This window comes from Flavobacterium plantiphilum (genome assembly GCF_046000495.1).
In the GTDB taxonomy this organism is placed as follows: domain Bacteria; phylum Bacteroidota; class Bacteroidia; order Flavobacteriales; family Flavobacteriaceae; genus Flavobacterium; species Flavobacterium plantiphilum.
In genome coordinates, this window is record NZ_JBELQA010000006.1 from 288,358 (window position 1) to 346,028 (window position 57,671).

Sequence of the window (57,671 nt, forward strand, 5' to 3'; positions counted from 1 at the left end):
CTCTTACTTTATAATTTTAAGTACTTAAAAAAACAAAAGGAGAGTTACCTCTCCTTTTATTTATTATTAAATGAAAGAGATTTATTTATCTCTATTATTTTGTTTATTTAACATCCCACCAAATCTTAGATCCACCTGTATCAGGACCTCCTAATTTAGAAATTCCATCTATAACGGCCTCTCTGTTTGCAGAATATTCATTCGTTGTATAGATAATTCTTTTCATCAAAGATTTACCAACTCCAGCATCATTATTATCGGTATTAAGCGGTGCATAAATAACTTTAGCATCACTTCGGCGCAAGTCTGCCCAAGATTCCCAGGATTCCGGAAAAATTGCCAGGTATTTTTGAACCGCAATTTGAGTACGTTGATTTGTAGCAACAGCAGACCAGGCTACAGGTAATTTCACTGGAGTATCTTCTAAACCTAAACCTGGATAAACAGTAGCAATATTTGGTACAGTAGGTAATGTGTTTCCTGCTACATATGCATCTATTACTGTATTATCTGTAATTCCCCATTGTCTTAATGACATTCTGATACCTTCTTCATACAGAGTTTGAGCAGTTCCACCCATATTCCATCCGTTTAAAGCACCTTCTGCTCTGCTGAAATAATTTTCAGAAGCCATAAATACTTCTATATTTTTAGACTCACTAAGATTTCCTGCAGCACCATTCCCCATAACATCGTTATTAAAAGCAGAGAATTTAGTTGTTCCAAACTGATTTTCTAATCCCCCAACAGGCTGACCACGATACTCACCGGTATCAATTGTAGCAAACCATTTAGCTAATCGTGGATCATTATATCCTACAAGAATACTTTCCATAGAAGCAGTCATCGTATACCCCCAGCTGTTTACAATCATGTTTAAGTTATTTGGGGTAATATTACTTGCCTTAAAGAAAGCTCCCTGCTCATTATTCACCATAACTCCCGCAGCTACCGCAGCTTCAGCTTGTGTTTTTGCTTTCTCAGGCTGAACATCAGATATTCTTAATGCTAGACGTAATTTTAAACTGTTTCCAAATATTCTCCAATTATTAACGTTTCCTGAATAAAGACGGTCATTAGGCTGAAATGAAGCTACTGTTGATATAGATGCAGCACTTAATGTAGTGTTTGCTTCGTCTAATAATTTAAAAAAGTCTTCATAAATAAATTCGACACTATCATAAGGCACTTTTTCCTTACCATTTCCGGCTTCTGTATAAGGAATTGGTCCGTAAGCATCTACCATTTGGTTATACATAAAAACTTTCCATATTTTTAATATTGCAAGTGCTTCAGCATTTCCTTCAGATGCCTTAAAAGCATTATTTAAAGCAGGAACCGCAACAGTATAAAACCTTGTCCATCCACGTCCTTCATATCCATTTACAAATGCATTTCTTTCAGTACCATATCCACAATTTAAATAATGAATAAAAGTTGATGATAAAATTCCTGTAGCAATTCCCCAGGTTCCCTGATCATCTACTCCTGGTGATGAATAAGAACCATTATGAATACCTGCATATAATGCTGAAGCAAAAGCAGGTCCTGCTAATGTAGCATCTAACTGATCTTCAGTAAGAGAATTAGGATCGGTATTTATCTCATCAAAATCGCCTGTGCAGCTTGATAAAATAGAAACTGCTAATAATGCAACTCCTAACGTTTTTATTTTAAAACTATATTTCATGATATCTTTTTTTTTAATTAAAATCCAAATTTTACATTCACTCCATATTCTCTTGTTGAAGGAATATTGAAAGACTCTATACCTTGTAAGTTTCCTGTACCGGCTCCTGCTTCAGGGTCAAAATATTTTGCTTTATTAACAAAGAAGAATAAATTTCTTCCCACTAATGAAAAGTCAATACTTGACAAACTTGATTTTTCAAGCAGGCGTTTTGGTAGTGAATAACCCAAAACAACTTCCCTTAATCTAATATTGGTAGCATCGTAGATAAAAGGTTCTGCAACAGGTGTTCTTTGTCCAATTGCTGTCCAGTATTGCTCAGCAGTAATGCTGGTAGTATTTGGAGTAAAAGTTCCATTTCCGTTTGATACAACACCTGGAACAACAATTCCGCCTTCTCTTCCTGCCAGAGTGATATCATTTACCCCTAAACCGGCCTGTCTTGCCTGAGTATAAGAGATAACTTCTCCACCAATTCTAAAATCAACAAGGAAACTTAAATTAAAATCTTTGTATTTAAAGTTATTTTTAAAACCTGCTGTCCAGTCCGGGTTAAAGTTACCGGCACGAACATCAAAACCGTTTGTTGCTAATGGAATACCAGCGCTATTTACAATGATGTTCCCATTTGGATCTCTTTGAAAACCTTTAATATATAAATCACCATATTCTCCACCTACGATTACTTTACTTCTGACTAAACGTCCTTCACCCAGAACTAATTCGTCTCTTCCTTCGAAAATAGATTTCACTTTTGATTTATAAGAAGCATAGTTTGCTGTAATATCCCATGTAAAATCTTCTGTCTCCACAGGAGTTGCTGTTAGGGTAAGTTCAATACCTTCATTTTCAATATCTCCACCATTCACAATCGCTCTTGAATAAGCAGAAGATTCCGGTGTATTGATATAGAAAATCTGATTATCCGTTAATGTTTTGAAATAAGTGAAATCTAATCCTAAACGATTATTAAAGAATCGAATGTCTGCACCAAATTCTGTAGAAGAAGATATCTCAGGTTTAAGGTTGCGGTTTGCTGCAGTTGTTTGTCCGTATAACATACCACCGTTACCTCCGATATAGCTTAGCAATGGTAGTGTCTGATAAGGATTGGTATCATTCCCCACTTGTGCATAAGAAGCTCTTAATTTTGCAAAACTAATTACCTCAGGCAAAGCAACCATGTCTGAAATTACTGCTGAAAGACCAACAGACGGATAAAAATAATCTTCAGGTAAGGTAGATGACCAGTCGTTTCTGGCCGTTAAATCTAAGAACAAAAAGTTTTTAAAACCAAGTTGTCCAAATCCGTAAACAGAGTTAATTCTTTTTTCTGAAACTGTAGAAGTAGATTGAATTGTCTGTACGTTTGATAGAGCAAAAAAGTTTCTTTTACTTAAAACCCCTCCTGAATTCAGAGCAGAGCTTTTTTGTTGCAATGCACTTGCACCAGCATTCAATCCAACAGAAAAATCTCCAAATTTTTCATTATAAGAAAGTAAAGCATCAACATTAAGCTCGCTTACTGTTTCATAAGACTCACTGTATGAACCTAGGTTGTTGTTAAAAGCAATTGTAGCATATCTGTTTCTGACATTTTTGTTTGTCATTTGATCTAAACCGGCTCTACCTTGCAAACTTAATGTTTTTGTAAACTCATATTTAAGAGAAGCTAAACCTATGAATCGGTTTCTTTTATCTGTACGCGCATCATCTCTTAATGCTGACCAGTAAGGATTTCCTCCCGGAGAACCAGTTTCATCAATAAAATAATTCATCTGTCTTTGTCCGGCAGCATCAAAATATTCGAAATTTTTATAGTCATTGAATGCAATACTACGAGGTAATAAATAAGCTGATGTTCCGATAGACTCTTCTCCTGTTCTCAATAGGTTATCAATATCCTGAACAATATAATTTGTCTTTGCATCTAATGTCAGCTTATCAGATATTTTACTTGTCAACCTTAAATTAAGATTGTGTCTGTCTAATTTATTTCCTCCAACAATACCTTCTGCTTTTGTATTGGTGTAAGAAAAATAAGCTTGTGCTTTTTCAGTTCCGGAAGTAACGGTTAAGGTATTAGCTAAATTATAACCCGTTTTATAAAAGTCAATAACATTATCCGGTTGTGCAGAATAACTTTGTGTAGCAGGTCCTTCAAAATTAGGATTACGAACTAACTGCCAGTTTGAAACCTGACTTCCGTCTAACTTTCCACCCCAGCTTGAGCTGGAAGTAGGATTATAAACACCATTAGATCCCTGACCATACTCATTTTGTAAATTCATCAAATTATAGGCAGAAGAGGCCATAAAATTGGAAGACAACGAAACTGAAGTTTTACCTGCTTTACCAGATTTAGTTGTAATTACAATAACACCATTACTTGCTCTGGAACCATAAAGAGCAGCAGCAGATGGTCCTTTCAATACTGTCATCGAAGCAATGTCTTCAGGATTGATGTTAGAGATACCATCAGGTTGTGTAGTTCCTCCTGTATCAATATCCGGATTACTATTTGTTGTTCCATTACTAATTGGTACACCATCTATTACATATAACGGCTGATTATTACCGTTAAGTGAACGGTTACCTCTCAAAGTAATCCTTGATGAACTTCCTACCCCGTTAGAAGTAGTAGAGAAATTAAGACCCGCTACTTTCCCCGAAAGAGAATTGGCAACGTTTAAGGATCTTGCCTGAGAAATTTCATCCACATCTACATTTTGTGCAGAATAAGTAATGGCTTTTTTCTCTCTCTTAATTCCTAATGCAGTTACAACTACCTCCCCTAATTGTTCTGCATCTTCTGTTAACGATACATTAATAGCAGTCTGATTTCCTACAGTAACTTCTTTTGAAACTGATCCTATATAGGAAAAGACTAAAATGGCCGACTGACCCGGAACACTTATACTGTATTTACCATCCATATCGGTTGAAATACCATTTGTTGTTCCTTTCACAATGACATTTGCTCCAGGCAGTGGAAAACCGCTCTTAGCTTCTGTAACTGTCCCCTTTACTGTTATTTGTGCCTGAGCCTGATGAAAACCAAACAAGCAAAATACAAACAGTAGCTTTAATACATTTTGAATCATAATTTTGTTTTTGAGTTAGTAATTTTGTTTCTGATAAGTTAACCTTAAGTTAATGCTTAGTTAAATGTAAAGAGAAAGATTTGTTTGTATTTCATAATTTCGACCAATGACAAATTTGAAAAGGTGTTTGTCAATTTTAACTGTTTTTTCATTAAAAAAATCATTTTGATACAAATTTAATAAAGAAACCAACCACAACCTATTTATAATTTAATCATTAAACATTTGCTTACTTCAAATACTTTTTACTAAAAATGTTAAAACAAGAATGATTACGCAACAAAAGATAAAATTCCTAATAAAAAAACGCACCCATATTTTACGGGTGCGTTTTTTTATTATCTGTAATTTTGTTAAAACGTTTAATTATCCATAATGAAAAACTTTTCTGTGAGTAAATCTGTTGAATTTCCTCCAACCATCACTTCAAAATCGCCCGGCTCTACGACATTTTCCATTTTTCGGTTCCAAATAGCCAATTCCTCAGGAGTTAATATAAATTCCAGCTTTTTTGTTTCTCCTTTTTTGATAAATACTCTTTTAAAACCTTTTAATGTTTTTTCCGGAGTTGTTACAGAACTGTATACATCATTAATATACAATTGTACCACTTCGTCACCATCATAATTCCCTGTATTTTTAACATCAACACTTACTTTCAGACTTCCGTCAACTTTAATTTCCTGAGTATTTAAAGTTAAATTTGAATATTCGAATGTGGTATAACTTAAGCCATATCCAAAAGTATATAACGGATTTTCACTTTCTGAAACATATCTGTGTATTGCAGATGGTTTTTGGTTGTAATAAATAGGCAATTGCCCCACCGATTTTGGAAAAGTAATTGGTAATCTTCCTCCCGGATTGTAATCCCCAAACAACACATCGGCCACAGCCTTTCCTCCTGCTTCTCCCGGAAACCAGCCTTCAACAATGGCTGGAATATTTTCATTGATCCAGTTTACAGAAAGCGGACGACCGTTTAACAACACACAAACTACCGGAGTTCCTGTCTTTTGAATAGCTTCAATCAATTCCTGCTGCATACCGTGTAAATCTAAAGTAGCAACATCTCTGTTTTCTTCAACTAATTCATTCGATTCTCCTAAAACAACCACAGCAACATCGGCTTTTTTAGCTATATCAATTGCTGGTTGCAAGTCTATTTTTTCAAGATTCCATCTCAAATGCGCCCGGGCTCCCCAGCCTCCTTCCCACATTTCAATACGGACTTTATATTTTTTTCCTGCTTCAATATTTTTTGGAGTTGTAACAATACTCGTTGCTCCCTTTGTCCAGTTGTCAATCACTAACTGATCGTCAATCCACATTCTGATTCCGTCATCAGAACTTAAACCTAACCAACCGTCAAATGATTTTTCTGATTGGATATAACCTGTCCAGCGAATAGAAAAATCGTCATCATTAACTCCTGCACCCGGATTCCATGGCCAGTCAAATTCCAACTGATTGTCAATACGCGTTAATGCCGGAGTTCCTTCGACATTTCTGTTATTGAAATATTCTCCTTTCAATCCGTTTTGAGATCCATCTGGTGTCCATAAATATCTGGATGGTATGATTTGACCTTTTACAATTAATGGGACACCTTCTTCATAAATTACGTTTGTATTTTTACCAACCACCTGTTGGATTCCTTCAAGGACTGTAGTTCCTACTTTGTTGTGAACAGAATAACCTCCCAATCTGGACGCATTGGCATTAGGACCAATAACAGCAATAGTTTGTAAATCTTTTTTAAGTGGTAAAAGATTGTTTTCATTTTTCAGTAAAACCATCGATTTATGTCCTGCTTCAAGAGCAATATCCTCATTTTCTTTGGTATGAAAACGCTCTTTGATTAAATTTTTATCCGTATATGGATTTTCGAACAGACCTAATAAAAACTTCAATCGTAATATACCACCGGCCGCACGGTTAATTTGCTCCATCGTCAATTTTTTCTCATTTACCAATTCGATCAGACTTTGTTGCCAAAATTCATTGGTAAAATCATAAAATTGCATATCCACACCTGCAGCAACTGCTTCACGGATACTTTCTTTTGGTGAGTTAGTAACATAATGTGTGGTTTGAAGGTATTTGATAGCCCCTAAATCGGATACTACAATTCCTTTAAAACCCCATTCTTTTCGCAAAACATCAGTCAATAACCAATGATTAGCAGCACATGGAATTCCGTCTAATTCAGAATAAGCACACATGGTTCCCAATGCTCCTCCTTTAGTAAATGCTTTTTGAAAAGAAGGAAGATGATCTTCACGAGCCGAACGTTCTCCTACTAAAATAGGAGAAGAATTTCCTCCCGCCTGAGGAATTCCGTGAACGGCAAAATGTTTGGGTTCTGCAATGATAGAACGATCTGATGTTAAATCATCCCCTTGCATTCCTTTAATCATGGACAGACCAAGTTCGCTGTTCAAATATGCGTCTTCTCCAAAAGTTTCAGCAACTCTTCCCCAACGTGGCTCACGGCCTAAATCTAAATTAGGTCCTAAACCAAAATGAACACCATGCGCTCTGGCTTCGGCAGCGATTACTTTCCCTACTTTATCCATTACACCAGTATCCCAAGTCGCTCCAAGACCTATATTCATTGGGAAAGCTGTACTTCCATCGTCAAGATAACCGTGAAGCATCTCGCACATAATCAATGCCGGAATTCCCCAACGGTTGTTTTTAATTACTTCTTTTTGAAGATCATTAATCATTTTTGCAGAACGCGGATAAATATCATGAATGGCTCCAATTCCTAATTTTCCAATTTTAGCATCCGCTTTTGTTTTAGAAAAATCTTCTTTTTCTTTGAAATATTCGCCTTTGTACATATCCATCTGGCGTACTTTTTCTTCTAAACTCATCCGGCTCAACAAGTCAGTTACTCTGTCTTCAACAGCTAACTTTGAATCCTGATAAGGATATTTTTTTTGGGCAGATCCCTGGTTTATCAAACCAAAAAATACCACTAAAGCAATTATTATCTTTTTCATCTTGTTTCTTATTTTTATTCCTGAATCACTTTTAGTATTGTCCCGTTTACAAAATCATCATGAGTGATAAAGTAACTCTTATACTCCTTTCCGTTTAATTCCATGCTTTTGATTTTGCCTTTATTATTGGATTCTTTTTCGATTATTATCTTTTTATTTTTATAATATTCAGAGTCTAATTCGATAGTGATTCTATCAAAAACAGGTGGCGTTATGGCATATTTAGGTTCGCCCGGAGCCAGTGGATAAATTCCCATCATCGAATACACCAGCCAGGCCGACATCGTCCCTGTATCATCATTTCCGGGTAAACCGTCGGGTTTATTCTGAAAATACTGTTTTATCAGTTTTTGCACCAATTCCTGACTTCTCCATTCTTCTCCTTTGATATAATTAAACAAATAAGGGTAAGCAATATCCGGTTCATTAGCCATGTCAAATTGTTTGCTGTCAAAAACCTTTTGCAGCTGACTGCTAAATACTTTTTTGCCTCCCATTAATTTCATGAGTCCCTCTATATCATGTGGAACCATAAATGCATATTGCCACGCATTTCCTTCGATAAAACCAATATTTTCTTCAAAATTAGCTCCTGATAACGGATCAAAAGGTTCATAAAAACTACCGTTTTCTGTTCGTGGTCGCAATAATTTTAAATCCTTATCATACAGTTTTCGATAAGATATCGAACGGTTTTTAAAACGCTGATAATCCTTTTTATTTCCTAAGGCTTTCGCCAAAAGTGAAATGGCATAATCCGAAGCGTTATATTCCTGCGTAGTGGAAACGGAGCCTTTGTCTTTTGTTGTCACATAGCCTTTCTCAATATACTCTTTTAGTCCGGGACGCAATGGATTATTTTCTAACTGATCCGCACCTTTCAGCATCGCTTTGTATGCTTTTTGGACATCAAAATCCTGAATTCCTTTTAAATAAGTGTCTGCAATAACAATGCTTGCCGGATCGCCCACCATGGTAAATGTTTCAGTCGAATTTAATTCCCATTTAGGCAGCCAGCCGTTTTCATCATACATTTCGAGCATACTTTTTACCATATCCGACTGCTGTTTGGGGTAAACCAAGGACATCAGCTGATGTAAATTGCGGTACGTATCCCAAAGCGAAAAAACCGTATATCGGGTTCCGTTAGTTTTACCTGTGTTACCCGTTTTGATTTCCGGAAACTCTCCGTTGTAATCATTGAGCGTATTAGGATGAATCAGCGTGTGATACAAAGCCGTATAAAAAACCGTTTTGTCTGCTGTCGTACCACCTTCTGTTTTTATTTTGGAAAGCAATTCATTCCATTGCTGATAAGTTTCTTTATAAACTGCATCAAAGGATTTATTCCCGGTTTCTTTTGCAAGATTTTCTCTCGCATTGGCAATACTTACATACGAAATACCAATTTTAACTTCTACTGTTTCTTCTTTATCGAATTGATAGCTGAAATAACTTCCGATGCTGTCTCCCACTACCATTTTAGTATTGTTGTCCATCATTCGGGTTTTACCATTGTAAGTCATCCACTGTGCTTCGGCTCCATCATATTTTGCCGGCTTTTTCCAGACACCGAATTGATCGGCTGGTCTTGAAAATTTAGCTACAAAATACACCGGATAGGCATCTTCGGGACTGTTGTAACAAAATGAACCTACACTTCGCATGCCTTCAATCTCAGTTGCTGAAACTATCTGTAACATTCCGCCTTCTTCATTGGTTAAACCAACGCCCAGATTCAACAGAATATTAGATTGCCCTTTAGGGAAAGTAAAGCGGCTGACTCCTACACGTTTTGAAGCTGTAAACTCCGCTTTGATATTGTATTTATCAATTTTAGAACTGTAATAGGCTGTTTTAGCTATTTCTTCAGAGTACACAGAACCGTATTTTAAATGATTGGTTTCTACTTTTCCTGTAGTGGGCATTAGTAATAAAACACCTAAATCAGGACAGCCTACTCCGCTTAAATTTACCTGAGAAAAACCGGTTAAAAAAGTATTTTCATGCACATAAGGAGTAGACAGCCACTGACTGTCTTTTTCCAAAGGTTTATTTTGAGGCCCCGCAACATTAAACGGACTAATACCTGCCATTCCTCTGGGCGCAACAGGTCCGGGATAAGTAGCTCCAAAATTAGAAGTTCCAATAAACGGATTTACATAATCTGCAGGCTGTTGCTGTGCATAAAAAACAGAACAGCACATATATACCAGCGCTATAAATATGAATTTTACTGTTACTGCGGTTTTTTGTCTCAAAAGCATATCAATTGATTGTTACTATCTGTTTATTTTTTCAATTTTTAAAGTCCAAGCTTCTTTTGAAGGTAGATTATTTCGTAAACTTTCAGGAATAATCACTTTGAAACCTTCGGAAACTTTTTCCCATTTTAATTTGGTTTTAGAGCCAAGCATTGTGATAGCAGTTCCTTTTTTTGGACTAATTGATTTTACAATTACTTCAGCAGGAATTTTGTTTTCACCTTCTTTAGCCATATAAAACAAAAATACATTTCCGGCTTTATTCTGAGTCATACAAATATTATTTTCTTTAAAAGGAGCAATTGGTTTGGTGTTATAAATTCCGCTTCCGTTTATTTTTAACCAGGCACCATATTCTGCCAATAAATCATAAGCGCCTTGTTGCCATTCTCCATCCGGTCCCGGAGCAACATTTAAAAGTAAATTTCCGCCTTTAGCCACAATGTCAATTAGCATATGAATTCCTTGTCTTCCTGTTAAATATTTAGCATCAGGAGTGTAAGACCATCCACCGCCTGAAGTAATACAGGATTCCCATGGATAAGGTAAGGTTTTTTCAGGAACACGGTTTTCAGGAGTCAAATAATTTTGATTTTTACTGTGTACCGCTCTGTCTACCACAATTAAACCCGGTTGTTTCTTACGTGCTTTATCAACCAATTCGTCCATTTTGATATCCTGATCTACTACTCTGTGCTTTATGAATCCATTTCCTGATTCATTCTCAGCAAATTTTGCCTCATATCCTTTTTTTATTTCTTCTTTATCTAATTTCTGAACCCATCCGCCATCTAACCATAAGATGTCTATTTTGCCATAATCCGATAATAATTCTAAGATTTGATTGTGCGTAAAATCAGTATATTTTTTCCATTTTTCAGGATAAGCAACCGGATCATAGTTTACATTTCTGTCAAATGGAGGAAAATAAGGATCCCAGTAATTCTCATTATGCCAGTCCGGTTTAGAGAAATAAGCACCAATCCACATATTTTCTTTTCTAAAAGCATCAAAGACTTCTTTAGCAATATTTGCTTTTGGATTTGTACTGAAAGGCACATCTTTATCAGTAACCTTATAATCTGAATATTTTGTATCAAACATATTAAATCCGTCATGGTGTTTTGTAGTGAATACCATGTATTTGATTCCGGCATTTTTAGCTGCTTTTGCCCATTTTTCAGGATTAAATTTTACCGGATTAAATGTTTTTCTCAAATCTTCATAGTCCTTTACATAAGCATTATAATCAGATGGATTGCTTCCTTTTTTACGTTCGCACCATCCATAATCTTCAGGACAAATAGACCAGGATTCTACAATTCCCCACTGACTGTAAGTTCCCCAGTGCATTAACAAACCAAATTTCTGGTCCTGCCATTGCTCTAATTTAGCTAAAACTAAAGGATCCGTTTCCGGAATATAACGTTCGTCTTCATAAATGGCTTGTGAAAACAACTGTACGGAAAACAACAGGGCTATTATTGCTATTCTTTTTTTCATTCTTTGTTTATTTTAATTTATATCTATTATCTTTTTTATTAATTCACCAAAATTTCATCTGCAAACAACCATGAGCTGCCTCCCGAAGCGGTCTTTTTTAAATTCGTTGCTACTACTTTTATAAATCGTGCCTGAGTTTTATCAAAATCAACTTTAAAGTCCAACAACTCATCGTTTACATTAGGAGCAAAAGCACGTTTTATTTTACCCACTTCCGTGTAATTTTTCCCGTCATTAGAAACAAAAACTGTAACTGCTGTTGGAAAATAAATTCCGGATCCCTGGCTCTCTAAACTTCCTAAAATTACTTGTTGAATTTCTTGATTTTTTTCTAAATCAATAACTACTTCCATGTCATCCTCCAGCCAGGCCTGCCATTGACCATCATGAAAATTTTTAGTTCCCCGGATAACATTCACTAAACTTAAATCGCCATCTCCTTTGTAATTTTTATTAAACGGAGTTTTAAAAATCAGCTTCGCCGCAACAGCTTTATGAAATTTAATTGTGTCGATATAAGTTTTACCTACCGGTTTGTCATTTTTAAACAACGAAGCTTTTATCAAAGTTGTTTCTTTTATTTCTATTGGATTTGTGTATGGAACAGCCTTATTATTAATATCTTTATCTGCTGTTACGTAACGAATATCAGGATTAGGAAATTCATTTTTTAAACTCAGGAAAACATTTTTGGATTTTAGATCCACTTTGCTTGAAGCGGTAATCAGATACGAACTTTTGGAATAATTAATTCCTAAAACATCATAACGTCTGAACATTGTTTCTAATCTTGCCGAAAAATCCTCCCAGTTACGGGATTCTTTTGTACTCCATAAAACCTCTGATAAAGCGGCTAATCTTGGAAAAAGCATGTATTCAGAAAGTGCATCAGTATCAATATGTTCTGCCCATAAATTAGCATGTGCTCCTAAAATGTGCTTCGCTACTTCCGGACTCATCGCATCGGCAACCGGATCAAATTCATATACTTTACTCAAAGGCAAATAAGCATTAAAAGCTACCGGTTCCTCATTTTGTGGTCCCTGATAAAAGTTAAAATAGCAATGAGATTCAGGAGTCATAATGACATCATGTCCTTGTTCAGCAGCTTCAATACCACCTTTTGTGCCGCGCCAGCTCATTACAGTCGCTTCGGGAGCTAAACCGCCTTCGATAATTTCATCCCAACCGATCATTTTTTTGCCTTTGGAATTAATATATTTTTCTACTCTTTTTACCAAATAACTTTGCAATTCATTGACATCTTTTAAACCTTCTTCCTTAATTCTTTTTTGGCAATGAGGACAGGTTTTCCAATGGTCTTTTGTAGCTTCATCCCCGCCAATATGAATGTATTGAGACGGAAATATAGCAATCACTTCATCAATTACATTCTCAATAAATTCAAAAGTGTTTTCCTTTCCCGGACAAAAAATATCCGTAATGGGCCAGACACCACCGGAAGGCACGCCAATAGGAGTCCCAAAACAAGACAGTTCAGGATAAGCGGCAATAGCAGAACTCACATGTGCCGGCATTTCAATTTCCGGAATGATTTCCACATTCTTTGTTGCAGCATAAGCAACAATTTCTTTTAATTCCTGCTGAGTTAAGAAACCTCCGTAAGTCCCTTTTTCATTAGGATCATTAACCGCTCTGGCATTCCAGGCTTTATCTTCCTGATTGACTCTCCAGGCTCCAATTTCAGTTAATTTTGGATATTTTTTAATCTCCATTCTCCACCCCTGATCGTCTACCATATGCAAACGCAACACATTCATTTTATGCATGGCAAGGCGATCAATCGTTTTTAATATGTAATCTTTACCAAAAAAGTGACGCGATAAATCCAGCATCAGTCCGCGTTGCTGGTATCGGGGTTTATCATTTATAGCAAGAGTAGGAATTTCCCATTTTACATTCGTGATTACTGTTTCACTTTCTATTGCAACAGGCAATAATTGTTTTAGTGTTTCCAGTGCATACATAAAACCAATACTGCTCTTAGCTGTAATAATTATATTTTTTTCAGATACTTTTAAGCTATAAGCATCTTTAGCCATCTTATTATCAACTATAAACTGTACAAAATTGTTTTTAGATTTTTTGGTTACGCGCTTTAATCTGAATCCAGATGCCTTTTCAAATTGATCTAAAAAATAAGCAACACTTTGTTTTGGTGAATCGTCGGTTACCACAAACTTTGTTTGTGCTGAAAATTCAAACGTTCCTTCCGAACGCACTAATTCAGTTGGTTTTGGAATAATATGAATTTCTTTTTCGGTAAATACTTTCTGAGCCATAGTCAGGTTACAAATGGCTAACAGAAGTACAACAATGCTTTTATTTACTATTTTCATTTACTTATTTTTTTAAACTTGGTGTAATTTTAAACCGGTACTGATAGTTTTTTGCTTTAAGCAAATAGTTCTCCATGGGCCAGGCTCCCCAGCTGTCAATGCCACCTAATCCCATTTGTTTACTATCAATTTTCAAACTCGTTAAATCTCTTTCTTTAAGATCAGCTGCGTTTCTTTGTTCTTTTTCTAAACCATCATCCAAATCTTCCGTCAGATAATGTAAGGCGGTCATATTGAATAATTCATCGGATTCTACTTTTAATTTTATCTTATCATCAGATAATTCCAGCCATCTCAAATCGGTTTTATTTCCTGTTTCCTGAGGACGGATATAAGGATAGTATTGCTCAGAAACCGTTTGATGATACAACCCCACTTTAGTATTGTATTTTCTGTCGGCATAATTTTCAATCGGACCCCGACCGTAATAGGCTATTGTTTCAAAATTTTCAGGCAAAATCATTTCCATTCCAAAACGGGGCAACATAGGTACTTCCTTGTCTTTAGCAATAGTTAGCGATTGGTTTACCAGCAATTCTCCCTTACTGTTAAACTCATAAGTCAATACTAAAACAGCGTTTACAGGAATGAGTTTATAAATTGCTTTTGCTGTCATTTTATTATTTTTTGCAACAGCATAATCAAAACTCACCAAATCCGGATTTTCCATAGCCTGTTTCCACACTAATAGATTTTTTTGAAAATTAGCGCCCATATCATTATCAGTAGGTGCTCTCCAAAAATCAGGTCTCAACTGAAAACCTTCTTTTAAAATGGCTTCTTTGTTAAAAATATAACCGCTAATAAATCCTGTTTTTTTATCGAATGTGATTTCCGACTGATTGCTTTTAAAAATAATTGATTGATCATTTTTGGCTACAGTTATTTTTGCATCACCGGCAACAGCAAGATTATTCTCCCAATTGCCTTTTAGATGCAATTGTTCTGATGCAATTTCAAATCCTTTTGTTAAAAAAGGTTCTTCTCCTTTTAGAGTGTAACTAATATTTACAAAAGCTTCTTTGTATTCTTTCCCTTGTAAATCAACCGGCAATTGTACGGATATTTCCTGTTGCGGATGGATTGCTAAATCTTCGATAGTGCCTTTTGTATCTTCCACACCATCCAAAACTAATGTCCAGTTTAGTTTTACATTCTTCAGATCTCTGAAGAAAAACTCGTTAAATATTTTTATCGAAAACCGTTCTTTATCTTCCCATGAAGTCAATATATTCTGCAATACATTCTTAGCTTCAAAAGCATGTGGATTGGGTTTTCTTTCCGGATTAAAAACGCCGTTATTCAGAAAATTATTGGCACTTGGTCCTCCTTTAGGTCCAAAATCACCACCATAAGCAAAAACTTTGGTTCCGTCTTCTCTGGTTTTATAAACAGACTGATCGATCATGTCCCAGATAAATCCTCCCTGAAAGTTTTTTTCCTTTCGAAACAAATCCCAGTAATCTTTAAAATTCCCCATAGAATTTCCCATTGCATGGGCATATTCGCTTAAAATATAAGGCCTGTCGGGATTAGGAATTGCAGCAATGTATTCCTGCATTCCCTTAGGCGAACTGTATTGCGGATCAATAATATCCGAATTCCATTCAAATTTCATACTTTTTCCTTCCCAGCCTGAAGTTGAAGCTCTTTCATACTGAACAGGTCTTGATACATCTCTGTTTTTCAGCCACAAATAAGCACGATAAAAGTTATAACCATTTCCGGCCTCATTTCCCATACTCCAGATAATTACCGAAGGATGATTTTTATCTCTTTCTACCATCCGGCTGATGCGCTGCCAGTGTGCGAGTTCCCAATTGGGATTATTCCCCAGGGTTTTAGTGATTTCATACCCCATTCCGTGGGATTCTAAATTGGCTTCATCAACTACATAAATCCCGTATTTATCACATAATTCATAAAAATATTCGTCATTAGGATAATGTGACATTCTAACCGCATTGATATTATACTGTTTTAAAATGCTAATATCCTGCTCCATTCTTTCTCTAGAAATGGTTTGCCCCGTAACCGGATCTGTTTCCTGGCGATTCACTCCTTTTATATAAATGGCTTTGCCGTTAACTAAAAGTTGGCCTCCTTTAATTTCTACTTTTCTAAAACCAACATTCTGTGGAATTACCTCTATAATATTTCCTTTCTTATCTTTTAAAAAGAAATAAACCTGATACAAATTAGGAATTTCGGCACTCCATTTCTTTGGATTTTTTACCTCAAAATTAAAGACGTTTTTCTCTGTCGCTGCCTCTATTTTAATACTTTGAGAAGCAATCAGCGTTTCCTTGTCTTTTAACTGAACTTCTAAAGTGTATTTGTCTTTTTTGTTTATTTCAGAAAAGGAAGTTTTTATTTTCAAACTCCCATCTGTGTAAGATTTGTCTAAATCAGAGATAATCTCGAAATCAACCAGGTGCGAATTATTTCTTGCATATAAATACGTATCTCTGGTAATTCCGCTCATTCGCCAGAAATCCTGACATTCTAAATAAGAACCATCATTCCACTTCATTACTTTTAAAACAATACTATTCTCACCTTCTTTTAAAAAAGCATTGAGTTGAAATTCCTGAGGTAATTTCCCATCTTCTCCATAACCCACATATTTGCCGTTAACCCAAACGCTAAGGTTCGATTTTGCTGCACCTACATGCAGCAAAATCGCCTTTTTCAACCAATCACTCCCAATTATAAAAGTCTTTCTGTATATTCCAACAGGGTTATAAGTTGTAGGAACAAATGGTGGATTTACTTTAATTACAGGTTCAAAATCGTAAGTTGTATTAGTATAAACAGGGTAACCATAACCGTTTACATCCCAGTTTGCAGGAACTTTAAAATGATCCCAAGCAGAGTCATCAAAATTGATGTTCTCAAATCCTTCCGTTAAATCATTAGGATTTTCGAAATATTTAAACTTCCAGACACCATTTAAACTGATATAATTTTTTGACTTTTTCCATCCTCCTTCTTTGGCTACAGCCTCATTTTCATAAACATAATATGATGCATGCATAGGCAGCCTGTTGTCCTCATTTATTTTTTCATTTAACCAGAAAGGAGTACTTTCCTGTGCTAAACATGACAAAGAGACTGTTAAAAGTAATAGTATTGCTGAGAAACTGATTTTCATCAAATGTATTTTATAATTATTTCCAGGACATTTTAAATTGAGCATCTTCCATTCGGTGCCCTTTTTCATTATCAGAAACGGCATAATTAAATCCGGAACGTAAGCTGTAAGCTCCGTATTCACCATTTTTATTTAATGCGATGAATCCCACCTGTAAATATTCCATATCCTTATGATTTTTATGCTTATTATAAATACGCTCTGTGATTTCTTTACAGGCTTCAAATGGTGATTTTCCCTGTCGCATCAATTCGACCACCATAGCACTTCCTGCGGTTCTTATGACTGCTTCCCCTAAACCTGTTGCTGCAGCAGCACCTACTTCATTATCCAGAAAAAGTCCCGCTCCGATTATGGGAGAATCCCCTACACGCCCGTGCATTTTCCAGGCTGCTCCGCTTGTGGTACAACCTCCGGAAAGGTTTCCATCAGCATCAATAACAAGCATGCTTATCGTATCATGATTTTCTATATTGATAACGGGTTTGTATTTAGATTCTTCCAGCCATTTTTCCCAGTCTTTTTTTGATTCCGGAGTTAGTAGATTTTCTTCTTTAAATCCTTCTGCTAAAGCAAACTGTAAAGCTCCCTGACCGGATAACATCACATGAGGTGTATTTTGCAATACTCTTTTTGCTACTGAAATAGGATGCTTAATGCCTTCAAGAAAAGAAACAGAACCACAATTACTGTTATGATCCATGATGCAGGCATCCAGGGTAACTTTACCTTCTCTGTCAGGATAACCGCCATACCCTACACTTCTCACATTGGGATCGGCTTCCGGTATTTTCATTCCTGCTTCTATAGCATCCAGAGCGTTTTTACCATTCTTTAATTGTTTCCAGGTTTCAGCATTAGCCGGTAAACCATGATTCCAGGTTGAAATTATTAGAGGTTTCTTTTTAGATTTTGCCATGATACTTGTAAAGGGAGCCTCCGGCTTAACCATACCGTTGACTCCCAGAAAAGTACCTAAGCCTATGGTTCCTAAAGTCGTTTTTTTTATAAAATTTCTTCTGTTTGACATAGTCTTAGTTTTAGTTAGGGTTTGTGTTTAGATTTAGTTTGCAATTATAATTTCAATGCCTTTTTTGTTTCTTTGATTGTTTTCAGATTTTCTGCTGTTAATGCATTCCCGTCAAAAAAAGAAACGCCTTTGGCACCGTTCTCTTTGGCAAGAAGAATAACATCTTTTAACTCTTTATCAGATTGTAATCCTGGTATATAAATCCCTGTATTTATTTGGGCTTGTTTTCCTTGTAAATCCGTTACCCCTTGTTTTGTAGCATAACCAATCCAGTTTATTTCTTCATTGTAAAAATTATGGTAAATCATAGGATATACTTCATCAATATTCCATTTATCCCAGCGTTGACGCACCATGTGATCAGCCATTTCCGGATAAGGAAAAACTGCCGCTGTTAATTTTTTTCCGTGTTTGTGTGCAATTTCCTGAGCGTGATCTACTATATTTTTAATCTGATTCAAACGAAATTGCTTCCATTCCATATCAATTTCAGGATGTTCCATTTTTCTTGGATCTCTGCCAAATTCCTTCATAAAAGCATTTACACTGGCATCGGAATAATCAAAATCATAATCAGGAAGTTCTGTATTTTGTTCTAAATTATATTTAGGCAACAATCCAACAGGTAAAAACACATCAGGGTAACGGATGTAATCCAAGTGTACACTTTCTATTCCTTTAACCTTAGCTAAAGCTTCTAACAAATCATAAATATGCTGGCGGGCTTCGGGATGACTTGGCGACAACCACTGGTAATAATCCACATACGGACGGTCGTCAAAACAGGATTTCCCGCTTCGGCTCACCATGTACCAATCCGGATGTTGCAAGGCAACCGAATCACCCGGTCGGTTCATAGTCATAATCCAGGCATGCACTTTTAAACCTTGTTCCTGAGCTATAGGAACTAATCTGTTTAGTAAAACCGGATTTGTGTTCGTATTTATTAACACCTCATCAATTCCGGCCTCTTTGTATTTTTTGAATTCAGCTGTATACTCTTCATCTGTTTTTTTAGAATCGGCTGTTGTCCATACACCAAAGTCAAAAGTTTCTTGTGCTGTTTCTTTGCCGGAGCAGGCTGAAAAAAGTACCGCTATTACGAATAGTATTGTATATTTCATGTTTTGCTGATTTACTGCATATTTTTAAAAAGTGTGTTTAACAACTCCTGATTATTATCCAGACTATATTCCCAGAACATAGCACCACCCAGACCTTTACTTTTTATAAATTTTGACTTTAATTCAATTTCTTTTGGTGTTTCGTAAGACATAAAAATCTTGTCCTGAGCATTCCATAAATAAGAGGCTTTCGCCGAATCATCGTATAATTTTTCAAATTTTCCGGATTTTAATTCCTCAGCTATTTTCCAACTTGCAATAATTTCACTCCCTGAATGTGCAGACTGATACAAACCGTTATTTTGTGGCTCTACTCCAGTCCATTTTCTTCCGTAAAACGGAATTCCTAAAACTAATTTGTTAGCAGGAACAGCTGTTTTCAAAAGCATTGTAATTGACTGACTGATACTGTTTCCTCCAAATTTTTCATATTCTGAAGGAAATAAATTGGCGTGATGTCCTGTTTGATACATCCATCCGTTATAAAAATCGTAGCACATCACATTAATAAAATCAAGATACTGATGTGCTTTTCCCAAATCAGTGTGATTGATGTATTCCTGATCTGCGGCTGCAGCAATAGTTAACAAATAAGGTTGGTTATCCCGTTTCGTTTCTGCGTTTAACTGTGTTCTTAATTCGGCTAGCAGTAACGTAAAATTCTCTTTATCTGAAGGCCGGAACACATTATCCTCTGCCCGTTGTCCCGGAAATTCCCAGTCAATATCTATTCCGTCGAAACCGTACGATTTCATTAGTTTCACTGCGCTTTTAGCAAATTTGACTCTTGAATCATTATAAGCAGCTATATTGGAAAATTGGTCTGACCAAACCCAGCCTCCAATAGAATATAAAATTTTCAGTTTTGGATTTTGTTTTTTCAGCTTCATCAGACTCTCTATTTTAGCTTTGTCTGTAGCCAACTCAAACTGTACATTTCCATCAACAATATTGGCAAAAGCATAATTAATATGCGTTAGCTTAGTCGCATCCACTTTTGCCGGATCAAAATCCTCATAACCTGCAACATAAGCTATTTTTTTTAAATCTTTTGGAGTGTTTTTTTGTTCCTTTACAGCAGAACAGCCAACAAAAATGCTTACCAACAGTACCAAAAAACTGAACTTTTTTAAAGGTTTAGAAATAGTCATCATTTAGATTTATTTTATAAAAATTTGCTTCGATTAATTGCTCTGTTCCAAAAACTGACCATCTTCTTTAATAATAAATTTTTTATTAGAAAATGGACTTTTTATCGAAATGGAATATCCGGAAGAATAATGCTCTAAAAAAGGTTTTACAATAACTGTATCTATAGCAATAGTCTCTTTAGAAATATCCTTAATTGATTTAGCCCAGGATTTATGAGTTTTATAATAAGATTTTTGCTTTCTGTACAGATTAAACAGCTCCCATTTTATTTTTTCATCTTTCGGAATGCTAAAGTTATCGCTATTTCCAATTTCTTTTGAAGAAAAATACACATAGGCCCATTTTTCCGGCTCGTGCATATTGATTACTCCTTGCGGCGACCAAACCCAGTTATACTCCGGAAGGAATTTTCCCTTAATATCTTTCTTGCGTTCGTATTTTCCGTTAACAATAGTATGTTGCCAGTTGACTCTTGAGAAATTGACTCTCCAGAAATTATCTCTTGGCACATTGTCTTCTCCATAGGATTTTTGATATACAGCCCATGGAATTGCAATTTCTAAAACCCATCCTTCATCAGTATCCGATGGATTATTGAGGGTTCCGTGGATTTTAACTGCTGATTTTAATCCGCTCATATTCCAATCGTTCAGAACAACATTTTTTTCTCTGTAAGGTTTGCTCAAAAATAAATCCCAGACTGTATTCAATGCATTAATTTCCAACTCATAATAGTTTTGAGCATCGCCATCAGGATCTATAAAAACCTCAAAATCATTGTTGTAAAAAATAATAGTATCGCGTTGTTTTAGATTTGCCCAAACATGCGGTTCATCTATTTTTGCCAGTATGTAGTAATACTTCTCATCCCAAAGCATTTTTACTTTGGTATCATATTTGGGTTTAATAATTCCTTCAATATCGATAAAAGAAGTTGTCCATTCTGCTTTATCCCAAGCCGATTCAGAAGCTTCTCCATCAATTACAATTGTTTCAGAAGTTTTATAAGCTACATATTTTTGGGGTATCATTTCGCCATTTGCCTGAGCAAAACCCAGCAAAGAGTAAAAAAACAAAAGCGAAGACATTATTTTACTACTTTCTTGCATCATTTTATAAACTATTATCTTTAGTAAATTGAATCACTTCACTTAGTTTTCCAAAAGCCATTGCTACCACAGTATCAGCTGCACCGTAATAAACAGCTAATTTGTCCTCTTCAGTATCATGTAAAGCAGCACATGGAAAAACCACATTAGGTACATCTCCGGTTTGTTCATAATCTACTGCCGGTCCTAATAAATATGGCTGTGTTCGGTACTTTACAGTATCCGGTTTTTCGGTATCTAAAATAGCTGCTCCCATCGCATAACGGAAACCGTTACAGGTATTAATTACTCCGTGGTAAATCATCAGCCAGCCTTCTTCAGTTAAAATAGGAATAGGTCCAGCTCCAATTTTGGTACATTGCCAGGCACTGTCTTCAAATGGTGTTGGTTTCATCACTAAACGATGCTCTCCCCAATATTTCATATCCGGGCTAAAGCTTATCCAGATATCCCCAAAAGGAGTATGTCCGTTATCACTGGGACGGCTTAACATCGCATATTTTCCATCTATTTTTTGCGGAAATAAAACACCGTTTCTGTTAAAAGGTAAATAAGCATTTTCACATTGAAAAAATTCTACGAAATCAAAAGTATAACCAATACCAATTGTTGGGCCATTATACCCGTTACACCAGGTAATCCAGTAACGGTCTTCAATAAAAACTACACGAGGATCATATTTATAAGCAGATTCAATCATTTCGGTATTACCGGCCTGCATTACGATAGGCTCATGGTTAATGTCCCAATTGATTCCGTCTTTACTGAAACCGGCAAAAATATTCATCTGAACCGCTTTGTTATCACATCTGAAAACACCTGCAAAACCATCTCCAAAAGGAACTACTGCGCTATTGAAAACACTGTTAGAGGATGGAATCGCATAACGGTCAATGATTGGATTATTAGAATATCTCCACATTACATCGTTGCTATTTTCAGGTTTATCTTGCCAAGGAATAGTGCTCATTTTATTTTTGTTTTAATTATATTGTTTTTGTTTTTCAGCTAGTTGTTTATTTTTCGAACCTTATCTAACCAGGTATATTTTAATATCACAGAGGTTATTAAAAAGATAAGTAATGACACAAACATTTTAGGATAATCTCTAATCAGTAAAAAAATAGGAAGTACAATCATACTGGACTGCCATACAATTCCGATGACACAATTAATCATATCCATTGCAAACTCAGTATTTTTTTCAAAAGCCTGATCTTCTTTTTGCAATAAACTATAAACAGGTTTCCAGAAACCCCAGGGTCTTACATTCGCATAAAAAGATTTTAAAACTTCGGTATCTGTCGGTTTTGTAAAAAAAGTCCCCAATACACAACCTAAGACTGAAAAACTAAAAATTATAGGAAACATATAAATATCCTGCATTTCTGATAAATCATAAAGCCAGGTTCCCACTTCAAAACTCCCTTTACTTTGCCCTAAAATGAATTGTAATGAAGCAACAATCAATCCGGTAAACATTCCCCAGAAATAGCCCCAGCCGTTAAAACGCCACCACACCCATTTTAGAAAATTAGCAGCTACATAACCACCAAATAAGGCGCTGGTGATCCATAAAGTCAATGAGTTAATCGAATCAGCAAAAAATCCCATGAAAACCCCAAGTCCCACAATAACAAAAGAAGCAATATGACTTATCTTAATGTAATGCTCACTGGTAGCAACGGGCTTAAAGTATTTTTTATAAATATCATTTACGATATACGCAGGTCCTGCATTTACAAAAGCAGAGAAAGTAGACATAAAAGCCGCTAATAATCCGGCTAACAACAAACCTTTGATTCCTACCGGTACGTGGAAATTAATAACTGTAGGTAATAATATTTCTAAATCGGCTCCGCTTAATTTCGGATTGGCAATCATTTGAGGAGCAAGAGTTACTAATGCAATAACTACAATTCCGCCAATTAATAAATACCTTGGAATAAAAAGAATCAAATTAGTGAAACCACTCATATATGCTGCTTCTTTTACCGATTTTGTAGAAAGAATACGTTGTAAATCATAACTTGGTGTAGGACCGGCAATACTGGCAAAGAAACCTTTGAACAAAGACATTCCTACTAATGCTCCAAACATTTTATACCCTTCGGTGTTGATTAATTGATCAAAAGCTTCATATTTTCCTGACCAGTGACTTCCTAATTCCATATCAAAGAAAACATTTTTCCATTCCTCTGTAATAATCGAATTGATCTGAACATCTGTATAATTAATAAGTGTATATCCGGCAACAAGAACACCTGATAAAATCATGATTCCGTATTGCAATACTTCGGTAGCAACTACCGAAAACATACCTCCTTTGATAGTATAAAGAGTAGTCATGAAGATGATAATTAATGCATAAGACTGCTCCGAAGTAAGTAAAACATCTCCATTAAAATGCAAAGCCAAATCCCAGGGTAAAATAACAGTCATAAACTTACCAATTCCTTCAAAGAAATAAGCAATAAAACCTATAGTAGAAATAATTGCAAAAACAGCAACAATAATATGCGATGCTTTTCCTGCTCTGTCATTCCCAAAACGGGTTAAAATCCATTCTGAACCCGTCATTATATTGGAACGTCTTATCCAGACAGCCAGAAACATCATGACAAAAATCTGGTTCCAGATAGGCCATAACCACATAAACATAAAACTTTTAACGCCGTATAAAAACAAAATCCCCACCATCCAGGCTGTTCCTGAAACATCAAACATACCAGAACCGTTACTCAGGCCCAGGTAATACCATTTGATGGAGTTTCCTCCAAGAAAATAATCGTCCAGACCTTTAGAGGCTTTTCTGGAAATCCAGATTCCTATCCCGATAGTAATAAGAATGTAAATTATAATGATACTCAAATCGATGCTGTCCATACTTACTTTTTGTTTTTAATAGTTAAACCCCAATTTTCATTTGGCTTAGGTCCCATAACAAAATGCAGTATCCCACCTTGTGTTATTTGTTTGTGCGAAATAGTTGTTTGGTTAAATGGCTTTCCGTTTAATGTTGCCGACTGAATGTAAAAATTGGCTGCCGAAACATTTTCGGCTTCAATTACAAATGTTTTTCCACCTTCAAGTGTAATAGTAGCTTTTTCAAAAATCGGACTTCCTATTTCATATTCTCCCGAAGCAGGGTTCATAGGATAAAATCCTAAAGAGCTGAAAATATACCAGGCCGACATTTGTCCGCAATCTTCATTTCCACTCAGTCCGTCAGGTGTAGTATTGTATTGCGTATCTAAAATATGACGTACCCAATATTGAGTTCTCCAGGGTTTTCCGGCCTTATTAAACAAATAAGCAATATGATGACTTGGTTCATTTCCATGAGCATACTGTCCTATTAATCCCGAAATATCAGCTGAAATATTATTTCCTGTAATCTCTGAACTCTCCGTGAATAATTTTTCTAAACGTTTCGTAAAAATGGCATCACTTCCGTGCAATTTTATAAAATCATCTACATTATGAGGTACAAACCAGCTGTGTTGCCAGGCGTTTCCTTCGGTATAATCGGTATGTTCTCTGTGATTGGAATGTTTGGGATCAAAAGGTTCATTCCATGATTTTCCATCTTCTGATTTCCCTCTCATGAATCCGGTTTTCGAATCAAATAAATATTGATACGCCTTAGAACGATTCAGGAAATAATTATAATCATCCTCTTTGCCCAATGCTTTAGCCATTTGTGCCACACACCAGTCGTCATAAGCATATTCTAAAGTAATCGTTACCGATTCATCCAGTAAATTATAAGGAATGTATCCAAATTGTTTATAGAAATTTAAACCTCGTTCGTTTTGCATCATCGTCGCTTTCATCGCTTCGTATGCTTTTTGGGCATTAAAACCTTTAATTCCTTTTAGATAAGCGTCCACAATTACAGGAATTGAATGGTAGCCAGTCATCGTGTTAGTTTCATTTGCAGAAAGTGTCCAAACCGGCAATATTTTTCTGGTTTCGTAATAGGCCAACATGGAGTTAACAATATCGGAAACTTTATCCGGAGCCAGTAAAGTCAATAAGGGATTTTCGGCTCTAAACGTATCCCAAAGTGATAATGTGGAATAAGCTGTATAATTTTTAGCGGTAATAATGCTGTCGTCTTCTCTTCTGTACTGACCATTTTTATCACTGTAGGTTACCGGTGCTACCTGAGCATGATACATCGCTGTATAAAAAATAGTTTTGAGAGAATCTATTGGAGTTTCAACTTCTATTTTTCCTAAAGAAGTATTCCAGCTATTTATTGCTTCTTTTTTTACACTATCAAAATCAAAGTCATCTGAATCTAAATTATCTTTTGCATTAGCAATACTCACCGATGAAACGGCAACTTTCACTAACAGCTCTTCTGTGTTTTCGGTATCAAAAAAGAACTGAGCCGAAGTTTTTTCTCCTTCAGAAGCGATTCCATCAACAGCTTTGTGATTGTCTGCTAAAAAATATTCGCTTATTGGTTTAGAAAATTTGGCAACAAAAAATACTTTTTGATTTTTAGCCCATCCTGTACTATAACGATATCCGCTTACAGTATGTTTATCTTCAATAGATACTGCTGTTTTTACAGCTTTGTCCCAATTAATTGCATAACCTAAATCCAGAATTACAGCCTGAGGTTCTCCTTTTGAAAAAGTATATTTATGATAAGCTGTACGCTGGTTTGCTGTTAACTCTGCGGTAACTTTGGAATCACTTAAAAATACCTGATAATATCCAGGACTTGCTTTTTCTTTAGCGTGACTAAAAGAGGATTTATACGGAACCTCATCTCTCGATGCAGGATTAACCGTCAGATCGATTTTTTTACTAACGGGCATTAACAAAATATCCGCTAAGTCACCAATACCTGTACCGCTTAAATGCAAATGAGAAAAACCTACAATCACAGAATCAGAGTAATGGTATCCTGAACACCAGTCCCAGGCAGAAATCCCATTATCCGGACTTAACTGCACCATCCCAAAAGGAACCGTAACACCAGGATAGGTATGACCATGTCCGCCTGTACCTATAAAAGGATCAACATGATTGACAAAAACCGGTTCTTTATGCTTATTTTTGTCTTCATTCAGTTTGCAACTGCTGGCTAAAATCAAAAACAAAACAGCTATTTTTAAATCCCTCATATCTATTAATCTTAATTTAACTTTAAATTTAGATAAATTTGATTTCCACCTGAATAATTTTAGACGGATGACACATAAACTTAGTTAAACATCAAAAAAAACTAACAAACACTACATTTTCTTATGCTCTTTAACAATAACAAACTTTACCGACTGCCATTACGATACCATGTGCTTTTCTGGTCAGTGTATTTTATATTTAACACTTTTCGCTGGGGAAGCTATTTTAACGATTATATCTATTCGTTAAAAACAAATCTGCTGGGTTTTCCTATACATATGAGTTTATGTTATCTCAATATTTTGATTTTAATGCCCAATCTGGTTTACAAAAAAAAATACCTTTTATATATAGTCTCCATTTTAGCGGCTATATTCCTTATGGTTCTTGTCAAGTTCAATCTTACTTATTTTTTGATTAACCATAATGTATGGCCGGAAGGACCAGAATACATGGACACTTTTTCGCTGAATTATTGTATTGACATGATGCTGGGCGAACTTTACGTAATCACTTTTGTTACTGCCATTAAAATAACATTTGACTTTTTAAAAGAACAAAAAAGAGTAACCGATCTGGAAAAGTCACAATTAGAAACCGAGCTACTTTTTTTAAAATCACAAATCTCACCTCATTTTTTCTTTAATACCCTCAATAACATTTATTCTTTATCTGTCGAAAAGTCAAATAAAACTCCTAAAGTCGTCATCAAACTTGCTGAATTGATGCGTTACATGCTTTATGAAACAAAAAACAAGAGACAAACGCTTGAAAACGAGATTGTATGCATCCAAAATTATCTGGATTTGGAAAGAATCCGAAATGACGAACGACTAGAAATCGACATGTCTATTTCCGGCGACATCCATGATAAAGAAATAGCCCCTGTGTTATTGCTTACTTTTATTGAAAATGCGTTTAAACACGGCGTTAATAAAAATACCGGAAAAGTAAAGATTTCTATCGATTTTAAAATAAAAGACAACATACTGGATTTTAAAGTCAGTAATCCGATGCCTGAAATTACAAAACACAAAGAGAATTTTAAAATGTCTAGCGGAATAGGGATTGAAAACGTAAAAAAAAGACTTGAGCTAGGATACAATAAAAACGATTATAAGCTTTCATTTAAAAATAAAAAGAATATTTTTGTTGTAAGGCTTGTAATTAAGGTGTCTGAACCTGATTAAAGCCCTTTTTATAAGGCTTTACCCCCCTAATTATTTCGTTATAAAAAAATTATTCTCAAATGAAAGTAAATTGTTTAATCATAGATGATGAGCCACTAGCTATTAATGTTATTAAAAATCACATAGAACATATTGAAAATTTTGAAGTAATAGAAACCTTCAGTAATTCGATAGAAGGTTTAAATTATTTAAAAAACAATGCTATTGATGTGGTTTTTTTAGATATAAATATGCCGGTTCTGGATGGTATTAATTTTATAAAAAGTTTAGAAAATCCTCCGCTGCTTGTAATAACAAGTGCCTATGATCAATTTGCCATTGAAACTTATGAACTGGATGTATTAGATTATCTGGTAAAACCTATTGAATTTCCAAGGCTGATGAAGGCCATTAATAAAATTAACAAAAGACTCAGTAATACAAATAAAGTTCCGCTGGAGGCAAACAAAGAAAATCCTTTTATTTTTGTCAAAATCGACAAAAAGAGAATGAAGAAAATTTTTCTCAATGAAATCTTAGTAATCGAAAGTTTAAAAGACTATCTGAAAATAAATACTTTAACCGGAAAATATATTATTCACAGTACCTTGTCTGACTTCACCGGTTTATTACCTGAAAAAGATTTTTTAAGAATACACCGTTCTTATACGATTGCTATTGATAAAATTGATGCTGTTGAAGGCAACAGCATTGAAATCGAAGGTCTAAGATATGTTATAGGAAGATCGTATATCGACGAAGTAAAACAGCGAATATTAAATGCATCTATATAATTTTAAAAACTGTAATAAATAAAAAAATGCAATCAATTAAGATTGCATTTTTCATGTAGTAACCCAACCAAAACAAAAGTTACCACCACTTATGTAGTTAAAAGAAAATTAAAAATGATAGCGCTTGAATGCTTCAATAGCAGCATATTCAGCCAAACCTAAATCATTGTATTTTTTTGCCGTAGCCCTGTTTCTGTCTTCAGCTCTTACCCAGAATTCTCTCGAATCATCTCCCTGAAACATTACACCATCTTTTTGAGACTGATGGTAAAAAATAGCATAACGCTTTTTAAGTACCTGATCCGGACTCATCGGTACAGCCATCTCAATTTCATAGGTTTCCCATTCATGCCATGCCCCTCGGTACAACCATACCCAGCAATCATCCATGTAGCTGTTACTTTTTAATCTTTTCAAAGCTTCAAACAAACTATCCAAACATACTTTGTGTGTTCCGTGCGGATCAGCTAAATCTCCGGCTGCATATATCTGATGTGGCTTTACTTTATCGATAAGATTACACATAATATCAATATCAGCATCGGTAAGATTTCCTTTTTTTACAGTTCCTGTTTCATAAAACGGAAGATCTAAAAAATGAACATTTTCATCCGGAACTCCCATGTAGCGGGTGGCGCCTAAGGATTCGCTTCTTCTGATTAATCCTTTTAATTTTCTGACTGCTACAGAATCAATATCGTTTTTAGACTTATTTTTTAAGAAATCAATAATACTGTCTGATTCTGTTGAAGCTGAATTTAAAACGGTAGAAACTTCAGCAAATTTCAGCGCTTCATCATTAGAAACAGCAATATTTCCAGAAGTCTGATACGCAATATGCACTTCGTGCCCCTGCTCTACCAGCCTGTCAAAAGTTCCTCCCATTGAAATCACATCATCATCAGGATGCGGACTAAAAATGATAATTCTCTTTTTAGCTGGCTCTGAGCGTTCCGGACGATAGGTATCATCTGCATTCGGTTTTCCTCCAGGCCATCCGGTAATCGTATGCTGCAAGGTATTGAACATCTTAATATTCAAATGATAGGCTGTTCCTTCTTCGGCTAATAATCCGGACATTCCATTATCATTATAATCTTTATCTGTCAGCTTTAGAATAGGCTTATTAGTCAGCCCGCTTAACCACACCACGGCTTTCAGTTTCAACTCATCAGTCCAGAGACATGATTTTACTAACCAAGGTGTTTTTACTCTTGTCAGCTCTGATGAAGCTTCTGTATCCAAAACAAAAGTTGTATTGTTATGCTCTTGCAAATATGTCGCAGGTACCTGAGAAGAAATTTCTCCTTCGATAGTCTCCTTAACAATATCCGCTTTACTGATTCCCCATGCCAGAAGCACAATGCGTTTAGCATTCTTTACTGTACCAATTCCCATTGTAATGGCTTTTCGGGGCACATTATCCACACCTAAAAAAGCCGGAGCCGCATCAACACGGGTAATATGATCCAGAGTAATACTTCTTGTGGCCGAATTAACGTGTGATCCCGGCTCATTAAAACCAATATGTCCGGTTCTTCCAATTCCTAATAACTGAAAATCCAAGCCTCCGTAAGAGTTGATTTTCATATCATAATCAATGCAATACTGACGCAGCTCCTCAGCACTTACTTTTCCGTCAGGAATATTAATATTTTCGGCTTTTATATCTACATGATTAAAAAGATGTTCGTGCATAAAATAAAAATAACTCTGAATGTTATCTTTATCCATTGGGTAATACTCGTCTAAGTTAAAGGTAACCACATTTTTAAAACTCAAACCTTCTTCTTTATGCATTCTGACAAGCTCTTCATATACCTTTATTGGTGAAGATCCAGTTGCTAATCCCAAAACACATGGTTCATTTAATTCTTCTTTTCTTTGAATCAAATTAGCTATTTCCTGCGCTACTAACAAAGAGGCTTCTTTAGACGAATCAAAAATTACATTATGAATTTTCTCAAAACGCGTTTCTTCAAACCTACCCGCTTCTTTAAAATTGATATCTTCTTTAATCATTTTTATTGTTGAATTAAATTATTAAGATAAAATTACACATCTTCTGTTCCGGAAAATTAATTATTCGACTAATAACCTATGTGCGTCGGCAAAAAACACAATTAAAAACATTAAGATTATTTTTAATATTCCAGTTATTCTTCTAATACATTTATTTCATTTATTGAAACTGTTTCTCCGCTTCCTATAGCTGATAAAGCTACGAAACGTAAATATCTTGCTTTAACGCTATCAAAAGTTTTAACTTGCTCAATTGGATTATTTTTTATGTTGGAAAATTCTCCCTGAGACTGTTTAGTCCATTTTTTAATATCAGTGCTGGTAAAAAATTCATAATTGGCTATCAAATTAAGATTGTTTCCCAGTTGTTGCGGAAGGTAACTAAAGCCTTTTATGTTTTTCACGCTTCCCATATCAATTGTAATTTCTTGTGGCAATGGATGTTTTTCATTCCCAAAAGCCCAGATAGTTTCAGGATTACCGTCAATAATTCTTTCCGCTGATTGAATATCACCACTGGAAACTGCAATTATTTTCCAATTCTCTTTAGATGCGCTGTATTTTACCGTTGCAACGGCACTGCGGATTCCTTCTGCTTCATTTCTGGCGATAGCTTTAATGGTTACTGCTTTTTCACAATTAAAAACGCCCTGATATAAGTTGCTTTTTTCCGAAGGGATACTTCCGTCGAGCGTATAATAAATCTGACTTGCTTCTTCGCTTTTTATAGTTATCGCTCCTTTACGATCTCTTTGTATAACCGGCATTTTTACAAAAGTGGGCGCATTATAAGCTTCTATGTTCGAAAGCAGCACACTGGCTTTAGCATCCAGAATATTTATTCTGATAGCAGAAGCAATTACTCTGTCCATTCTTAAAATTCGTTTATAACCAATAGTCGTTTCATTTGCGACTGTCTGCCATTTTCCATCCACTTTCGCTTCAACAGAAAATGCTTTGACCCGTTGCCCTGACTTTATATATTCCTGAAGCACAATTCTGTTAATAGCTGTAGGTTTTTTAAATTGAAATTCAACACTTGCTTTTATAACCTCATCATCAGTTGCCCAATACGTATTTTTATCGCCGTCAATCAGGTTTTTAGCACTAAACCGAGAACTGTTTGCTCTCACATTATCTGCTTTGGTTTTTGTATGGGCTAACAATTCTGTTTTAAAATCTGATTTTATAACAGCCACTAATTCTTTCAGTCTCTGAATATCATTTTGATGAATCAAACCTCTTTGATCCACAGGCAAATTGAGTAAAAGAGTCGCATTTCGGCCTATCGAATTATAATATATATCAACCAGTTCGTCCAGCGACCGTACTTTATCATCTTCAACAGCATGGTAAAACCATCCGGGTCTGATAGAAACATCAGCCTCACCGGGAACCCATTTTTCTCCATCTTCATGACCGGACATATAGTCTGTATAATGTACTTTCCCGGCTAAGTCATCTTTTTGACGTAAAAGACTCCAATTGGTTTTATTAGCATAACCTTCCTCATTTCCTATCCATCTTGCCTCAGAAGGTCCTATTCCCCAAACCAGTGTTTCAGGAGCTATTTTATATATTAACTTATAGGTTTCTTCCCAGTTGTAATATTCTAAAGTATTTATTTTTCTAATTTCATTGGCACCGCCATAATAGCCATCGCCTCCATTAGCCCCGTCAAACCACATTTCAAAAACATCTCCATAATTAGTCAGTAATTCTTTTAATTGATTTCTAAAATAAGTTACATATTCCGGTTTACCATAATCGGCACGACTTCTGTCCCAAGGAGAAAGATACAACCCCAGCTTAAGATTGTATGTTCTGCAGGCTTCAGCCAATTCTTTTACCACATCTCCTTTTCCTTCTTTCCACGGAGAGTTTTTCACAGAACGTTCCGTATAAACTGAAGGCCACAAACAAAAACCATCGTGGTGTTTTGCTACTAAAATAATTCCTTTCATTCCGGCCTCTTTAACCGTACGGGCCCATTGTTGTGCATCAAGAGCGGTGGGATTAAAAAGTTGCGGAGATTCGTCTCCATATCCCCATTCTTTATTGGTAAATGTATTTAGAGAAAAATGAATAAAAGCATAAAATTCCATTTCCTGCCAGTCAATTTGTTTTTGCGTAGGCAAAGGACCAAAGGGTTTGGGTTGGTTTTTTAGTTCCTGAGAATTACTAAATTGGATACCTAAAAAAAAGCTTACTATAAAAAAAATATTTCTCATCCGGTTGCTTGTAATGATTTATAAAACAATTTAATTATAAATTTAGAGTTATTTATTATAGCTGGAATCACTATTTCGACCAACAGCTGTTGAAAAAGGAGTTTTGTCATTTTTTCATTAAAAATGGCTTAAAAACCAATTTGAAATGATATTTTTATAAATAAAAAAAAGTCTATGAAAAATCTACTATTATTTTCCTTCACATTATTATCAATATGCGGATGGAGTCAGACTGCCGAGAATTATTTTGATCAGGCAATGAAAAAATCAAATGCGGGAAACACACAAGGAGCGGTGATGGATTATACTAAAGCCATCAATTTAAAACCTGAGTTTAGCCAGGCTTATTTAAACAGAAGTATGGAAAAACTCAAAATAAATGACCTTGATGGAGCCTTAGCTGATGCTAATAAAACATTAGAACTGCATGAAGACAATACGTATGCTTATACAACAAGAGCTAATATTTATTATAAAATGAAGAATTACAAAGCAGCTCTTCAGGATTGTAATATTGCTATTAAAAACAACACTAGTGATTATGTTGTTTATAATTTAAGAGGATTGGTTTACAACCATCTCAAAGACAAACAAAGTGCCTGCGATGATTTTTCCAGAGCTATGGGATTAGGTAGTGAGAGTGCTGCCAAAAACTTTAAAACTTTTTGTCATTAAAACTAACAAAGCTGCTTCATAAAAAATGAAGCAGCTTTGTTTCTTAAAACGGATTTACTATTATTTTTCAGTGAGTTTCTTTAACTCAGTACCTCCGGGAATTTGCATTTTATCTGTTAAGATTGAAATATCATTTAAATTAAAAAGACCTGTTAATGACATTAAAACTGAACGATTAATCCCATTTGCATCATCATCAATAAACATTAAAAATTCTTTCAGCTGATTACCGGAACGTTTTACATCTATGGTAACTTGTTTTCCATTTTCATTTACTTTCTTTAATTCCTCTAATGCAGCCGTTTTGATATAATTATCAGCAGCATCTCTCATTTTTTGAGCTGCAGCGGTATTAGTAGTTGAATACACTTTTAAATTATCTAAATTTTGAATTAACTTCAAATATTGATGTGTTTCTTTATCAGAAGCATCTACTTTTACTTTACTCATTAACTCGAACATTTTCTTATTTACAATTACGGAAACAATTTCTTCCTGTCCGTCAAACTGATCAAAAACCGTTTGCCCGTAGAATGTTCCGGAAGCAAAGGCAGCTACTAATACAATTAGTATTTTTCTCATTTTCATATCTTTATATTAAAATTTAGGTTCCTATTTAACTATGCATTACCATTTCTATGCCAAAAAAACAGCACAATTATAACTCTAACGTTAGATAATACGATTTATGCAAAAAATCTATTACTATTTTAATTAAAAAAGCAAATAATAAAACTAAAGATAGTATTTTTACGTTAATAGCCATAATCATTAACAAAATATGAACACTTTGTATAAACACATAATAGCACTGATTATCCCATTTTTGTTTTTGCAAAGTTGTCAGGATAATGATGATACCCTACCGGAACCAACAGCCATTGATGTCAACAATTTTATATGGAGAGGAATGAATTCCATGTACTTATGGCAATCTGAAATTCCTGATTTAGCCGACGACAGATTTACTTCTGGTGCCGAATATGAAAGTTATTTACAAAGCTTTTCTTCTCCGGAAAATTTATTTGAAAGTCTGCTGTATTTTCCTTCCAATCAAAAAAATATCGCTGATAATACTGTCGTAGACCGCTACAGCTGGATTGTTAATGACTATCTTTCACTGGAGCAACAACTACAGGGAACTTCTAAAAACAATGGAGTAGAATATGGTTTGAGTTTAGTTTCTTCAGGAAGTAATCAGGTTATTGGTTATGTACGTTACATTATTCCTGGTTCAGATGCTGCTACAAAAGATATTAAACGTGGTGAAATATTTTACGGAGTGAATGGAACCCGCCTCACACTAAGCAATTATCTTAGTTTATTAAGAAGTTCTGATCTGGATTACACCTTAAATTTTGCCGACCTTACTTATGACAACAATAGCAATCCTGTAATTACTCCTAATGGAAAAAGTTTAACATTGACAAAAACAACATTAGCTGAAAATCCTGTTTTTATCAAAAAAGTCATTAACAATGGAACTCATAAAATTGGCTACTTGATGTACAATGGTTTTTATGACAATTATGATTTAGAACTTAATGATGCCTTTGGGTATTTTAAAACCGAAGGAATAACTGATTTGGTATTAGATCTAAGGTACAATGGCGGAGGTTCTGTACTGACAGCTACCCGATTAGCCAGTATGATTACAGGACAATTTACAGGACAGATTTTTAGCGAATTGGCATACAATAACAAAAAATCTTTTCTCAACAGAAAGTACACTTTTACAAGTACTATTGACAAAGCGGGTATCAATAGTTTAAATCTTAACAGGATTTATGTTTTAACGACCAGAAGTACCGCTTCGGCAAGTGAACTCATTATTAACGGTTTGGATCCGTATATCAATGTAATCCAGATAGGAGATAATACTGATGGTAAAAATGTGGCTTCGGTTACTCTTTATGATTCTCCTACTTTTTCAAGAACTAATGCAAATCCTTCTCATCGTTATGCAATGCAGCCTATTGTTGCCCGTTCGGTAAATGCAGCAGGCTTTGGCGATTATTTAGAAGGATTAGTTCCTGAATATCCCTTATTTGAAAGAATTAGTACCATGGGAACTCTGGGAGAACCTAATGAACCTTTGCTGGCAACTGCCATTGGAAAAATTACCGGTACAGCTAAAAATATTCCACAAAAAACAACAGCTGATTTTCCTTTTATTGATGATTCTAAAACACTTAGAGGACTTAATTTGATGTATTTTAGTACAGAAGAACAATAATTCACAATCCATTTGAGTTTATAGCAATAAGAACCAACCATTTAAAAAACCAAGTTTATGAAAAAATTATTTTATTTTTTACTGATTATCACCATGATGGTGTCTTTTGGATTTGAAAAAACAACTGATGCAGTTGCAAAACCCATTAATGTTGTTATTGATGTAGCTCACGGTGGCAGTGATTCTGGTGCTGTTATAAAAGGTATAAGCGAAAAACAATTGGTGGAGCAACTTTCTAAAAAGATAAAATCCTCTAATCAGAATGTGCAGCTTCATTTCACCCGAAATGATGACAAAACTTTAAGCCTTCAGGAAAGAGCCGCATTCATTAATACTCTTAAGCCTGATTTAGTATTATCCATTCATATCAATTCTAATAGAGACACTAATAAGTCAGGACTTGAAATCTTTACTGCGCAAGAAGAAAATGAATTTTCTCAAAAATCAACAGAAATTGCACAAAAACTAAGTTCAAAACTATCTGAAAATGATTTTTTAAAAGGAAATGAACTTAGAAAAGCTCCTTTTTATATACTTAAAAAAACGAATGCTCCTGCTATCCTTATAGAACTAGGTTATTTATCTAATGAAAATGACTTTAAATATCTAACGGATACTAACACACAAAATAAAATTGCTAATTCTATTTCTGAATTCATTTCTGATTTAGGAAAATAAATCTAAGCTTTATAAAACAAAAATCCCATCTCCTTATTTAAAAAGAGATGGGATTTTTTAATTGTATCAGCGGTTTTACAAAGTAATATTCAATCCTAATTTAAAGTTTCTGCCTTTGGTACTAAAACCTCTGGCTTCTACAAAGTCTTTATTCAAAATATTATCTGCTGCCGCAAAAAGGTTTAGTCTGTTTTTAATAACGGTATAACGGATATTGGCATTTACTAATTGATAATCTTTCAGTATTTCTGAGTTAACAATAGTTTCAAAATCCGGCGCTGGTCCATAAGTACTATATTCTGTATATCTGTCAGAGACAAATTGATAAGTAGCACTAAAAGCTAAGCGGTCAGTTGCCTGAAAATCAATTGCCGAATTTACCTTATGCTTCGGGTTTAAAACTCTTGACTGCTTCTGCATTTCTGTAAAAGTGTAATTAGCACTCCATTTTAATTTGTTTGTCAATTGATACGAAAACATAGTTTCAAATCCTCTGGCTTTATTAATTCCTGAAATATTATAATATTCATAAGTACTCAAATCAAAACCAATAGCGTCAGTTTCATCTCTCAAAAAAGCTATAGATGTGAAAATCAGTTTTTTATTTAATAATTCTAATTCCACTCCTGCTTCCAGTGTTTTATCTTTTTCAGCAACCAAATTCTCATCACCATAAGAAGAATATAACTGATACAAACTAGGTGCTATAAAAGCGGAACTGTAAGAAGCCAATAATTTTATTGGTGTATTTGGTATAGAATACGAAGGATTTAAGTTAAAAACCCAATTATTTCCAAACATACTATGAATGGTATAACGTGCTCCGGCATTAAAATTGAATCCAAAATCAGAGTTATAAACTGCAGTTAAATAAGGATCAATCATATTAAAATTAGCTAATTCAGTACGAATATCTACATAATCACTTTTATTAGACATTTCATGAAATTGAAACTGAGCTCCGGTTACCAGAAATAATTCCGGTAAAATGCTGTATTTATTAAATAAATCGGCATTCACGCTTCTTGATTTATAATACGAAAAACTACCATAATTAAAAAGAGCCCTGTCCATTACATTTGCACTCGAGTTAAGGACAATTTCACCATTGGTGTACTTGTATTTTGGAGAAAAACCAATTCTGTATTGTTCTGAAGTGGCAAAATTCTCGATATTATCAGCAAAAGAACCAGCATCAAAATCATTTTTAATTTTATCATAACTGGCAAAGAAATCCAATGCTAATTTGTTATTTGGTGTAAAACCAAACTTTACAATAGAATTTACTCTGGAAAAATGATCAGCTTCAAAGTTTTCAGTATCCAAGGCCGGTTTAGCTTCAGAAATTCCGGTAGTTTCAGTACTGTTTAAAGAGGCAAAATAATTGAACTTCTCCGATTTTCCGTTAAATGAAAATCCCTGATTGTAATCCTGAGCTGAATAATCCTTATCCTTAGCTGTAGTCTGAGTTCCTACATTCATATACACATTTCCTGCAATGGATTTTTTAGCTGCCTTTTTCAAAGTAATATTAATTACTCCGGTAGCTGCCCCAGAACCATAAAGTGTACTGGCCGCCCCTTTCATTACCTCAATACTTTCTACCTGATCGGCTGAAAGTAAACGTAAATCATAGGACAAACTGATTCCGGAAGCATCGGTAACAGGAACACCATCAATTAAAATTAAAGCCTGATGTCCTCTTCCTCCTCTGATATAAAGACCTAAATCTTTCCCATTTCGGCTCTGATTCCCATTTACTTCTACTCCCGCAACTGTACTCAAAACTGAAGCTACTGATTGTCCGGGTCTCTTTTTTAAGTCATCAGCAGTAATCTTTACAATTACTTTTCCGGATTTTTCTTTTGGTAAAGCAAATTTAGAATCAGAAATAACCACTTCTTCTAATTCATTCGTTCCGGAAAGAACAATTCCTTTTTTTTGCGCCATTGCACAGGTACTTATTAATACGAATAACGCACTAATACGAACGATTTTTTGGTTCATTTTAATAAACATTTAATAACAGCTATTTGCTGTTACATGACTAAAAATGGGAGAAAAGCATAGAATGACCCCATACCCAAACCTTTTTTCCCGAAAGTTTGATACTCGATGTATTAGGCAGGTCTCCTGGCTTGCGTCTTGTTGTTTACCTTCCCATTCCATTTTAGATTTAGGATTTTTGATTTTAGATATAACTAAAATCTGAATTCTAAAATCTACAATTAAAACAGTGGTTTTGCAGATAACAACAAGCTTGATAGCTTACAGTTGCGGGTACAGCTTAGGATTTTTGATTTAGATATAGATTTACAATTTCTGATTGCTTACAATGCGGAAATCTGCTTTCTAATTTCTGTCGCCTTTCACCTAATTCCCTTTTAATGCTGTTTTCTCATAGAAAACAGCAACCTCAATACGGCGGCAAAGATAAAACTTAATTCAGCTAAAAATCAAATTTAAAGTACTATTTGGCCTTACTAATACAAAACACTAAAAATCAATTAGTTAAAAACATAAAACAAAATCACAATGTTATTTTTATCACTGCTCCAAAATCGACTTTATTAGTAAAAGCATCTTTCAAAGGTAAATTAGTCAGCTTGCACAAAATACTTCTAATTACTCCAGCATGAGTAACAAGCACTATTTTTTCTGATTCCTTTTTTGCAACAATTGAAGTTAAAAAATCACTTACACGCTGATGCAATACAACAAATGATTCGCCGTTAGGAACAGCGACATTTACAAAATCGTTCATCCAAGGGCTATAATCGGCTTTGGGAATGGCATTCCAATTTTTTAATTCCCAATCGCCAAAATGCATTTCCATTAGTCGGGAATCGGTAATAACTGTATCTGATAAATACTTTGCTAATTGGGTACAACGCAACAACGGACTGGAATAAACAATAGCGTCAGCAGGGATTTTAAGTTTAATTCCCTCAAATTGTAGTTCAAAAGGTGTTTTTAAATCAACATCACTTTGTCCGTAGCAAACGCCTTTTTCACAAACTGTCTCCGTGTGTCGGACTAAATAAATTTCCATAATGCAATTGCTGATAAATAAAAAACTACTTCGCAAACTTGCTGTGTTGCCCCCAAACAATCGCCAGTGTAACCATCAATCCATTTTTGGAAATAGCGAGCCAGAAAATAACGGAATATGAAAACAGGAATAACAACTAGCAAGATTTGTCCGTAAAAGAATGAAAGAGTAAAAAGTGGTAACAATCCAAAAAAGAAAGCCCCAACAACTTCTCTCCAGGTAAACTTTTGCGCTATGGGTTTGCTTTTACTTGTGGCATCTTCTCTGGAATATTCATGAGTAAAAACAATAGATACAGCAGCTAATCGACTTAAAGCATGTCCCGAAACAAACAACAATAAACCTACCACTATCGAATTTGCCTCTGCAAGTAACTGAACTACGCTCTGGAATTTTAACAAAAACAGCAATACCAAACCGATAGCTCCATAAGCTCCGATAGCACTGTCTTTCATAATTAGAAGAATCTTTTCCTTAGTCCATCCGCCACCAAAACCATCGCAAACATCGGCAAAACCATCTTCGTGAAAAGCGCCTGTAACCAGAATACTGGCAATCATTGATAAAATAACCGCTATTTCATTTGAAAAAACAAAAGCCGAAAGATAATAAATCACAAAGTTTATTCCGCCTACAATCCAGCCGATAAGTGGAAAATAACGGGAAGCTTTGTTTAAATAATCCGGATGATGATTGATATTTTTAGGACAGGGAATTCGGGTATAAAATAGTACTGCGGTAAAAAATATATGGAGTTCTTTTTTCATTTTGTTTAAATATCAATATCATTTTGGCTAAAGCCAATAAAATTCACAACCTACAAACCAACAGCTAAAGCTGTTGGCAATTCAAGCTAAAGCTCCTACCTTTGAATTGTCTCCAGCTTTAGCTGGAGAAACCTTGATTAAAATCATTAATGGCTTCAGCCAAACTATTTATCATTAACCTTCTTAAATCCATATTTATCAATGAATTCATCATATTCTTCCTGAAATGTTTTCTTTTTATGATGCTCTTCTTGATTTTTGATATAATCTCGAACTTTGTCAATAATCGATTCCGAAACAGAAACGGCAAAATATTCATCTTGCCATTCAAACTTTGCTTTAGTCAAACCGTTCTTATTTATCCAGAATGAAGACTCTCCTTTTATTAATTGCATTATTTTTTGAATATTTTGATCAACACCCAATGAAATAAGACAATGACAATGATCAGCATATCCATTTATAAAATCTATAAAAATCCCTTTTTGAACTGCATTTTCTCGTATATGCTGCCAAACTTTTTGACGCAATTCTATTGAATCTAAATAAGGAAATCTATTTTTAGTACTCCAAACACAATGAATATATACTTTAACAAAAGGCATAATTGTATTTTTAAATTGTTTTATTTTTTTGGCTAAAGCCAATGATTTATCTTTCTCTCTCCAAATTCATTAAAAAAATTCTAATTGCTTTAAATCTCGGAATATCAAATCTCCTTTTTAATTGCCTCCAGATTTATCTGAAGATTTCCAAATTTCTTTTATATTGGCTTTAGCCAAAAAAATCTACTTCTCACTCACTCCCGCACTTTCAAAACTAGCCATATCATTTAAAAAAGCCACAGCCGATTCTATTATTGGGAAAACCAAAGCACAGCCAGTTCCTTCGCCCAAACGTAAATCCAATTGTAAAACAGCTGGAACATTCAGATAATCCAATAATTTTTTATGGGCTTTTTCCGCTGATTGATGACTGAAAATGGCATTTTTTAGTATTTCAGGATTCTTTTTGTACGCGACCAAAAAAGCCACACTACAAATAAAACCATCCACTAAAAAAATCATATTTTGACGATAAGCCTCCAGCATACCGCCAGCCATTTGCAAAATTTCAAATCCGCCAAAATAAGTCAGATAACTATCTAGATCCTTTTCTCCATCGTAATTTACAATGGTTTTTCTAAGAATGTCTATCTTGAATTGTAATTTTTCATCATTCACTCCTGTCCCTCTGCCCACACAATCTTCAATAGAAAAATTACACAGCACACTCATTAAAACTGAAGCTGTAGCGGTATTTCCAATTCCCATTTCGCCAAAACCAACACAATTACTGCCCTGTTTTGCAAGGTTTGCTACAATTTCAGTTCCTTTGGTAAAACACAATTCCATTTGCTTTTTACTCATCGCCGGGCCGTTTAAAAATGAATGTGTGCCTTTGTCTATCTTAGCCGAAATAAGTGCTGTATTAGATGGAAAATCATAATTCACACCAGCATCAACTATTGAAAGTGCAATATTATTTTGATTGCAAAACACATTTATCGCTGCTCCACCATCCAGAAAGTTACTCAACATTTGGCGGGTAACATCCTGCGGATAGGCACTAACACCGTGCTGAGCAATGCCATGATCGGCAGCAAAAACCACAATGTGAGGTTTAGTTATTTTAGGTTCCAAAGTTTGAAAAACAGTACCAATTTGCAGTGCTATTTTTTCCAAAACACCTAAAGAACCTGTCGGTTTTGTTTTTTGATCTATTTTATGTTGCAAAGCAGTTATAGAAAAAGCTGCATTAGATTTTGCAACAGCTTTTACTTCCGTTTGTTTTTTATCAATTGCTGAAAGTTCGTTTATTTCTGTTATACAAAGTGCATCTGATTTTTGTTTCCAATGCAGCTGTTGTAACATGGGTTGGTTGTCATAATTGGTTGCAGGTTTGCCTACGCAAAAATATCCCAGCGGTTCAATATATTCTGGTAAACCCAGTATTTTTTTGAATTCGTAATAATTCAAAATCGAAACCCAGCCCATAGAATAGCCTTGCTCTGTAAGTGAAAGCCAAATGTTTTGCGCCGCACAAACCGCACTAAACTTTATCGCTTCATTACTCCCCACAGTTCCAATAGTGAAATGATTCAGCACCGAACGATCGTAACAAATTACCAATCCCAACGGAGCGTCCTCAATTGCTTCGAGTTTTAAATTTTGATATTGTTCCTTTTGGGATTCATCATCGGTACTTTTTGCTGCTTTTTTATCATATTCTAAAAATAATTCTTTGATGGCTTTCTTAACTTCAGCTGACTTGATAAGATAATACCGGGTTGCTTCGGTCAAACCAACAGAAGGCGCCCAATGTCCTGCCTGCAATGCTTTTTCAATAACAGCATCAGGAACGGCATCATTGGTAAAATGACGGGTATCACGACGGGATTTTATTATTTCGTCTAATGTTTGCATGGAATATGATATTTTTTTTCATCGTCTTAGCCCTCTCAGACTGAACTTGAAAATTTTGACTTAATTCTAATTTATGCTTTCTGAATACTGCTCACTTATTCCCAAACTACAAAACAATAGTCATTATGCTCTACAGTTTTAAAAGCGGGCAATGTTATTTTATCTGAAAATAAAGGACAATAAATTACCATAGTGTGAAACTCTCCATTTTCACCGCAAGGATCAATACCTTTAGCTGCTAATTCGAGCGCTAATTCTTTGGTTAGAATCTTTCCTAAATAAAATTCTCCCATCATTGTATTACAGGAAACAATCATCGTTTCTATCCCGCTTTCAATCATTTCATTCACTAAAATAATGCGATCTTGTTGCCATAAAGGCAAAATAGCTTCTAAATCAGCCGCTTTACAAACTTTCTCTTCCCAATCTCTGTGAGGCTGCAAATCGATATCTCCAAAAACGGCAGCATCTAACTCAAAATTGGCTTTCAACTTTTTTAAAATACCAATAAACTTTTCCTCATAATCGCCCCAGGTTGCAGGAACCGTTTCTATGGGCAATTGCATTTTTTGTGCCTGCTGATGCAAAATGGATAAAGGCAAACCATGCGAACGCGAAATCTTTCCGTTTTCATTCATCATATTCAGTAAAACCTTTGGCTTCAATCCTAGCTTTACTGCCTGCATCATCGCATAACAGCTGTCTTTTCCACCAGACCATGAGGTTACAAAATTCATAATCCTCCTTTTATCGTTACCGGAATTCCGGAAACCATTAGTACTACTTTATCTGCTTTTTGAGCTAAATACTGGTTCATCCAGCCTTGTAATTCGGTAAATTTTCGACCAATATGTGTATCAGCATGAACACCCATTCCTATTTCATTCGAAATAATGATAATAGTTGCATTGGGTTGATTGGCAACAGATTCAAATTCGGATTTGGCCTGAATCAAACTCGATTCCACATCATTTTTTGTATCTACAAAAAAATTAGTCAACCATAAAGTTACGCAATCAATCACAGCAACATGCCCTGAAAAATCAATTTCACTCAGAAACTTTTCTTTTTCAATATTAATCCAACGTTCGTCTCTGTCTTTTTGATGGCGGTCAATACGCTTCTGGAAATCATCATCCCATTTTCGTGCTGTAGCCACATACATTGGTCGTTCTGATAATTCTTTGGCTAAATTTTCGGCATAACTACTCTTTCCGGAGCGTTCCCCTCCTGTTACAAAGTAAATCATTTTAATTGTTAATGATAAATGGTTAATTATTAATTCTAATTGTTTTTTATAATGAATGTTTCTGTTCGCATAACTCATAACTCATAACTTTTTTAATACGGACAATGACGGCAACCATTGCCACAACAATTCCCTCTTTTGAGATGAAACCAGGCTTTGAAAACATAATTTCCGTTTTCCAGATAGTAATCAATTCCTTCTATTAAATGAGTCGTTTTGGGTAAATCTTTGGCTTTGTTATCTAATGCATTTTCCGGTGAAACCGTAGTTATGTATTCCTCAATTTTAAGCGAACAGCTCTTTTTAAAACAATTGGGACAAAGACAATCTCCTTCTTCGGAAAAATTAAAAATGGGTGGAAAATCATTGCACCAACATTTCTTCTGTTCCGAAATATCTCCGCAATCAAAGGAAGTTCCACAACCGGAACAGCATTTTAGCTTTATAGTATTCATGAGGTAAAGATACCATTTGTTCATTTTTTTATCCTAAAAAATAAACAGTAATTTTTACAATTTCATATACCTTTGCTTGCAAATAAATTTTGATGATGAATTCTTTTTATAATAAAATCCTGTTTATAATATTCTTTTTAAGTTTTACCGCTTGCAAAAAGAATGAAAAAACAACCTCTGTTTCAGCAGCAACTGAAAAAAATGAAATTGAATATTCGACGAATCTTTCTATTCATAAATACGATGGTTATTCGATAGTTAAAGTTTTAAACCCCTGGCCGGATGCCAATAAAGATTTTTTGTACATCCTCAAAGAAAAAAACACAGCCGTTCCAGACAGTTTACAAAAGTATACCCAAATCACAGTTCCTCTGAAATCCATTGTAGTGACTTCAACAACTAATATTCCGTTTTTAGAAATGCTGGGAGTTGAAAAATCCTTAGCGGGATTTCCCCATACCGATTATGTTTCTTCTGAAAAAACCCGTAAATTAATTGATGCCGGAATTGTTAAAAACGTGGGACAAAACGAACGCCTAAACATGGAAAAGCTGATTGATTTAGCTCCTGAAGCTATTATAACTTTTGGTATTGACAACAACAATCCGATGATTGCCAATTTAGAAAAAAATGGTTTAAAAGTACTCATTCAGGCCGATTGGATGGAGCAATCGCCACTGGGAAAAGCCGAATGGATTAAACTTTATGCTGCTCTATTTGGTAAAGAAAAAGAAGGCAAAATACTGTTTGACAATATTGTAAAAAGTTATAACGATGCTTTGCGATTAGTTGCCGGTGAAAAAGCTGAAAAAACAGTTCTATACGGTTCAATGTACCAAAACCAATGGTATGTGGCCAAAGGAAACAGCTGGGTAGCGCAATTTATGAAGGATGCCAAATCCAATTATTTATGGGCGGATACAAAAGGAAGCGGAAGCTTAGGTTTATCATTTGAAAATATATTAGAGAAAGCCAAAAATGCTGATATCTGGATAGCCACAGGCTCATTTAAAAACACGAAAGAATTAGGTTACAGCAATCCGCATTACGAGCAATTTAATGCTTTTAAAACTAAAAATGTATATACTTTTGAAAGTAAATTAGGTGCAACAGGAGGAACTGTTTATTACGAATCAGCCCCTAGCCGTCCCGATTTAGTTTTGAAAGATTATATCAAAATCTTTCATCCTGATTTACTTCCGGACTACCATTTTACATTTGTACAAAAACTAAATTAGTCTGACTTGAAAAATCAAAAAAGAAATACTATTTTATTCTTATACCTGATAACAGGGGTGCTTTTTTTGTTTTTTGCAAACATTAGTCTGGGATCTGTAACGATTCCGTTCAAAGAAATTTTTCAGAGTTTAACTGGCGGACAAGCCAGTAAATCTACCTGGGAATACATTATTATCAATTATCGTTTACCTAAAGCTATTACAGTCGTGCTGGTGGGAACCGGACTTTCAATAAGTGGTTTATTAATGCAAACCTTATTTAGAAATCCTTTAGCCGGACCTTATGTTTTAGGATTGAGTTCCGGTGCAAGTTTGGGAGTTGCTTTTGTGATTTTGGGGGCGGGCTTACTTCCCGTTTTTTTACAGCAAATAGTACTCTCGTCCTACGGAATTGTTTTAGCTTCAACGCTGGGGAGTTCCTTTGTATTATTAGCCGTTTTATTGGTTTCCGTGCGATTACGCGACACCATGAGTATTCTGATTGTAGGCTTAATGTTTGGCAGTTTAAGCACAGCCATCGTAGGAACATTAAGTTATTTTAGCACTGCCGAACAATTGCAGAAATTTACTTTCTGGTCGTTAGGAAATTTGGGAAACCTTTCCTGGACATCCATTAGCATTTTAGCCCTTTGTGTATCTGTTGGTTTATTATTGACTTTAGGCAGTATTAAATCACTGAATGCCTTGCTTCTTGGCGAAAATTATGCCCGGAGTCTGGGCATGAACTACAAGAAATCCCGATTGATTATTATTCTGGCCACCAGTATTCTGGCAGGAAGCATTACTGCTTTTGCCGGTCCAATAGCTTTTATAGGTTTGGCAGTTCCTCATATTGCCAAATTGGTTTTCCAAACCAGTAATCACAAGATTTTATTCTGGAGCAGTCTCCTTTTTGGTGCCGTTATCATGTTAATCTGTGATACTATCTCACAGGTTCCGGGTGGCGATATTACCTTACCAATTAATGCGGTAACTTCTATTTTTGGTGCGCCAATAGTGATTTGGTTGTTGCTAAGAAAACAGAAAATGGTGGGTTAATTTTCTTTTTATTCACTGATAATTTACCGCAAATTCGCAAATTATTTAATTTATTAAGATATTTCAAATTGGCGAATTTGCGGTAAAAAATTAAAGTTTAACCAACAACTCCTCACACAAAATCATTGACATATCTCTAAAAATATATAAGAAACCGAATCTATTTTGTTAGATTTTGAAAATTCAGGCTTTATAAACCGCATTCTGTTAATATTTTGTGCTTTTAGGAGTTTTAAAAACAGAATAAATCCTTAAATTCGCAGTCTCAATTAATTTAGAAATACATACAAGGTCAAAACTGCTTGTACAAATTTCATTTTGGACAACGTAAAAAATAAATTAGAATAAAAAGGCTTGAGCTTGCTCATTGCATTTCAACAATAAAAAACAAAAAATACATAGAAATGAAATACGACGTTATTGTTTTAGGAAGTGGTCCGGGCGGATATGTAACTGCTATCAGAGCATCACAATTAGGCTTTAAAGTAGCCGTAGTTGAAAAAGAAAATTTAGGTGGAGTTTGTTTGAACTGGGGTTGTATCCCAACAAAAGCTTTACTGAAATCCGCTCAGGTTTTTGATTATCTAAAACATGCTTCCGATTACGGATTGACGGTTTCTGAATTTGATAAAGATTTCCCTGCTGTAATTCAACGTAGCCGTAATGTTGCCGAAGGAATGAGCAAAGGAGTTACTTTCTTGATGAAAAAAAATAAAATTGACGTTATTAATGGTTTTGGAAAATTAAAACCAGGTAAAAAAATTGACGTTACTGACAAAGACAATAAAGTTACTGAATACAGTGCAGATCATATTATCATTGCTACCGGAGCTCGTTCTCGTGAGTTACCTAACTTACCTCAGGATGGTGTAAAAGTAATTGGTTACCGTCAGGCGATGACTTTACCGGAACAACCTAAAAAGATGATTATCGTTGGTTCAGGAGCAATCGGGGTGGAATTTGCTCACTTCTACAACTCAATGGGAACTGAGGTTACTATCGTTGAATTTATGCCAAATGTAGTTCCTGTGGAAGACGAAGATATCTCAAAAGAATTTGAAAAATCTTTGAAAAAATCTGGAATCACTGTAATGACAAACTCTTCTGTGGAGAAAATCGACACTAAAGGAAACGGAGTTAAAGCATTTGTAAAAACAGCTAAAGGAGAAATTGAACTTGAAGCTGACATCCTGCTTTCTGCTGTTGGAATTAAAACCAACATCGAAAACATCGGTTTAGAAGAAGTAGGAATTGCTACTGACAGAGATAAAATCTTAGTAAACGCTTACAACGCAACAAATATTCCTGGTTACTACGCTATTGGTGATGTAACTCCGGGACAGGCTTTGGCTCACGTAGCTTCTGCTGAAGGAATCAACTGTGTGGAGAAAATTGCTGGAATGCACGTTCAGCCTATCGATTACGGAAACGTACCGGGTTGTACGTATGCTACTCCTGAGATTGCTTCAGTAGGTTTAACTGAAAAAGCAGCCAGAGAAAAAGGATACGATTTAAAAATTGGAAAATTCCCTTTCATAGCTTCAGGAAAAGCAAAAGCTGCCGGAAATGCTGACGGATTTGTAAAAGTAATCTTCGATGCTAAATACGGAGAATGGCTAGGATGCCACATGATTGGTGCCGGAGTTACTGATATGATTGCTGAGGCAGTTGTAGCCCGTAAACTGGAAACTACAGGTCACGAAATCCTGAAATCAATCCACCCACACCCAACCATGAGTGAGGCTGTGATGGAAGCAGTTGCTGCTGCTTACGGTGAAGTTATTCACATCTAGTAATCGGTCAACAGTTAGAGACTAAAATTATAGAATCCGATTGGTGTAAACCAGTCGGATTTTTTTTTTTGGGTATTTTTTTTGGGCGTGCCCCTGCTTCCACTCCGTTCCATCAGCGTCGGGCTGTACGCTCCCGCTTTTATAGTTTCCATAAAGAAGGAAAACTATAAAGAGCTCCACTCCCATCCCTCACGCAAACGCTGATACAAGGAAAATTCTTTTTTAAACAGATTGTTTTGTAAGAATATTTAAATATATTTGAAAATAATAAAAGCGAAACAAACCTTCGCTAATCTACCCGATTTTGGGTGTATATACGAAGGTTTATTTCGCCTATATACTAGTTGTGCGTCAGTTTGCAGCAGAATCGCAGAAAAACATATATAAATGACAGAAAAGAAATCAAATAGAACAAATTGAAAACCTACAGATAAAAGATTTGTTGCTTTTATTGATATTTTAGGCTTTAAAGATTTAGTCTCAAAAAATAATCACGCCGAAATTTATGAGCAATTAAGTAAAATTTCAAAGACTAAAAAATTTTTAGAAAATATTGCTGAAAATGGAAAGCTATTAGAAAAATATAAAGATGCTGAAATTTATATAGTTAGTTTTTCAGACTCAATAGTTATTTTTTCTAAAAATGATGACATCAATAATTTCTATTTTTTCCTAATAGCTGTTAGATGGTTATTTGCTAGAACTATTGAAGCAAAAATACCAATTAAAGGAGGTTTAGCTCACGGAGAAATAAGCTTAAATAAATCAGAACAAATTTATTTTGGACAAGCAATTATTGACGCTTATATGATGGAAGAAGATGTCAATTATATTGGTGCTGTATCACACAATACAATAGATAATTACATAAATTTAAATAAAACTGAGCTTGAAAAAACTAAAGATAGATTAGATGAATTATTATTTGAAGATAAGACACCATTGAAATGTGGGAATCTTAATCATCTAAATTTGAATTGGTTTTCTAAAGCGTCACTTTTAAAAGAAGAACTTACAGACGAAGAAAAAACGAAAAAAATAAATGAATTAATTACACATTTTAAATACAATACTTCAGGTTCACCACGAAAATATATAGACAATACTATTGAATTTTTCAATAGGAATTATGAAAACAAAAAGATACTGTTATAAAAAAAACCAAACGCACAACAGCAGTTACAAGAAATGGCAAATTATGTGTTAAATTCACGTTCACGTTTCGGAAGAAATTTAGTAATAACCGAAAGTATTCGGTTACAAAGTTTGCAACTTCTTGTAGCTGCAAAACGTTACCAGCAAATTAACATATAACGAGTTAAAAATATGAAATTTGAATTAAATTTTGATGAAAATATTTATATAAAACAAATGGATTTGCTTCGTGATTTAGCATGGAAAGAAAAAATTGCATATTATAAAAACTCTCATTTTCTTGGTCTAACTTTATTAATAATCGGTTCTCTTATCACTTTTGACAGACCGAGCTTTTTTGGATTTGCATTTATACTTTTTGGATTAGGAATTTTAATCCCATACATCTATTACTATTTTAAAATAAAATCATCATATAAAGGATTTGAAGAAGTTAAAACTAAAGAAATTGAAGCGTGCCGAAGCATAACTAATTTTACTTATGAATTTACTGAAGAAAGCTTAATTACAAAAGTTCAAGAAACAGAAAGAGTCTTTGAATGGAAAGAATTTAGAACATATTTAATAAAAGAAGATAACTTGCTTATGATTACAAAAAAATACGAACCTTTAATCTTAGCAGAAGTAGAAGTTGGGGAAGAAAATTTTAAAAAAATATTAGATTTCGTTGAAAATAAAATTATTGTGAAGAAATAATCTGCTGGTAACACACGTCTTGCGCCATTTGCGAATTTAGTGGAATTACCGTTTTTTATCATATCTTCGTTTAGCCGAAAATACTCGTCTTCGTAAGTCGCAAACGGCGCAAGGCGCGAGAACGTTAGTAGCTATTGCAGAAACAAATTCTATAATATGGAAAGAAATCAAAATGTAAAAAGACTTTATTGGTGGGGTTTAGTTGGACTAATGCCAAACTTTGGTCTGATTGCGGGAATAATTTTACTTTGGAAAGGAATAGTAAAATACAAAGACCGCACATTGATTTTTATTGGTTCAGCTTGCATAGCTTTTACATTCATTTTTTGGTTATTTATTACAAAAATGATCGAGGAAAGTCCTGTGTTCAACGATGCTAATGTTGAATTTGCTAAAAATAATTTAAATTCATCTGTTAAGAGTATTGAATTTTATAAATATAAGTTCGGTGAATACCCTGAAAAACTTCAGCAAGCAAGAGAAAAAACAGAGTTTACTTGGGATCCTTTTTTGAAAGGCAATCAAAAGATGGGAGATTTACAGTACCAGAGAAGCAAAGATAAATACATACTATTTTCAGTAGGCGTTGATGGAATTCCTAATACGGCTGATGATATATTTCCTACCATAACTAAAGGAGATACGATAAAGTTTGGTTTGATAAAAAGCAACAGCTACTAACACACGCTACAAGCAATTTGGGTATTAGGCTTAATGGAAAAATTGGTTTTGTATTTGGGATAAAGGCCATATTTAAACCTCACACACTTACGCAAGAATCCCACTTATATCTAAAAAAAAAACGGCAAGTTAAATTAATAACTTGCCGTTTGTTTTTTATGATGCCAATGGCATTTTATAAAGCAATTCTATCAGGGGTTCGTGAATGTCTGAATTTTTATGTTTGTAAAGTTCAATTTTCAAACTGGATACAATAGTATTTCTCTTTTTTTCGTCCAGATTTTTCAATCTGCTTCTAAGAACGTCAACTGTTGGATATTTAAAAAGGGTCGATTTAAGTCTATTGATAATGTAATTTGAATCCATGGCTTTTATAATTAAATATTAATACTAATTGTTATTATTTACAATTGCCAAATTAGAGACGAAGCCATAAAATCCTGTTACATGATTATCGCATTAATTTATATAATTTTATAGACAGCTGTTGGATTTTGCTTTCCATAAAGCAGTTTAAAAATGAATCAGTTGTATTTATCGCCTCCACATCAATACGAAAAATCGTATTTATAAATGATTTTATTTTTATATTTGATACTTTTCAAAACAGATTTTGTTATCTGTAATTGAAAGATTATCAATCGATAAGAAATTCATTAAAATCAGTTCACAAGCGATCATGAAAAAATCATCCAATAAAACTGGTATAAATATGCCAACACTCCTTCTTCAGCTTTTACTGCTATTTCCACTATCTTTTTGGGCACAGGAAAATAACTGGGTTGTTTCCAATGCGTCTTTTGCTGAAAAAATTTATCTGCAATTGGATCGAAAAGTATATACTAACGGGGATACAGTCTGGTTTAAATGCATTGTTTCAAATGCTTCCGAACATATTCCTTCCTCTTTGAGCGGTGTGTTGCATGCAGAGTTAATCGGTGCTGATGAAGTGATACTGCAAAAAAAATTAATCAAAATAGAAAACGGAATTGGTCATGGGAATTTTGATTTAGATAAAAAAATACAAAAAGGCAATTACCTAATCAGAGCGTATACGCAATGGAATCAGAATTTTGATGATGCTTTTTTCTTTGAAGAATACATTCAGGTATTTCCAACAGAAAATCAAAATACGGCTGCAATTCAAAACATCAGACTAATCAAAGAAGAGACAGCCAGCGATCATCTGGAAGTAGTTTTTAATCCGCAGCTTATTGATTCCCTTCAAAAAAACAAATTAAACGTATATATCAGTGTTGATGATAAAAAAGACAGTTTGCTTATTAAAAAAGGAAAAAATGAGCAGTATATTCTGGACTATCCTATTGAAAAAGAAAGCCAGTTCGCAACTTTAAAAATAGAAACTGAAAACCAGAAAACGGCTTCCAAAACATTTGTTTTAAACCAGAAATATACAGACCTGCAATTTTTCCCGGAAAGCGGAGAACTGGTTCACGGACTGAATAGTAAAGTGGGTTTTAAAGCCACAGCTGCTACCGGAAAAGGAAAAATAATTGAAGGAGATATCATTGATGAACAGGAAAACCACATCACAACGTTTAAAAGTAACAGCCTCGGAATGGGAAGTTTCTTTATTACTAACGCAGATAGTTCTAAAAAATATTATGCCCGATTAAAACCTTCTCTGAAAGACAAATCTTTATATCCTCTACCTGATGTGGCTGCCAGCGGAACTATTTTATCCGTTTACAAACAAGGTAATAAAGTGGTGCTTAAAGCCCTATCCAACTACATGAAAAACGACAGTATTTTTGTTCGGATTTCATTTAGAGGAATTGATTTGTATGAAAAAAAGGTTCGCCTTAATCAGGGATTTTACCAGTCCTTAATCTCTACTACTGAAATTCCCGAAGGGATTATTGCATTTAGTATTTTAAACAATTCCAAAAAACCAATTGCAGAAAGACTTTATTTTAATGAAAAACCGGAAAGCCGGATAAAAATCAATCTTACTACTGACAAACAAAATTACAACAAACGGGAACGGACTAATCTTACTATTCAAACTACTCATAATAACGGAGAAGCTGTACATGCTAACACTTCTGTACTGGTCGTCAATAAAGAAGAATTAGGAAAGATGCAAAACCTGCGTCAAAATATCCTATCGTATTTTTTAATAGACTCAGAATTAAAAGGAAACATCGAAAATCCCGGTTATTACTTTAAGAATGACAGTAGCATGCATGAAGATTTAGAGGTTTTAATGCTTACCCAGGGATGGAGTAAATACAATTATTCGAAACCTAATAAATCTTCTCTAAGCATCAATCCTGAAAAATCGCTTACCGTATCAGGCAGAGTCAATAATCTTTTTTCAGCAAAAAAAGGAAAAAAAGATGTCGAATTAACCATGATGACTTCCGGTAGGGATAAATCATTTTACAAACAAAAAACAGACAGTCTGGGGAAATTTAAATTTGATTTAAATGACGAATACGGAAAAGAAATAGAAGTCCTTATCCAGACTGCCAATAAATCAGATAAAAAAATAAGCAATTCGGTTGTTTTAGACCAAAAAAAATCACCTGCAATTACTTTTGAACCTACTCAGGCTATTGAACAACCCGACAGCATTGTAGTGAAATTCATTGAAAAAAGTAAAAAACAAAAAGAAATCGATGAAAAATTCAATTTACAGTTTGGCGGTATTCTTTTAGATCAGGTAAAAGTGAATGCTAAAATGACGCCTAATAAACAAAAAGTAACAGAGAAATACGGCAAACCAAAAACCATAATCAAAGGAAAAGAAATTCTTTCCAAAGAAAAAAAATGGTCCTACGGATTATACAGTGTGCTGTTATTTAATTATCCCGATAAAGTAAGAATAGAAAGAATGCCGGATCAAAATTTATATGCCACAGTGAACAACGAAGCTACCCTTGTTCTTGTTGACGGTATTGTTATTCCGCATTATGATTATATGCATATTCCTAACATCTCACCGAGTGAAGTAAGTAGTTTTGAAATTATCGAAAATGCCAAAGGTTTTACCACATTGTATTGTGAGGTATTTAATGACCTTCCCAACTGTGCTTTTGTAGCTCCTCCCTGGGGAAATGTCATAGCGATTTATACCCATGCCGGAATAGGTCTTGGAGGTGCGCAAAAACCAAAAGGTTTAACCCAGACCACTGTTCCTGTCTTTGCTACAGCCAAAGAATTTTATGCTCCAAAATATGACAACATTCAGCCGGATGATTGGCAGCATACTGACATCCGCACACTGATACACTGGCAGCCCGTACTAAAAACAGATGAATCAGGTAAAGCATTTACTTCTTTTTACAATACAGATAACAAAGATGAAATGATGATCATCGTAGAAGCCATTTCCGACAAAGGAGAAATTGGTTATCAGGAACTTAATTATGAAATAAACGACAACATCAATAAATAAACCTGAAAGAAGAACTGATAAGTATTATTGAAAAAGATATATTTATCATGAAAAACTGACCATTGTTAAAACATTAGAATTAAATGATTACCGGGTAGGTTCCTGAACAAACAAAACATCAAAAATGAATTTACAGCAACTGCTTATACTGTTTTTCTGCATTTCGATAAATGCTCAAAATACTGAAAATAAAGAATTTGACATTCTCAATGAGTCCAGACAATGGAAATTAGAATTTCAGGATAGCGGAACTAAAAACTGGCAAGCGAAATGGTTTCTGGACGGACTTCAGGCCTCTGTCAAAAATACCAAAGCCGGAATGCTGTTGAATGCCGGAGTAAAAGCAGCATCCGATTCGGATCATGCTGTTCTTTGGACAAAAGAATCTTTTAAAGGCAATGTCAAAATAGAATATAATTTTACCCGAAAAGATTCCGCTACCAAATGGGCAATTATTTTGTATCTTCAGGCAACCGGAACCGGCAAAATACCTTTTGTGAAAGATATTTCAAAGTGGAATTCGCTAAGAACGATTCCCGCCATGAAAACGTATTTTACCAACATAAAAGCTTTACATATTAGTTATTCTTCTTTCGAAAATGACAATACTAACAGCGAAAAAGATTATATCCGAGTCCGTCAATATCCTGTAAAGAAAGGACAAAACTTCAACACTACCACAGAAATCCCGAATCCCTATTTTGAAACCGGACTTTTTAAAACGGATGAAACTTATACAATTACGGTTATCAAAACCAACGAAAAACTCTTCTTTAATGTAGTGGAAAAAAACACTTCAAAGCTTTTCAGTTGGAATCTTAAAAATCAGCCTTCGCTTCATGAAGGTCGAATTGGTCTAAGACAGATGGCGAGCCGTTCAGCACTTTATAAAGATTTTTCTGTTTACACAATGAAGTGAGAAAATTACACTTTATAACTAAAAAAACTTAGATTTGTAATTATCTATTTCCAAACCATATCATTATGAACCAAAAAATAACCCAATGCTTTCTGGCATTACTACTGTTGTGGACCGCAGCGACTTTTGCTCAAAAATTAGAAAATTTCTTCCCTTCCAAGGATTTAACTTCCGTAGGAGTGTATTATTATCCTGAACATTGGGATCCGGCGCAATGGGAACGCGATTTTCAGAATATGGAAAAAATGGGCTTTGAATTCACGCATTTTGGCGAATTTGCCTGGGCACAACTCGAACCCGAAGAAGGAAAATACGATTTTAAATGGCTGGACAAATCCTTAAAATTGGCTAAAAAATACCATCTTAAAGTGATTCTGTGTACTTCGACTGCTACGCCTCCGGTCTGGCTGGTTCGCAAACATCCGGATGTTTTGGTAACTAATGAAGACGGCACGAAGATGGATCACGGAACAAGACAACACGCTACTTTTTCAAACAATTATTACCGTTCGTATTCGATGAAAATGATTGCTGAATTAGCCAAAAGATATGGAAATGACAAAAATGTAATCGGCTGGCAGTTAGACAATGAACCACGTCGTTTTCTGGATTACGGAAAAGATGCTCCACAACGATTTCGCAATTGGTTAAAAGAAAAATACAAAACTATCGATGCCTTGAATGAATCTTGGGGTAATAATTTCTGGAGTGGTACTTACAGTACTTTTGACGAAATTAATCTTCCGTTGCATTCGTTATGGGGAATGAATTTACACGCCCAACTGGATCATTACCGTTTTGGTGATCATGAAACAGCATCATTTTTAGATGAACAGGCTAAAGTGATTCGTCAGTATGTCAATCCAAATCAATGGATAACTTCTAATTATATCCCAATGTACGATGTGGGTTATGTAGGAGCTAGCAAAGAATTAGACTTTGTTTCTTACACCCGTTATATGGTTTATGGAAGTGATTTAGGCATTGGACCAAAAGGGTATCGTGTGGGCGAATATTCTAGAATTGCGATGTCGAATGATTTTTTCCGTCCCATGAAAGGCGCTTATGGTGTTATGGAATTACAACCTGGTCAAGTGAATTGGGGAAGCATTAATCCGCAACCTTTACCAGGAGCCATGCGACTTTGGTTGTGGCATGTTTTTGCTGGCGGAAGTAAGTTTACTTGTACCTATCGCTATCGCGCACCCTTGTATGGCTACGAGCAATTTCATTACGGAATTGTGGGTCCTGATGGCGTTACGCCAACAACTGGCGGATTAGAATTCAGCCAATTTATCAAAGACATTAATACTTTGCGTAAAAAACAAAATCCCAAAGCCCAATTGCCAAAGGAATATGTACAACGCAAAACAGGAATCTTATTCAATGCCGATAATGTAATGGGAATTGATTTGAACAAACAAACCAATCAATGGAATACTGAAAAACATTTTTTAAAATATTACAAAGCGGTGAAATCCTTTGGCGCTCCGGTAGATTTTGTTCGAGATACGACTGATTTTTCTAAATACCCCGTTTTAATTGTTCCTGCTTACCAAATGATCGATCAACAAATGATTGACAAATTAACGGCTTACGCCCAAAACGGAGGGAATTTAGTATTGAGCTGTCGTTCAGGAATTCAAAATCGTGAAGGACATCTTTGGGAAGCCAAATTCTACGAACCGATGTGGCAATTAATTGGTTCCGAAATTGAATCTTATGATTTATTGATGCCGCAATCTCCCGATAAAATTAAATTCAACAATCAGGATTTTGAATGGGTTTCTTGGGGCGATTTATTAAAACCAAACAAAGGAACTGAAATCTGGGGTACTTTTCAGGGGGATTTCTATGCCGGAACTCCGGCTGTAATTTCCCGTAAAGCAGGTAAAGGAACGGTGACTTATATTGGTGTGGATTCTAAAAAAGGAGATTTGGAAAAACAGGTTTTGACCAAATTATACCAACAACAAAATATCGCTATTGAAAACTATCCGGAAGGAATTATGGTTGAATACCGTGATGGTTTTGGGATTGCCGTAAACTATTCGGATAAAGTGTATGAAATGAAATTGCCTGCCAATGCTGAAATTATCATTGGAACAAAATCCATGAAAACGGCTGATGTGTTGGTATGGAAAAATTAGGCCACGGATGACACTGATTTTAACGGATAGTCACTGATTTTTAAATCAATACCTATTTTAAAGTATGAATTGGGTCGGGCTTTAGCCCGATTTATAAAATAAATTTCCAAAAGTCTTTAGCAAAAATCTAAATTAAGATTG

The 57,671-nt window shown here is 34.9% G+C and carries 40 protein-coding genes and 1 riboswitch; of the genes, 14 read left to right on the forward strand and 26 right to left on the reverse strand.

Translation table 11 applies throughout. The features are described 5' to 3' along the window. Window positions 1-103 precede the first annotated feature (103 nt). From ABS764_RS12230 to ABS764_RS12295, 14 genes are all read right to left on the reverse strand, one after another. Window positions 104-1,690: a SusD/RagB family nutrient-binding outer membrane lipoprotein gene (locus tag ABS764_RS12230; protein ID WP_408082085.1), complete on the reverse strand. Its 1,587-nt coding sequence runs from the start codon at window positions 1,688-1,690 to the stop codon at window positions 104-106. Window positions 1,691-1,707: 17 nt separating this feature from the next. Then, a complete protein-coding gene (locus ABS764_RS12235) occupies window positions 1,708-4,794 on the reverse strand; it encodes a SusC/RagA family TonB-linked outer membrane protein (protein ID WP_408082086.1) in 3,087 nt (1,028 codons plus the stop codon). Window positions 4,795-5,156: 362 nt separating this feature from the next. Next, on the reverse strand, window positions 5,157-7,805 hold the full coding sequence (locus tag ABS764_RS12240; RefSeq protein WP_408082087.1) for a glycoside hydrolase family 3 N-terminal domain-containing protein: 2,649 nt from the start codon (window positions 7,803-7,805) through the stop codon (window positions 5,157-5,159). A 14-nt stretch (window positions 7,806-7,819) separates the two neighbouring features. Continuing rightward, window positions 7,820-10,072: a GH92 family glycosyl hydrolase gene (locus ABS764_RS12245; protein ID WP_408082088.1), complete on the reverse strand. Its 2,253-nt coding sequence runs from the start codon at window positions 10,070-10,072 to the stop codon at window positions 7,820-7,822. Between the two features lie 15 nt (window positions 10,073-10,087). Then, window positions 10,088-11,572 carry an alpha-L-fucosidase gene (locus ABS764_RS12250; RefSeq protein ID WP_408082089.1) on the reverse strand — a complete coding sequence of 495 codons (1,485 nt, stop codon included), beginning with the start codon at window positions 11,570-11,572 and terminating at the stop codon, window positions 10,088-10,090. Window positions 11,573-11,610: 38 nt separating this feature from the next. After that, window positions 11,611-13,932 carry a glycoside hydrolase family 20 protein gene (locus ABS764_RS12255; RefSeq protein WP_408082090.1) on the reverse strand — a complete coding sequence of 774 codons (2,322 nt, stop codon included), beginning with the start codon at window positions 13,930-13,932 and terminating at the stop codon, window positions 11,611-11,613. Between the two features lie 4 nt (window positions 13,933-13,936). Next, on the reverse strand, window positions 13,937-17,086 hold the full coding sequence (locus ABS764_RS12260; RefSeq protein ID WP_408082091.1) for a glycoside hydrolase family 2 TIM barrel-domain containing protein: 3,150 nt from the start codon (window positions 17,084-17,086) through the stop codon (window positions 13,937-13,939). 16 nt (window positions 17,087-17,102) lie between these two features. Next, window positions 17,103-18,116 (reverse strand): isoaspartyl peptidase/L-asparaginase family protein, encoded by a 1,014-nt coding sequence (locus ABS764_RS12265; RefSeq protein ID WP_408082092.1) that lies wholly within the window; start codon window positions 18,114-18,116, stop codon window positions 17,103-17,105. 44 nt (window positions 18,117-18,160) lie between these two features. Next, window positions 18,161-19,240, reverse strand: coding sequence for a family 10 glycosylhydrolase (locus ABS764_RS12270; protein WP_408082093.1), 1,080 nt, complete (start codon window positions 19,238-19,240; stop codon window positions 18,161-18,163). Between the two features lie 11 nt (window positions 19,241-19,251). Then, window positions 19,252-20,394, reverse strand: a complete 1,143-nt coding sequence (locus tag ABS764_RS12275) for a glycoside hydrolase family 18 protein (RefSeq protein ID WP_408082094.1) — start codon at window positions 20,392-20,394, stop codon at window positions 19,252-19,254. A gap of 30 nt (window positions 20,395-20,424) precedes the next feature. Next, window positions 20,425-21,504, reverse strand: coding sequence for a carbohydrate-binding family 9-like protein (locus ABS764_RS12280; protein ID WP_408082095.1), 1,080 nt, complete (start codon window positions 21,502-21,504; stop codon window positions 20,425-20,427). A 1-nt stretch (window position 21,505) separates the two neighbouring features. Next, a complete protein-coding gene (locus tag ABS764_RS12285; RefSeq protein WP_408082096.1) occupies window positions 21,506-22,471 on the reverse strand; it encodes a glycoside hydrolase family 130 protein in 966 nt (321 codons plus the stop codon). A gap of 38 nt (window positions 22,472-22,509) precedes the next feature. Next, window positions 22,510-24,387, reverse strand: coding sequence for a sodium:solute symporter family protein (locus ABS764_RS12290; RefSeq protein WP_408082097.1), 1,878 nt, complete (start codon window positions 24,385-24,387; stop codon window positions 22,510-22,512). A gap of 2 nt (window positions 24,388-24,389) precedes the next feature. Then, window positions 24,390-26,645: a GH92 family glycosyl hydrolase gene (locus ABS764_RS12295; RefSeq protein ID WP_408082098.1), complete on the reverse strand. Its 2,256-nt coding sequence runs from the start codon at window positions 26,643-26,645 to the stop codon at window positions 24,390-24,392. A gap of 123 nt (window positions 26,646-26,768) precedes the next feature. On the opposite strand from ABS764_RS12295, the gene ABS764_RS12300 reads away from it, so the two are divergent. Beyond that, window positions 26,769-27,836: a sensor histidine kinase gene (locus tag ABS764_RS12300; protein WP_408082099.1), complete on the forward strand. Its 1,068-nt coding sequence runs from the start codon at window positions 26,769-26,771 to the stop codon at window positions 27,834-27,836. Between the two features lie 59 nt (window positions 27,837-27,895). Beyond that, on the forward strand, window positions 27,896-28,609 hold the full coding sequence (locus ABS764_RS12305; RefSeq protein WP_408082100.1) for a LytR/AlgR family response regulator transcription factor: 714 nt from the start codon (window positions 27,896-27,898) through the stop codon (window positions 28,607-28,609). A gap of 108 nt (window positions 28,610-28,717) precedes the next feature. On the opposite strand, the gene nagB is transcribed toward ABS764_RS12305, so the two are convergent. Both nagB and ABS764_RS12315 read right to left on the reverse strand, forming a co-directional pair. Then, window positions 28,718-30,631: a glucosamine-6-phosphate deaminase gene (gene nagB, locus ABS764_RS12310; RefSeq protein WP_408082101.1), complete on the reverse strand. Its 1,914-nt coding sequence runs from the start codon at window positions 30,629-30,631 to the stop codon at window positions 28,718-28,720. A gap of 134 nt (window positions 30,632-30,765) precedes the next feature. Next, window positions 30,766-32,862, reverse strand: coding sequence for an alpha-L-fucosidase (locus ABS764_RS12315; protein WP_408082102.1), 2,097 nt, complete (start codon window positions 32,860-32,862; stop codon window positions 30,766-30,768). Between the two features lie 174 nt (window positions 32,863-33,036). Here ABS764_RS12315 and ABS764_RS12320 point away from each other — a divergent pair, with 174 nt between their 5' ends. After that, complete coding sequence (locus ABS764_RS12320; RefSeq protein WP_408082103.1) at window positions 33,037-33,537, forward strand: tetratricopeptide repeat protein; 501 nt, start codon at window positions 33,037-33,039, stop codon at window positions 33,535-33,537. Window positions 33,538-33,597: 60 nt separating this feature from the next. On the opposite strand, the gene ABS764_RS12325 is transcribed toward ABS764_RS12320, so the two are convergent. Next, window positions 33,598-34,119 carry a DUF4252 domain-containing protein gene (locus ABS764_RS12325; RefSeq protein ID WP_408082104.1) on the reverse strand — a complete coding sequence of 174 codons (522 nt, stop codon included), beginning with the start codon at window positions 34,117-34,119 and terminating at the stop codon, window positions 33,598-33,600. A 199-nt stretch (window positions 34,120-34,318) separates the two neighbouring features. Here ABS764_RS12325 and ABS764_RS12330 point away from each other — a divergent pair, with 199 nt between their 5' ends. Beyond that, complete coding sequence (locus tag ABS764_RS12330; RefSeq protein ID WP_408082105.1) at window positions 34,319-35,773, forward strand: S41 family peptidase; 1,455 nt, start codon at window positions 34,319-34,321, stop codon at window positions 35,771-35,773. Between the two features lie 57 nt (window positions 35,774-35,830). Then, a complete protein-coding gene (locus tag ABS764_RS12335) occupies window positions 35,831-36,451 on the forward strand; it encodes an N-acetylmuramoyl-L-alanine amidase (RefSeq protein WP_408082106.1) in 621 nt (206 codons plus the stop codon). 75 nt (window positions 36,452-36,526) lie between these two features. Here ABS764_RS12335 and ABS764_RS12340 read toward each other — a convergent pair whose 3' ends face one another. The 8 genes from ABS764_RS12340 to ABS764_RS12375 form a co-directional block, all read right to left on the reverse strand. Further along, a complete protein-coding gene (locus ABS764_RS12340; protein ID WP_408082107.1) occupies window positions 36,527-38,458 on the reverse strand; it encodes a TonB-dependent receptor plug domain-containing protein in 1,932 nt (643 codons plus the stop codon). A 100-nt stretch (window positions 38,459-38,558) separates the two neighbouring features. Further along, window positions 38,559-38,885: riboswitch (cobalamin riboswitch) on the reverse strand. Between the two features lie 96 nt (window positions 38,886-38,981). Beyond that, window positions 38,982-39,503 carry an alpha-ribazole phosphatase gene (gene cobC, locus ABS764_RS12345; protein ID WP_408082108.1) on the reverse strand — a complete coding sequence of 174 codons (522 nt, stop codon included), beginning with the start codon at window positions 39,501-39,503 and terminating at the stop codon, window positions 38,982-38,984. Next, entirely contained in the window at window positions 39,488-40,270 is a 783-nt protein-coding gene (locus tag ABS764_RS12350; RefSeq protein WP_408082109.1) for an adenosylcobinamide-GDP ribazoletransferase, read from the reverse strand. Before ABS764_RS12350 ends, cobC begins: the two co-directional genes overlap by 16 nt. A 164-nt stretch (window positions 40,271-40,434) precedes the next feature. Beyond that, window positions 40,435-40,875 carry an IS200/IS605 family transposase gene (gene tnpA, locus ABS764_RS12355; protein ID WP_456264508.1) on the reverse strand — a complete coding sequence of 147 codons (441 nt, stop codon included), beginning with the start codon at window positions 40,873-40,875 and terminating at the stop codon, window positions 40,435-40,437. A 183-nt stretch (window positions 40,876-41,058) separates the two neighbouring features. Further along, window positions 41,059-42,735 (reverse strand): nicotinate-nucleotide--dimethylbenzimidazole phosphoribosyltransferase, encoded by a 1,677-nt coding sequence (gene cobT, locus ABS764_RS12360; protein WP_408082111.1) that lies wholly within the window; start codon window positions 42,733-42,735, stop codon window positions 41,059-41,061. A gap of 95 nt (window positions 42,736-42,830) precedes the next feature. Then, entirely contained in the window at window positions 42,831-43,472 is a 642-nt protein-coding gene (locus tag ABS764_RS12365) for a Dph6-related ATP pyrophosphatase (protein WP_408082112.1), read from the reverse strand. Beyond that, the gene (gene cobU, locus ABS764_RS12370; RefSeq protein WP_408082113.1) at window positions 43,469-43,984 is read right to left on the reverse strand and encodes a bifunctional adenosylcobinamide kinase/adenosylcobinamide-phosphate guanylyltransferase; all 516 of its coding nucleotides are present in this window, start codon (window positions 43,982-43,984) and stop codon (window positions 43,469-43,471) included. Before cobU ends, ABS764_RS12365 begins: the two co-directional genes overlap by 4 nt. Window positions 43,985-44,076: 92 nt before the next feature. After that, window positions 44,077-44,463 carry a DUF5522 domain-containing protein gene (locus ABS764_RS12375; RefSeq protein ID WP_408082114.1) on the reverse strand — a complete coding sequence of 129 codons (387 nt, stop codon included), beginning with the start codon at window positions 44,461-44,463 and terminating at the stop codon, window positions 44,077-44,079. A 71-nt stretch (window positions 44,464-44,534) separates the two neighbouring features. Here ABS764_RS12375 and ABS764_RS12380 point away from each other — a divergent pair, with 71 nt between their 5' ends. From ABS764_RS12380 to ABS764_RS12405, 6 genes are all read left to right on the forward strand, one after another. Next, window positions 44,535-45,677, forward strand: a complete 1,143-nt coding sequence (locus ABS764_RS12380; RefSeq protein WP_408082133.1) for an ABC transporter substrate-binding protein — start codon at window positions 44,535-44,537, stop codon at window positions 45,675-45,677. A gap of 6 nt (window positions 45,678-45,683) precedes the next feature. Further along, on the forward strand, window positions 45,684-46,715 hold the full coding sequence (locus ABS764_RS12385; RefSeq protein ID WP_408082115.1) for an iron chelate uptake ABC transporter family permease subunit: 1,032 nt from the start codon (window positions 45,684-45,686) through the stop codon (window positions 46,713-46,715). Window positions 46,716-47,119: 404 nt separating this feature from the next. Then, window positions 47,120-48,508, forward strand: a complete 1,389-nt coding sequence (gene lpdA / locus ABS764_RS12390) for a dihydrolipoyl dehydrogenase (protein ID WP_408082116.1) — start codon at window positions 47,120-47,122, stop codon at window positions 48,506-48,508. Window positions 48,509-49,315: 807 nt separating this feature from the next. Then, window positions 49,316-49,663 (forward strand): hypothetical protein, encoded by a 348-nt coding sequence (locus ABS764_RS12395; RefSeq protein WP_408082117.1) that lies wholly within the window; start codon window positions 49,316-49,318, stop codon window positions 49,661-49,663. Window positions 49,664-49,834: 171 nt separating this feature from the next. After that, entirely contained in the window at window positions 49,835-50,359 is a 525-nt protein-coding gene (locus ABS764_RS12400) for a hypothetical protein (protein WP_408082118.1), read from the forward strand. Between the two features lie 156 nt (window positions 50,360-50,515). Further along, window positions 50,516-51,040 (forward strand): hypothetical protein, encoded by a 525-nt coding sequence (locus ABS764_RS12405; RefSeq protein ID WP_408082119.1) that lies wholly within the window; start codon window positions 50,516-50,518, stop codon window positions 51,038-51,040. A 156-nt stretch (window positions 51,041-51,196) separates the two neighbouring features. Here the strand turns inward: ABS764_RS12405 and ABS764_RS12410 are convergent, their stop codons facing one another. Then, the gene (locus ABS764_RS12410) at window positions 51,197-51,406 is read right to left on the reverse strand and encodes a hypothetical protein (protein ID WP_408082120.1); all 210 of its coding nucleotides are present in this window, start codon (window positions 51,404-51,406) and stop codon (window positions 51,197-51,199) included. 346 nt (window positions 51,407-51,752) lie between these two features. Here ABS764_RS12410 and ABS764_RS12415 point away from each other — a divergent pair, with 346 nt between their 5' ends. The 3 genes from ABS764_RS12415 (at window position 51,753) to ABS764_RS12425 (ending at window position 57,530) form a co-directional block, all read left to right on the forward strand. After that, window positions 51,753-54,461 carry a hypothetical protein gene (locus ABS764_RS12415; protein ID WP_408082121.1) on the forward strand — a complete coding sequence of 903 codons (2,709 nt, stop codon included), beginning with the start codon at window positions 51,753-51,755 and terminating at the stop codon, window positions 54,459-54,461. Between the two features lie 124 nt (window positions 54,462-54,585). Then, window positions 54,586-55,380: a DUF1961 family protein gene (locus tag ABS764_RS12420; RefSeq protein WP_408082122.1), complete on the forward strand. Its 795-nt coding sequence runs from the start codon at window positions 54,586-54,588 to the stop codon at window positions 55,378-55,380. A 65-nt stretch (window positions 55,381-55,445) separates the two neighbouring features. Further along, window positions 55,446-57,530, forward strand: a complete 2,085-nt coding sequence (locus ABS764_RS12425; RefSeq protein WP_408082123.1) for a beta-galactosidase — start codon at window positions 55,446-55,448, stop codon at window positions 57,528-57,530. Window positions 57,531-57,671: the final 141 nt, after the last annotated feature.

Coding starts and splice junctions, on each gene's coding strand:
- ABS764_RS12300 (WP_408082099.1), top strand. CDS start 26,769: ATGCTCTTTAACAATAACAAACTTTACCGACTGCCATTACGATACCAT.
- ABS764_RS12240 (WP_408082087.1), bottom strand. CDS start 7,805: ATGAAAAAGATAATAATTGCTTTAGTGGTATTTTTTGGTTTGATAAAC.
- cobT (WP_408082111.1), bottom strand. CDS start 42,735: ATGCAAACATTAGACGAAATAATAAAATCCCGTCGTGATACCCGTCAT.
- ABS764_RS12380 (WP_408082133.1), top strand. CDS start 44,535: ATGAATTCTTTTTATAATAAAATCCTGTTTATAATATTCTTTTTAAGT.
- ABS764_RS12350 (WP_408082109.1), bottom strand. CDS start 40,270: ATGAAAAAAGAACTCCATATATTTTTTACCGCAGTACTATTTTATACC.
- lpdA (WP_408082116.1), top strand. CDS start 47,120: ATGAAATACGACGTTATTGTTTTAGGAAGTGGTCCGGGCGGATATGTA.
- ABS764_RS12415 (WP_408082121.1), top strand. CDS start 51,753: ATGCCAACACTCCTTCTTCAGCTTTTACTGCTATTTCCACTATCTTTT.
- ABS764_RS12315 (WP_408082102.1), bottom strand. CDS start 32,862: ATGAGAAATATTTTTTTTATAGTAAGCTTTTTTTTAGGTATCCAATTT.
- ABS764_RS12295 (WP_408082098.1), bottom strand. CDS start 26,645: ATGAGGGATTTAAAAATAGCTGTTTTGTTTTTGATTTTAGCCAGCAGT.
- ABS764_RS12335 (WP_408082106.1), top strand. CDS start 35,831: ATGAAAAAATTATTTTATTTTTTACTGATTATCACCATGATGGTGTCT.
- ABS764_RS12290 (WP_408082097.1), bottom strand. CDS start 24,387: ATGGACAGCATCGATTTGAGTATCATTATAATTTACATTCTTATTACT.
- ABS764_RS12375 (WP_408082114.1), bottom strand. CDS start 44,463: ATGAACAAATGGTATCTTTACCTCATGAATACTATAAAGCTAAAATGC.
- ABS764_RS12340 (WP_408082107.1), bottom strand. CDS start 38,458: ATGAACCAAAAAATCGTTCGTATTAGTGCGTTATTCGTATTAATAAGT.
- ABS764_RS12235 (WP_408082086.1), bottom strand. CDS start 4,794: ATGATTCAAAATGTATTAAAGCTACTGTTTGTATTTTGCTTGTTTGGT.
- ABS764_RS12275 (WP_408082094.1), bottom strand. CDS start 20,394: ATGATGACTATTTCTAAACCTTTAAAAAAGTTCAGTTTTTTGGTACTG.
- ABS764_RS12425 (WP_408082123.1), top strand. CDS start 55,446: ATGAACCAAAAAATAACCCAATGCTTTCTGGCATTACTACTGTTGTGG.
- cobU (WP_408082113.1), bottom strand. CDS start 43,984: ATGATTTACTTTGTAACAGGAGGGGAACGCTCCGGAAAGAGTAGTTAT.
- tnpA (WP_456264508.1), bottom strand. CDS start 40,875: ATGCCTTTTGTTAAAGTATATATTCATTGTGTTTGGAGTACTAAAAAT.
- ABS764_RS12270 (WP_408082093.1), bottom strand. CDS start 19,240: ATGAAATATACAATACTATTCGTAATAGCGGTACTTTTTTCAGCCTGC.
- ABS764_RS12285 (WP_408082096.1), bottom strand. CDS start 22,471: ATGAGCACTATTCCTTGGCAAGATAAACCTGAAAATAGCAACGATGTA.
- ABS764_RS12410 (WP_408082120.1), bottom strand. CDS start 51,406: ATGGATTCAAATTACATTATCAATAGACTTAAATCGACCCTTTTTAAA.
- ABS764_RS12245 (WP_408082088.1), bottom strand. CDS start 10,072: ATGCTTTTGAGACAAAAAACCGCAGTAACAGTAAAATTCATATTTATA.
- ABS764_RS12420 (WP_408082122.1), top strand. CDS start 54,586: ATGAATTTACAGCAACTGCTTATACTGTTTTTCTGCATTTCGATAAAT.
- ABS764_RS12330 (WP_408082105.1), top strand. CDS start 34,319: ATGAACACTTTGTATAAACACATAATAGCACTGATTATCCCATTTTTG.
- ABS764_RS12405 (WP_408082119.1), top strand. CDS start 50,516: ATGGAAAGAAATCAAAATGTAAAAAGACTTTATTGGTGGGGTTTAGTT.
- ABS764_RS12365 (WP_408082112.1), bottom strand. CDS start 43,472: ATGAATTTTGTAACCTCATGGTCTGGTGGAAAAGACAGCTGTTATGCG.
- cobC (WP_408082108.1), bottom strand. CDS start 39,503: ATGGAAATTTATTTAGTCCGACACACGGAGACAGTTTGTGAAAAAGGC.
- ABS764_RS12255 (WP_408082090.1), bottom strand. CDS start 13,932: ATGAAAATAGTAAATAAAAGCATTGTTGTACTTCTGTTAGCCATTTGT.
- ABS764_RS12325 (WP_408082104.1), bottom strand. CDS start 34,119: ATGAGAAAAATACTAATTGTATTAGTAGCTGCCTTTGCTTCCGGAACA.
- ABS764_RS12395 (WP_408082117.1), top strand. CDS start 49,316: ATGATGGAAGAAGATGTCAATTATATTGGTGCTGTATCACACAATACA.
- ABS764_RS12320 (WP_408082103.1), top strand. CDS start 33,037: ATGAAAAATCTACTATTATTTTCCTTCACATTATTATCAATATGCGGA.
- ABS764_RS12305 (WP_408082100.1), top strand. CDS start 27,896: ATGAAAGTAAATTGTTTAATCATAGATGATGAGCCACTAGCTATTAAT.
- ABS764_RS12400 (WP_408082118.1), top strand. CDS start 49,835: ATGAAATTTGAATTAAATTTTGATGAAAATATTTATATAAAACAAATG.
- ABS764_RS12280 (WP_408082095.1), bottom strand. CDS start 21,504: ATGATGCAAGAAAGTAGTAAAATAATGTCTTCGCTTTTGTTTTTTTAC.
- ABS764_RS12265 (WP_408082092.1), bottom strand. CDS start 18,116: ATGTCAAACAGAAGAAATTTTATAAAAAAAACGACTTTAGGAACCATA.
- ABS764_RS12260 (WP_408082091.1), bottom strand. CDS start 17,086: ATGAAAATCAGTTTCTCAGCAATACTATTACTTTTAACAGTCTCTTTG.
- nagB (WP_408082101.1), bottom strand. CDS start 30,631: ATGATTAAAGAAGATATCAATTTTAAAGAAGCGGGTAGGTTTGAAGAA.
- ABS764_RS12230 (WP_408082085.1), bottom strand. CDS start 1,690: ATGAAATATAGTTTTAAAATAAAAACGTTAGGAGTTGCATTATTAGCA.
- ABS764_RS12250 (WP_408082089.1), bottom strand. CDS start 11,572: ATGAAAAAAAGAATAGCAATAATAGCCCTGTTGTTTTCCGTACAGTTG.